The sequence below is a fragment of the Kitasatospora sp. NPDC087861 genome (assembly GCF_044742585.1).
Lineage (GTDB): Bacteria > Actinomycetota > Actinomycetes > Streptomycetales > Streptomycetaceae > Kitasatospora.
The window spans coordinates 56329-113414 of record NZ_JBIUUS010000022.1 but is presented as its reverse complement, the minus strand read 5'-3'; the positions used below and the strand labels follow the sequence as shown (position 1 = coordinate 113414).

General features: G+C 74.5%; 44 protein-coding genes (2 of these 44 only partly in view). 18 read left to right on the top strand and 26 right to left on the bottom strand.

The window, feature by feature from the left end:
* From ACIOJE_RS28435 to ACIOJE_RS28415, 5 genes are all read left to right on the top strand, one after another.
* Nucleotides 1-4531, top strand: the 3' portion of a protein-coding gene (locus tag ACIOJE_RS28435; RefSeq protein ID WP_400779892.1) for a hypothetical protein. It extends 731 nt beyond the left edge of the window; 4531 of the gene's 5262 nt are visible here — the last part of the coding sequence; the start codon falls outside the window, past its left edge; the stop codon is at nt 4529-4531.
* A complete protein-coding gene (locus ACIOJE_RS28430) occupies nt 4528-5691 on the top strand; it encodes an AAA family ATPase (protein ID WP_280680935.1) in 1164 nt (387 codons plus the stop codon). Before ACIOJE_RS28435 ends, ACIOJE_RS28430 begins: the two co-directional genes overlap by 4 nt.
* Before the next feature lie 4 nt (nt 5692-5695).
* The gene (locus tag ACIOJE_RS28425) at nt 5696-9499 is read left to right on the top strand and encodes a DUF5682 family protein (RefSeq protein ID WP_400779889.1); all 3804 of its coding nucleotides are present in this window, start codon (nt 5696-5698) and stop codon (nt 9497-9499) included.
* The gene (locus ACIOJE_RS28420) at nt 9496-11547 is read left to right on the top strand and encodes a hypothetical protein (protein ID WP_400779887.1); all 2052 of its coding nucleotides are present in this window, start codon (nt 9496-9498) and stop codon (nt 11545-11547) included. The genes ACIOJE_RS28425 and ACIOJE_RS28420 overlap by 4 nt, the downstream gene beginning before the upstream one ends.
* A gap of 224 nt (nt 11548-11771) precedes the next feature.
* Nucleotides 11772-12251 carry a MarR family winged helix-turn-helix transcriptional regulator gene (locus ACIOJE_RS28415; RefSeq protein ID WP_400779885.1) on the top strand — a complete coding sequence of 160 codons (480 nt, stop codon included), beginning with the start codon at nt 11772-11774 and terminating at the stop codon, nt 12249-12251.
* A 63-nt stretch (nt 12252-12314) separates the two neighbouring features.
* On the opposite strand, the gene ACIOJE_RS28410 is transcribed toward ACIOJE_RS28415, so the two are convergent.
* The 5 genes from ACIOJE_RS28410 to ACIOJE_RS28390 form a co-directional block, all read right to left on the bottom strand.
* Complete coding sequence (locus ACIOJE_RS28410) at nt 12315-12890, bottom strand: GTP-binding protein (RefSeq protein WP_400779883.1); 576 nt, start codon at nt 12888-12890, stop codon at nt 12315-12317.
* Nucleotides 12891-12946: 56 nt separating this feature from the next.
* Nucleotides 12947-13327: a DUF742 domain-containing protein gene (locus ACIOJE_RS28405; protein ID WP_280680941.1), complete on the bottom strand. Its 381-nt coding sequence runs from the start codon at nt 13325-13327 to the stop codon at nt 12947-12949.
* On the bottom strand, nt 13324-13755 hold the full coding sequence (locus tag ACIOJE_RS28400) for a roadblock/LC7 domain-containing protein (RefSeq protein WP_280680943.1): 432 nt from the start codon (nt 13753-13755) through the stop codon (nt 13324-13326). Before ACIOJE_RS28400 ends, ACIOJE_RS28405 begins: the two co-directional genes overlap by 4 nt.
* Complete coding sequence (locus tag ACIOJE_RS28395) at nt 13755-15857, bottom strand: ATP-binding protein (RefSeq protein WP_400779881.1); 2103 nt, start codon at nt 15855-15857, stop codon at nt 13755-13757. Before ACIOJE_RS28395 ends, ACIOJE_RS28400 begins: the two co-directional genes overlap by 1 nt.
* Before the next feature lie 472 nt (nt 15858-16329).
* The gene (locus ACIOJE_RS28390; protein WP_280681208.1) at nt 16330-17598 is read right to left on the bottom strand and encodes an acyl-CoA dehydrogenase family protein; all 1269 of its coding nucleotides are present in this window, start codon (nt 17596-17598) and stop codon (nt 16330-16332) included.
* Between the two features lie 424 nt (nt 17599-18022).
* Between ACIOJE_RS28390 and ACIOJE_RS28385 the strand changes: the two genes are divergently transcribed.
* From ACIOJE_RS28385 to ACIOJE_RS28375, 3 genes are all read left to right on the top strand, one after another.
* On the top strand, nt 18023-19096 hold the full coding sequence (locus tag ACIOJE_RS28385; protein WP_400779879.1) for a GAF domain-containing protein: 1074 nt from the start codon (nt 18023-18025) through the stop codon (nt 19094-19096).
* Between the two features lie 338 nt (nt 19097-19434).
* Nucleotides 19435-21024, top strand: coding sequence for a lipase maturation factor family protein (locus tag ACIOJE_RS28380; protein ID WP_400779877.1), 1590 nt, complete (start codon nt 19435-19437; stop codon nt 21022-21024).
* Nucleotides 21025-21228: 204 nt separating this feature from the next.
* Entirely contained in the window at nt 21229-23373 is a 2145-nt protein-coding gene (locus ACIOJE_RS28375) for a hypothetical protein (protein WP_400779876.1), read from the top strand.
* Between the two features lie 83 nt (nt 23374-23456).
* Here the strand turns inward: ACIOJE_RS28375 and ACIOJE_RS28370 are convergent, their stop codons facing one another.
* A complete protein-coding gene (locus tag ACIOJE_RS28370; protein ID WP_400779875.1) occupies nt 23457-23600 on the bottom strand; it encodes a hypothetical protein in 144 nt (47 codons plus the stop codon).
* A gap of 49 nt (nt 23601-23649) precedes the next feature.
* A complete protein-coding gene (locus ACIOJE_RS28365) occupies nt 23650-24474 on the bottom strand; it encodes a helical backbone metal receptor (protein WP_400779873.1) in 825 nt (274 codons plus the stop codon).
* A 142-nt stretch (nt 24475-24616) separates the two neighbouring features.
* Here ACIOJE_RS28365 and ACIOJE_RS28360 point away from each other — a divergent pair, with 142 nt between their 5' ends.
* The 3 genes from ACIOJE_RS28360 (at nt 24617) to ACIOJE_RS28350 (ending at nt 27942) form a co-directional block, all read left to right on the top strand.
* Nucleotides 24617-25705: an ABC transporter substrate-binding protein gene (locus tag ACIOJE_RS28360; RefSeq protein WP_400779871.1), complete on the top strand. Its 1089-nt coding sequence runs from the start codon at nt 24617-24619 to the stop codon at nt 25703-25705.
* Between the two features lie 306 nt (nt 25706-26011).
* Nucleotides 26012-27046 (top strand): FecCD family ABC transporter permease, encoded by a 1035-nt coding sequence (locus ACIOJE_RS28355; protein WP_400779963.1) that lies wholly within the window; start codon nt 26012-26014, stop codon nt 27044-27046.
* Nucleotides 27043-27942: an ABC transporter ATP-binding protein gene (locus ACIOJE_RS28350; protein ID WP_400779869.1), complete on the top strand. Its 900-nt coding sequence runs from the start codon at nt 27043-27045 to the stop codon at nt 27940-27942. Before ACIOJE_RS28355 ends, ACIOJE_RS28350 begins: the two co-directional genes overlap by 4 nt.
* Here ACIOJE_RS28350 and ACIOJE_RS28345 read toward each other — a convergent pair.
* From ACIOJE_RS28345 to ACIOJE_RS28330, 4 genes are all read right to left on the bottom strand, one after another.
* Complete coding sequence (locus tag ACIOJE_RS28345) at nt 27927-28937, bottom strand: L-tyrosine/L-tryptophan isonitrile synthase family protein (RefSeq protein WP_400779867.1); 1011 nt, start codon at nt 28935-28937, stop codon at nt 27927-27929. The two genes, ACIOJE_RS28350 and ACIOJE_RS28345, sit on opposite strands and share 16 nt — an antisense overlap.
* 57 nt (nt 28938-28994) lie before the next feature.
* Complete coding sequence (locus ACIOJE_RS28340) at nt 28995-30377, bottom strand: cytochrome P450 (RefSeq protein WP_400779865.1); 1383 nt, start codon at nt 30375-30377, stop codon at nt 28995-28997.
* Nucleotides 30378-30477: 100 nt separating this feature from the next.
* On the bottom strand, nt 30478-31773 hold the full coding sequence (locus ACIOJE_RS28335) for an MFS transporter (RefSeq protein WP_400779863.1): 1296 nt from the start codon (nt 31771-31773) through the stop codon (nt 30478-30480).
* A 329-nt stretch (nt 31774-32102) separates the two neighbouring features.
* A complete protein-coding gene (locus ACIOJE_RS28330; protein ID WP_280680968.1) occupies nt 32103-32666 on the bottom strand; it encodes a sigma-70 family RNA polymerase sigma factor in 564 nt (187 codons plus the stop codon).
* A 55-nt stretch (nt 32667-32721) separates the two neighbouring features.
* Between ACIOJE_RS28330 and ACIOJE_RS28325 the strand changes: the two genes are divergently transcribed.
* Nucleotides 32722-32991: a zf-HC2 domain-containing protein gene (locus ACIOJE_RS28325; protein ID WP_400779861.1), complete on the top strand. Its 270-nt coding sequence runs from the start codon at nt 32722-32724 to the stop codon at nt 32989-32991.
* 303 nt (nt 32992-33294) lie between these two features.
* Here ACIOJE_RS28325 and ACIOJE_RS28320 read toward each other — a convergent pair whose 3' ends face one another.
* A complete protein-coding gene (locus ACIOJE_RS28320) occupies nt 33295-34227 on the bottom strand; it encodes a hypothetical protein (RefSeq protein WP_400779859.1) in 933 nt (310 codons plus the stop codon).
* A gap of 287 nt (nt 34228-34514) precedes the next feature.
* Here ACIOJE_RS28320 and ACIOJE_RS28315 point away from each other — a divergent pair, with 287 nt between their 5' ends.
* Nucleotides 34515-35765: a cytochrome P450 gene (locus ACIOJE_RS28315; RefSeq protein WP_400779857.1), complete on the top strand. Its 1251-nt coding sequence runs from the start codon at nt 34515-34517 to the stop codon at nt 35763-35765.
* Nucleotides 35766-35840: 75 nt separating this feature from the next.
* Here the strand turns inward: ACIOJE_RS28315 and ACIOJE_RS28310 are convergent, their stop codons facing one another.
* Both ACIOJE_RS28310 and ACIOJE_RS28305 read right to left on the bottom strand, forming a co-directional pair.
* Nucleotides 35841-36539 carry an N-acyl homoserine lactonase family protein gene (locus ACIOJE_RS28310; protein WP_400779855.1) on the bottom strand — a complete coding sequence of 233 codons (699 nt, stop codon included), beginning with the start codon at nt 36537-36539 and terminating at the stop codon, nt 35841-35843.
* Between the two features lie 61 nt (nt 36540-36600).
* Nucleotides 36601-37059, bottom strand: coding sequence for an Lrp/AsnC family transcriptional regulator (locus tag ACIOJE_RS28305; RefSeq protein ID WP_280680983.1), 459 nt, complete (start codon nt 37057-37059; stop codon nt 36601-36603).
* 165 nt (nt 37060-37224) lie between these two features.
* Between ACIOJE_RS28305 and ACIOJE_RS28300 the strand changes: the two genes are divergently transcribed.
* The 3 genes from ACIOJE_RS28300 (at nt 37225) to ACIOJE_RS28290 (ending at nt 40130) form a co-directional block, all read left to right on the top strand.
* Entirely contained in the window at nt 37225-37854 is a 630-nt protein-coding gene (locus tag ACIOJE_RS28300) for a LysE family translocator (RefSeq protein WP_280680984.1), read from the top strand.
* A gap of 355 nt (nt 37855-38209) precedes the next feature.
* Nucleotides 38210-39442: a CoA transferase gene (locus tag ACIOJE_RS28295; RefSeq protein WP_400779961.1), complete on the top strand. Its 1233-nt coding sequence runs from the start codon at nt 38210-38212 to the stop codon at nt 39440-39442.
* Nucleotides 39443-39494: 52 nt separating this feature from the next.
* Nucleotides 39495-40130: a DUF6461 domain-containing protein gene (locus tag ACIOJE_RS28290; protein ID WP_280680985.1), complete on the top strand. Its 636-nt coding sequence runs from the start codon at nt 39495-39497 to the stop codon at nt 40128-40130.
* 120 nt (nt 40131-40250) lie between these two features.
* Here ACIOJE_RS28290 and ACIOJE_RS28285 read toward each other — a convergent pair whose 3' ends face one another.
* The gene (locus ACIOJE_RS28285; protein ID WP_280680986.1) at nt 40251-40850 is read right to left on the bottom strand and encodes an HdeD family acid-resistance protein; all 600 of its coding nucleotides are present in this window, start codon (nt 40848-40850) and stop codon (nt 40251-40253) included.
* 243 nt (nt 40851-41093) lie between these two features.
* On the opposite strand from ACIOJE_RS28285, the gene ACIOJE_RS28280 reads away from it, so the two are divergent.
* Nucleotides 41094-42914, top strand: coding sequence for an NAD-binding protein (locus ACIOJE_RS28280; RefSeq protein ID WP_280680989.1), 1821 nt, complete (start codon nt 41094-41096; stop codon nt 42912-42914).
* A 164-nt stretch (nt 42915-43078) separates the two neighbouring features.
* Here the strand turns inward: ACIOJE_RS28280 and ACIOJE_RS28275 are convergent, their stop codons facing one another.
* The 5 genes from ACIOJE_RS28275 to ACIOJE_RS28255 form a co-directional block, all read right to left on the bottom strand.
* A complete protein-coding gene (locus ACIOJE_RS28275) occupies nt 43079-43864 on the bottom strand; it encodes an enoyl-CoA hydratase (protein WP_280680991.1) in 786 nt (261 codons plus the stop codon).
* A gap of 141 nt (nt 43865-44005) precedes the next feature.
* Nucleotides 44006-46705, bottom strand: coding sequence for a pyruvate dehydrogenase (acetyl-transferring), homodimeric type (gene aceE, locus ACIOJE_RS28270; RefSeq protein WP_400779851.1), 2700 nt, complete (start codon nt 46703-46705; stop codon nt 44006-44008).
* A 196-nt stretch (nt 46706-46901) separates the two neighbouring features.
* Nucleotides 46902-47561, bottom strand: a complete 660-nt coding sequence (locus ACIOJE_RS28265) for a GntR family transcriptional regulator (RefSeq protein WP_400779849.1) — start codon at nt 47559-47561, stop codon at nt 46902-46904.
* A gap of 176 nt (nt 47562-47737) precedes the next feature.
* The gene (locus ACIOJE_RS28260; RefSeq protein WP_400779847.1) at nt 47738-48784 is read right to left on the bottom strand and encodes an enoyl-CoA hydratase/isomerase family protein; all 1047 of its coding nucleotides are present in this window, start codon (nt 48782-48784) and stop codon (nt 47738-47740) included.
* A gap of 169 nt (nt 48785-48953) precedes the next feature.
* A complete protein-coding gene (locus ACIOJE_RS28255) occupies nt 48954-49565 on the bottom strand; it encodes a TetR/AcrR family transcriptional regulator (RefSeq protein WP_400779845.1) in 612 nt (203 codons plus the stop codon).
* Between the two features lie 95 nt (nt 49566-49660).
* On the opposite strand from ACIOJE_RS28255, the gene ACIOJE_RS28250 reads away from it, so the two are divergent.
* The gene (locus ACIOJE_RS28250; RefSeq protein WP_400779843.1) at nt 49661-50434 is read left to right on the top strand and encodes an SDR family oxidoreductase; all 774 of its coding nucleotides are present in this window, start codon (nt 49661-49663) and stop codon (nt 50432-50434) included.
* A gap of 143 nt (nt 50435-50577) precedes the next feature.
* On the opposite strand, the gene fahA is transcribed toward ACIOJE_RS28250, so the two are convergent.
* The 6 genes from fahA to ACIOJE_RS28220 form a co-directional block, all read right to left on the bottom strand.
* Nucleotides 50578-51798 (bottom strand): fumarylacetoacetase, encoded by a 1221-nt coding sequence (fahA, locus tag ACIOJE_RS28245; RefSeq protein WP_280681005.1) that lies wholly within the window; start codon nt 51796-51798, stop codon nt 50578-50580.
* Nucleotides 51795-52700, bottom strand: a complete 906-nt coding sequence (locus ACIOJE_RS28240) for a hypothetical protein (protein ID WP_280681007.1) — start codon at nt 52698-52700, stop codon at nt 51795-51797. The genes fahA and ACIOJE_RS28240 overlap by 4 nt, the downstream gene beginning before the upstream one ends.
* A complete protein-coding gene (locus tag ACIOJE_RS28235) occupies nt 52697-53899 on the bottom strand; it encodes a homogentisate 1,2-dioxygenase (protein ID WP_400779840.1) in 1203 nt (400 codons plus the stop codon). Before ACIOJE_RS28235 ends, ACIOJE_RS28240 begins: the two co-directional genes overlap by 4 nt.
* A gap of 122 nt (nt 53900-54021) precedes the next feature.
* Nucleotides 54022-55236 (bottom strand): 4-hydroxyphenylpyruvate dioxygenase, encoded by a 1215-nt coding sequence (gene hppD, locus ACIOJE_RS28230; protein ID WP_400779838.1) that lies wholly within the window; start codon nt 55234-55236, stop codon nt 54022-54024.
* A 205-nt stretch (nt 55237-55441) separates the two neighbouring features.
* The gene (locus ACIOJE_RS28225) at nt 55442-56785 is read right to left on the bottom strand and encodes a phosphoribosyltransferase family protein (RefSeq protein WP_400779836.1); all 1344 of its coding nucleotides are present in this window, start codon (nt 56783-56785) and stop codon (nt 55442-55444) included.
* 224 nt (nt 56786-57009) lie between these two features.
* Nucleotides 57010-57086 carry the 3' end of an acyl-CoA dehydrogenase family protein gene (locus tag ACIOJE_RS28220; RefSeq protein WP_400779834.1) on the bottom strand. Its footprint extends 1624 nt past the window's final position, so 77 of the gene's 1701 nt are visible here — the last part of the coding sequence; the start codon falls outside the window, past its right edge — the gene reads right to left on this strand; the stop codon is at nt 57010-57012.

The window sequence follows — 57086 nt, the reverse complement described above, 5'->3', positions numbered from 1 at the left end:
GACCGCCTGGCAGCGCTTCCGCCAGCTCTGCACCGAGCGCTCCGCCGCCGGCATGGCCCCCTACGCCGGGGTCGCCGAGGACGCCCGCGCGCTGATCAAGGCCGCCGGGCTGGACCGCACCGAGCACGAGCAGGCGCTGCTCGCCGAACTGCTGGCCGCCCCGGGCGTCAACCGGGCGCCCGCCGCGTTCTGGAAGTCCTGGCACGGCCCGCTGACCGAGCTCGGCAAGCGCGACGCGTCGGTCCGGGCCCGCCTGCTGGAGCTCACGCCCGATCCGGCCGGCTCCGACGTCGCCCCGAACGACACCGCCTGGCTCGGCCTGCTCGCCGAGACCGGGGCCGAGCAGCTGCTCACCGGCCCGCGCGCCGAGGGCGCCGAGCCCGCCGCCGCGTGGCTCCAGCGGTGGTGCCACCACCTGGGGCGCGGCTGGCGCTCCCGGCCCAGCTGCGCCGCCACCGTCGCCCTGGCCGGCCGGATGGCCGAGCGGCTGCGGGCCGACGGCGTCCCGGTGGACCTGTACACCGGTGCCCGCCGCAGCCTGACCCAACTCGACCTGCTGGACCGACTGCTCGCCGACGGCGTGCCCGTCGCCGACCCGTCGGCCACCCACACGTTCGACCTCACCGGCTGGGTCGACCAGTGCGGCCCCGACGGCGCGGGCCTCGCCGCCGTCGCCGCCGACCCGCGCTTCCGGCCCGCCCTGCGTGCCGCGACCCCGCCCGCCTGGGACACCGCCGTCAAGCGGGGGGTGCCCGCCCTGCCGCTGCTGCGCCGGCTGTTCGAGGAGTGGGCCGAGCTGCGGGCCGAGGAGCTGACCGCCGCCCGTGGCCTGGCCGGCGCCGCCGACCTGGTGGGCGCGCTGACCCCGTACCGCGCCGCCATCCGGGCCGTCGCCCCGGCCGCCGCGGAGCGGATCGCCGGCCTCGACGTGGCCGCCCTGCTCGCCGGGGCGCTCGGCGCCGGCATCCTCGACGAACTCGGCTGGCCCGCCCTGGAGCAGGCCCTGGCCGAGCTCGCCGACCCGGCGGCCCCGCCGGACCCCGCCGCCGTGTCCGCCCTTCCCGCTGCCGCCCTTCCCGCTGCGCCCGCTGCCGCCGTCGATCCGGACGCCGACCCGGGCACCGATCCGGCCTCCGGGGCGAACGACGCACCCGGCCTCGGCGCCGCACGCCTCACCGGCCTGAGCGTCGAGGACGCCTGGCCGCACCTGATCCTCGCCCGCCACGACCGGGTCGTCGTCGTCGGCCCGCAGGGCGTCGTGCTGGAGCACACCCTGCGCCTGCCCGCGCTGGAGAGCTGGAACCGGCCCCGGCTGCGCTTCGTCGACGGCGAACTCCTCGTCGTCTGGTACCAGGACGGAAAGCAGCAGGCCTACTGGTCCAGCCGTCCCGACGAGGTCGTCGAACTCGGCGGCCAGCGCATCGCCGGCTACCACTACGGCGAACGGGACCCGGAGGTCCCCTCCCTCCCGCTGCCCGGCGGCGGCCGCACCACCGGCGAACGGCCGCTGCACCCCGGCGACACCCGGATGCCCGCCGAGCACCGCGTCCTCGGCGACGGCACCGGCTACTGGACGCTGCGCCACGGCCAGGGCGGCGCCGCCCTGCGCGAACTCGACCCGCACACCGGCACCCTCGGCCGCGCCGCCGAACCGCCGGTGATCGCCGCCACCGCGGCCGCCGGCCCGCTGGACCCGGGCCGCAGCAGGCTGCTGCCGCTGCAGCCCGGCCTGGAGCAGACGCCGCTCGGCACCGACGGCACCGTGCTCGGCAGCTGGGTCCGGGTCGACCCCGGACGCACCGTCACCACCGGCACCGCCGACGGGTCGACCATCGTCCTGCCGATCACCGGCCGCCACCCGGACAGCGTCCCGATCGGCCGACTCACCCTCCCCGGCCAGGCCCGTCCGGTCGTCACCGAGGCGCGCCGCGACGGCCTCGCCCTCACGCTGCCGGACCTGGCCGCCGACACCGACCGCACCACCGACCTGCGGCCCTGCCGCGCCGGAGACCTCTCCGCCGCCGGCACCGCGCTCGTCCCGCCGCTCGACCACTGGCACGCCCTGCGGCCCCGCGACGAGGCCGGCTCCCGCGTCCTGCGTACCGTCGGCACCGAGCAGGCCGCCCGCCTGATCGACGCCGCCTGGCCGGGCGACAGCCGGCCGGTGCCCGAGGAGGAGCAGCGCTGGATCACCGTCCAGGGCGTCCGGCGCCCGCTCGCCCGGCCAGGCGCCGCCCGTACCCTGCCGCTCCAGGCGGTCGGCGCTGTGCTGCCCGGCATCAGCCACCCGCTGCTGCTCGCCGGGGTCGCCGGGCTCGCCCGTGGCGCCGCCGACCTGCTGGCCCGGATCGCCCGGTTCCTCCCGCAGCCGGAGGCCGAGAAGCGCTCCGGGGCCGAGGCCGCCGAGCACCGGCCCGAGCACGGCCGCGACCACGAACTGCGCGACGCCGTCGACACCCTGCTGCCCGACGTCGACGGCTTCGGCCCCGGCTGGGGCACCGCCGACCGGTGGCGGGTGCTCAACAACCTGCGCACCGTCACCGCCGTCCTCGCCCAGCCGCCCGCCGGCACCGGCGACGGCTGGAGCAGCCCGGCCACTGCCACCCTGCAGGGCGAGGCCGGCCACCACGGCTGGCTCCACCTGCTCGGCCGCCTGGACACCCTCGCCTACGGCGTGGCCGCCCCGCTCACCGAACCGGCCCACCGCTCCAGCCTGGTCCTCCTCCTCGGCGAACTGACCAAGGGCGTCCTGGCCGACCGCGGCGCCACCCTGCGCGAGATCGTCCTCGCCGAACCCGCCGCCCGGGCCAACCACAACCAGCCCGCCGTCCAGCGTCAGGGCCAGGTGCTGCGCCACCGTGACCGCACCGTCGTCATCCTCGGCCACCGGAAGCACCGCGACGACACGGAGCAGTGGCTCGCCGTCGACCACGACCCGAGCGGTGAGTTCGGCCCCGTCGCCCAGTTCACCACCGTCGAGGAGCGCGGCACCGAGGAGCGGATCAGCGCCGCCTGGGTCGCCGAGTTCCGGCGGGTGGCCGCGTTGCGCGGCAGCGTCCACTGGGAGCCCGCCCGCGCCGCCGCCTTCGGCGAACTCACCGGGATCGGCGCCGCCCGCGCCGCCCTGCTGCTCAGCCCGCCGCCCACGCTCTTCGAGTGGTACGGCACCGTCCTGCCCGCCGACCGGCTCGCCGAGTACGGCCTCAAGTCCGCCGAGGCCAAGGCCGCCCGCGACTGGCTGCGCGGACACGACCGGGCTGCCCTCGCCGCCGTCTGGAGCGCCCTACTGCCCGCCGACCCGAAGGCCCTCTGGACCGAGGGCCCCGACCTCGACGCCGGGGCCGCCGCCTGGATCCGGCACTTCGGACGGCTCGTCACCCTCCCCGAGGCCGCCCAGGCCACCGTCAAGGGCGTGCGGATCGAGAACATCGAGGCGGTGCTCAACCCGGCACAGACCCCCTGGCTGACCGGCACCACCGCCTTCCGGCTCACCGACGACGGCCGGGCCACGGCCCAGCTGGTCGCCGAGGACCCGGCCGCGGCACCCGACTCCGGCGACCTCGGGCGCACCCTCGACGCCCTGCGCTGGCTCGCCTACCACCTGCCCGCCGACAGCCCGCTGCGCCCGTTGCTGCCCTCGGCCGCCGCCGCGCTGCGCGGCCGCCTCGCCGACCCCGGCCTGCTGCTCGACTTCCACCTCATCCACACCGCCAAGGGCACCTCGATGTCGGCCGTGCTGCGCGCCCACTTCGGCCTGCCGGCCGAGGGCGGAGCCGACCCGGACGGACTGGTCCGCTGCGGCCCGGCCCTCGTCCTGACGCCCTACCACGCCGAGTTCGAGCGGATCTGGCTGCGCCCGGCCGGGCTCACCGGCCCCGACGACCCGGTGCTCGACCTGCTCAGCGGGCTGGGCGAGAGCTACTGGCTGGCCTCCGAGCGGGCTGCCATCGAGGCCGTCCTGCGCGGCGAGGCGGAGCACCTGGCCGCCTCCGGCTCCATCCCTGCTTCCGCGGACGCCGACGCCGACGCGGACGCCGACGCCGCCGATGCCGCCACCGCGGCCACCGGCGAGCAGGCCTGGCTGCAGCATCCGCAGCACACCGTCCCCGACCTGGTGATCGAGGTGGCCCGGACGCACGGCCTCGGCGAGGACTCCGCCGTGCTCTACCTCCAGCTGCTCGCCCTGCCCGACCCCACCGACCGCAACATCGCCCGCTGGACGGGCTGGAAGCCCGCCCGGCTCAAGCGCGCCCGCGTCGAACTCGCCGCCACCGCCCTGGTGCTGGAGGCCAAACGCGCCCGGGCCGGCCGCAGCCTCTTCCTGCCCGGCGGCTGGCAGGAGGCCAAGTCACCCGCCCTGCCTGCCGAGACCTGGAAGGCCGGCCTGTACGACCTGCCCACCCACCAGGCCGCGCTGCCGCACCTGCCCGTCCCGGAGCTGTTCGCCCGGGCCTGGCAGCGGATCCTCGACGGCGACACCCCCGGATACGAAGAGCTCCAGACCAGCAAGCGCAGGAAGGCCCGCCGATGAGCACCGCCACCACCGCCCCCGACCGGGCCGACACCGCCACCGTGACCCGGCAGATCATCCCGCCCGAGGAGAAGTACGCCGCCGAGCTGGAGTTCCTGGCCGCGCACGACACCGGCCCGCGCCCGCCCGGCTGGCGGCTCACCCCGCGTGCCGTCGTCACCTTCGTCATGGGCAGCGACGGCGAGAAGCTCAAGGCCGGCCGCCGGAGCCTCGCCGTCGAGCAGAAGTTCGTCGGCGAGCGCGCCCTCGTCGAACGCTGCGTCGTCACCCTCGCCGGGGAGCGCGGCCTGCTGCTGGTCGGCGAGCCCGGCACCGCCAAGTCCATGCTCTCCGAGCTGCTCGCCGCCGCCGTCTGCGGCACCAGCGCGCTCACCGTCCAGGGCACCGCCGGCACCACCGAGGACCAGCTCAAGTACGGCTGGAACTACGCCCTCCTGCTCGCCAAGGGGCCCAGTCGGGAGGCCCTCGTGCCCTCCCCGGTGCTCACCGCGATGACCACCGGAGCGGTCGCCCGCGTCGAGGAGGTGACCCGCTGCCTGCCCGAGGTGCAGGACGCGCTGGTCTCCCTGCTCTCCGAACGGCGGGTCGCCGTACCCGAGTTGGCCGGCACCCCGGACGGGCAGCTGCACGCCGCCGCCGGCTTCACCCTGATCGCCACCGCCAACCTGCGGGACAAGGGCGTCAGCGAGATGTCCGCGGCGCTCAAGCGGCGGTTCAACTTCGAGACGGTCGGCCCGATCGCCAGCCTGGCCGCCGAGGTCGAACTGGTCCGCAGCCAGTCCACCGCCGCCGTGGCCCGCGCCGGAGCCCCCTACGCGGTGGACGACGCCGTCCTGGAGGCCCTGGTCACCGCCTTCCGCGACCTGCGCACCGGCCGCTCCACCGAGGGCTGGGACGTCGAGCGCCCGTCCACCGTGATGAGCACCGCCGAAGCCGTCTCGGTCGCCACCGCGCTCGGCGTCTCCGCCGCCTACCTGCCCGACGGAGGAGACCTGCTCGGCCGCCTCCCCGGCCAGCTCATCGGCGTCGTCCGCAAGGACGACCCGACCGACGCGGCCCGGCTGCTCGGCTACTGGGACGGCCCGGTCCGTCGCCGTGCCGAACAGGGCGCCGCCACCTGGCGCACCCTGTGGGACCTCCGCCCGGCACTGGAGGCGTGAGGCGATGAGCAGCGCGGTGACGCCCGCCCCGGCGGGCCCCTCCCACCCGGCCGACGGGCACCCGGCCGACGGGCACCTGGCCGACGGGCACCTGGACGACCCGCGCCGGGCCGTCCAGGCCGAGATCGACCGGCTGGCCGCCGCCGGCACCGACCGGCCCGGGCCCTACCTGATCGGCGTGCGGCACCACGCACCGTCGCTCAGCGCGGTCCTCCCCGCGCTGCTCGACGCCGCCAAGCCCGAGGTGGTGCTGGTCGAACTCCCCGCCGAGTTCCAGCCCTGGCTCGGCTGGCTGGCGGACGAGGTCACCGAGGCCCCGGTCGCCCTTGCGGCCGCCCCGGCCGCCCCGGCCGGTCCCGACGACGGCCCGGACGGCGGTCCCGGTCCCGGCCCCGGGCGGCTCGCCTTCTACCCGTTCGCCGACTTCTCCCCGGAACTGGTCGCCCTGCGCTGGGCGCGGCGCAACGGCGTCGAGGTGCTCGCCTGCGACCTCCCGCTCGCCCACCGCACCGCGCCCAGCGACGGAGACCGGCACACCCCCGACACCCCCGACACCCCCGACACCCCCGACACCCCCGGCGTCGCCGACGCGCTGCGCCGACGCCTCACCGGGCGCGACTCCGACGACGACCTGTGGGACCGCCTCGTCGAGACCGCCGCCCCCGGCTCCGCCCCCGACGCCGTCCGGCGCGCCGCCCTGCTGGTCGGCTGGGCGCTGCGCCGCGACGCCGAGACCGGCCCCGGCGTCGATCCGTACGACCTGCGGCGCGAAGCCTGGATGCGCGCCCGGATCCGGGCCGCGGCGGCCTGCGGACGCCGGGTCGCCGCCGTCGTCGGCGCCTTCCACGCGCCCGCCCTGCTCGACGGCCCCGCCGCCACCGACGAACCGCCGCACCCGGACCACCCCGGACACGTCCTCTCCCTGATCCCCTACACCTACCCGCTGCTCGACGCCCGCTCCGGCTACCCGGCGGGCATCCGCGACCCCGAATGGCAGCACACCGTCCTCGACGCGGGCGGTGACCCGGACCAGCTGACCCGGGCGCTCACCACCACCGCCGTCCGGATCTGCGAGGCTCTGCGCAGCCAGGACCACCCCTCCGGCCCGGCCGACGCCCGCGAGATCGTCCGCCTCGCCGGCGACCTCGCCCGCCTCCGCGGCCACGCCGCACCCGGCCGCGGCGAACTCGTCGAAGCCGTCCAGACCGTCCTCGCCCAAGGCGAACCCCTCGGCCGCGGCCGGGCCGTCGCCCGCGCCCTCGAACGCGTCCTGATCGGCACCCGCACCGGCCGCGCCACCCCCGCGGCCCCGCGCAGCGGGCTCGCCCCCGCCGCCGAAACCCTCCTCGCCGACCTCGGCCTGCCCGACCCCGCCGACCCCGGCCCCCGCGAACTCCGCCTCGACCCGCTGCGCACCCCCCTCGACCGCCACCGCGAGATCCTCCTCCAACGCCTCGCGGCCTGCGCCGTCCCCTACGCCGACCCCGTCACCACCACCGGCGCCGGCGGCACCGAAGCCCTCGGCACCCGCTGGCGCCTCCACTGGACCCCGGCCACCGCCGCCGTGCTCACCGTCGCCGGCACCCGCGGCGTCACCCCCGCCCAGGCCGCCGAAGGCGCCCTGCGTGAACGCCTCCGCCGCGAACAGCAGGTCGACGGCCCCACCGCCCGCGAGGTCCTCCAGGGCCTCGCCGACGCGGCCGCCTGCGGCCTCCCGGGCCTCGTCGACACCCGCCTCGCCCAACTCGCCACCGTCCTCCCGTCCTCCGGCACCCTCCCCGAACTCCTCGACGCCCTGGCCCTCCTCGACCGCCTCACCGCCGGCCACATCCCGGGCTACACCCCCATCCCTGGCGGCGCCCCGGGCGCGGCCCCCGGTGTGGCGGGCATTCCCGGCGAGCCGACGTCTCACCACCTCGCCGCGCCCGCTGCCGTCGACATCCCCGAACCATCGCCCCCCCGTAGTGGGCTCGCTGTCGGGCACGGTGCGGATCGGCTGGGGGCGGTGGGCGAGTTGCTGACCGTGGCGGCTGTGCGGCAGCTGGAGGGGCTGGGCGGGTCGGACGATCCGGCGGATGCGCGGGCGCTGGTGGAGTTGGCGCGGCGGGCGGATCTGGACGGTGGACTGCGGTTGGGGCACGCCCTGGCCGAACTCGCTGACCGGGGAAGTCCGTTGGTGCGCGGCGCGGCCGGGGCGGTGCGGGTGCTGCTGGGCCGGGAGCGGGCGGAGGTGCTGGGCGGGCGGACGGCCTCGTGGGTGGACGGCGCGACCGGCCCGGAGGCGCGGCATGCGCTCGGGCGCGGGCTGGTCGGTCTGCTGACGGCGGCGGAGGGGCTGTTCGCCACCGCGCCGGAGGCGCTGGACCCGCTGCTGGAGCGGGTCACGTCGCTGCCGGACTCCGCCTTTCTGGACCGGCTGCCGGCACTGCGCGGGGGCTTCGACTCGCTCAGCCCGGCGGCCCGGGACCGGTTGCTGGTCCTGGTCGAGGAACGCCTGGGCACCCGGCTCTCCGGCCTGCCCGAGGAGGTTCCGCCCGCCGTGCTGGCCGGCTGGGTCCGCGCCGATCTGGCCGCCCGCGCGGCGCTGGCCCGTCGCGGTCTGCTGCCGCCGGTGGCCGGGGTCCCGGAGCCGGCCACCGGCGCGCCCGAACCACCGCACCGCGGCGGGTCCCTCCCGGCCTCGTCCGGCGCCCCGCAGGCCCTGGCCCCGGCCGAGCGCTGGCGGTTGCTCCTCGGCCGCCCCGGCAGCGGGGGCCTGAGCGGTCGCAGCGCCCGACTCGCCACCGCCCTCGACGAGTTGTACGGCAGCGGGCGCGGCGAGGGCTCCGGCCCGGGCCTGGACGGGCGGACCGGACGGGGCGGACGCGAGGCGCCCTATCCGGGGGTGCGCGAGTGGGCCGAGGAGTTGTCGGCGCTGTTCGGGCCGGGCGTTCGGGAGGAGGTGCTGGCGGCCGCCGTGGCGCGGGGCCGGACGGACGTCCTGGAGGCGATCGAGCCGGGCGCCGTCCGCCCGTCGGTCGATCTGCTGCGCACGGTGCTTGAGCATGCGGGCGGCCTGCCCGAGGCGCGGGTGGCCCGGCTGCGTCCGCTGGTGCGGCGGCTGGTGGACGAGCTGACGCGCGAGTTGGCGACCAGGCTGCGCCCGGCGCTGACCGGGATCAGCGTGCCGCGCCCGACGCGTCGACCGGGTGGCGGGCTGGACCTGGACCGGACGATCCGGGCCAACCTCGCCACCGCCCGCCCGTCGGGGGACGGCGGCACGATCATCGTGCCGGAGCGTCCGGTGTTCCGGACCAGGGCCCGGCAGGCGGCCGACTGGCGGCTGATCCTGGTCGTGGACGTCTCCGGGTCGATGGAGGCGTCCACGGTCTGGGCGGCGCTGACGGCGTCGATCCTCGCCGGGGTGCCCTCGCTCAGCACCCACTTCGTGGCGTTCTCCACCGAGATCGTCGATCTGACCGAGCGGGTGGAGGATCCGCTGAGCCTGCTGTTGGAGGTGCGGATCGGCGGCGGCACCAGCATCGCGAGCGGGCTGCGGTACGCGCGGAAGCTGGTGACGGTGCCGTCCCGGACGCTGGTCGCGGTGATCAGCGACTTCGAGGAGGGCGGACCGGTGGGCGGGCTGCTGGCCCAGACCCGGGCGCTGGTGGACTCCGGCGTGCACCTGCTCGGCTGTGCGGCGCTGGACGACACGGGGACGGCCCGTTACTCGAAGGCGGTCGCGGGCCAACTGGTCGCGGCCGGCATGCCCGTGGCGGCGTTGAGTCCGCTGGAACTGGCCCGCTGGGTGGGGGAGAAGGTGCGATGAGCGTGGCGGAGCGGACGAGTGGCTGGCCGACGGTTCGGCCGGAGGTGGTCGCCGAGGTGGTGGCCGGGCTGAGCGCCCGGTTGCAGAAGCGGCTGGACGGCGCGGCGGCGAAGCTGGCGGAGCGGCCGGTGACCTGCAGCGGTGACGAGTGGCGGGTGGAGGTGGACGAGGAGATGGTGCTCGTGCTGCACGCCCCGGGCGGGGTGGTCGCGGAGGCATCCGACGTGCGCTGCGGCTGCCTGCTCGCCCCGGCCTGCGTGCACCGGGCCGCCGCGGTCACGCTCTGCCCGCTGGCCGACCCGGCCGAGGAGACCGCTACGGCCGAGCCACCCGAGCGAGCCGAGCCGATCGGCCCGGCCAAGACGGCCAAGACGGCCAAGCCGACCGAGCAGCCGAACCAGCCCGACCAGCTAGACCAGGCAGACCAGCCCGAGCCCGCGCTCACCGCGCTCGAACTGGCGGCGGCCCGCCACCTCCACCGGGCCGGGTGCGCGATCCTGGCAGCCGGGGTGAGCGGGGCGGGGGCCGTCGCGCAGGCCGAGCTGCTGCGGGCGGCCCACCGGGCGCGGCTGGCGGGGCTGTACCGCCCGGCCGCGGCGGCGGTCGCCGTGGTGACGCGGGTGCGCGCGGCCCGTTCAGGGGCGCCGGACCACCGACTGGCGGACCTGGTGGCCGGTCTGCGCGACCTGCTGGACCTCACCACCGCCCTGACCTCCGCCCTGACCACCGGCTTCGGCCCCGTCGCCGGACTGCGCGGCACCGCCCGCCAGGTGTACGGCGAGGAGGGCGGGCTGCGGCTGTACGGGCTGTTCGCGGAACCGGTGCTGACGGCCACCCACGCCGGGGTGGTGAGCTGGGCGGTGGACGCGGACGGCCGGCTCAGCACGGTGGCCGAGGTGATGCCGCACGGGGACGCGGCGGCCGCCGCCCCGCAGGCGGTCGGGGCGGGCAACCGGACGGTCCGGCTGGGCGAGGCCCCGCTCAGTCACCGGGAGTTCAGTCGCGCCGGGCTGGCCGTGCAGGGCGCCACCCGATCCGCCGCCGGGCGGCTGGGCGCCGGCGCCTCCGTCCGGGCGGTCCGGGCGGCGGGCGCGGCGTGGACGGCGGGGGCGCCGGCCGCGCTCTGGGCCGAACCGGCGGGCGCCCAGGTGGCGCGGGCGCTCGCGGCGGAGTCGCTGCCGTACGAGAGCCGACCGGCCGGGAGCGATCTGCTGTTCCTGGACGTCACCCTGCTGGGCCCGGCCCCGGCCCCGGCCGGCCAGGGCGGGGCGCCGCAGCTGCTGGCGCGCTGCGCGGGCGGCGTCGGTACCGGCGCCGGTAGCGGCGACGGCGCTCTGGTGGTGGCCCTGCGGGCGGGGCACGAGCACCCGGGGCTGGCCTTCCGGGCGAACCTCGCGCTGCTCGCCACCGCGCCCGGCCTGCGGCTACGGGTGATCGGCCGCCTGGAGCGCTCGGACCGTCCCGAGCTTCGCCTGCTCGCGATCGGCACACCCCCGGAGCCCCTGGCGGACCCCGGGACCGCCGGCCCCGGAGCCCCCGGTCCCGCCGGACTCCCCGCGCTCGTCGTCCCCGCCGACCGGGCCGGCCGGATCAACCTCGGCCTCGAACGCCTCCAGACCGCCGACCTCCAGACCACCAATCCGGCCGCCGGCCCTGCCGCCACCGGCCCCGGGACCGCCGCGCCCGTCGGTGTGCCACCCACCGACGCCGCACCCGGCCTCCCGGCCCCGGTGCCGTATGGCCCCCCGGCCCACGTGCTCGGCCGCCGGGTCGAGCAGACGGTCACCACCGGGCGCCACGCCCTGGCCCCGGGCGCGGTCACGGCGGCCGCCGACCGGAGCCTGCTGCGCGTCGCAGGGCTGGCGACGGCGGCCGAGCTGCTCGACACCCTGCGGGCCGCCGCGGTCGACCAGCGCCGCGACGTGTTCGGCCGGGTCGTCCCGGACGACCACGAGGCCTTCGCCGGGGCCTGGCTGGCGGCCGCCAGCTACACCGAGGAGCTGGCCACCGCGCTCTGTTCCGCCGCCTGGGCCGGGGAGGAGGGATAGCCGGGGAGGCCGATTCGGCCGCCAACCTGGCACAGCACGGCCGCCGCCACCTCCCAACGGATACGAACGACCCGGCGGACGGGCCGATCCGGCGGGGAGGTATAAGGAAAATTAGTTGCACAGACAGGTAATCCGCGCCGACTGGCATACTTGTCTGACGAGGGACATTGCGGGACGCGCAGGGGAAGGCGGAACGCGCAGGGAAACGGAAGGGAAGGCGAGCGATGGGGATCCGCGACGACGCGGCCGAGATCCGGGCCCGTGGCTGGCGAACTCTGGCCGCGCTGCACGGGCTGATCGACACGGCGCTGGAGAAGGCGCTGCAGGCGGAGCACCGGCTCTCGGTGGTCGAGTACACGGTGCTGGACGCGCTGTCACGGCAGGACGGGTGGCACATGCGGATGCAGCAGTTGGCCCGCGCCGCGGCGCTGAGCAGCAGCGCGACGACCCGCCTGGTGACCCGCCTGGAGGATCGCGGGCTGCTCAGCCGCTACCTCTGCGCCGACGACCGGCGCGGGATCTACACCGAGCTGACGCCGGAGGGCCGCACCCTGCTGGCAGCCGCCCGCCCGGTGCACGACGCCACCCTGGAGGCGACCCTGGCGCAGGCCGCGGAGGTCCCGGAGCTGGCGCCGCTGGTGCACGCCCTCGCCGGACTCGACGACCCGGCCGACCGCGCCGACCGCACCCCGGTCACCGCCTGACCGTCCGCGCCGGCCCGACCGTCCGCGCCTGCCAGACCGTCGGGGAAGCCGAACCCCGCGCCCTCACCGCCGCCCGGCGGACAGGGCGTTGCGGTGCACCTGGTCGAGCAGGGCGAGCAGCAGTTCCTTGCTGGACGCCCGCTCCCGCACGTCGCAGAGCACGACCGGGACGTCCGGCCCGAGGTCGAGAGCGCGCCGGACGGCCTCGGGGCTGGCGTCGCGGCGGCCGTGGAAGCAGTTGACGCCGATCGCGAACGGGATGCGGCGCTGCTCGAAGAAGTCCACGGCGGCGAAGCTGGATTCGAGCCGCCGGGTGTCGGCGAGGACGATCGCGCCGAGGGCGCCGAGGGCGAGGTCGTCCCACATGAACCAGAACCGGAACTGCCCGGGCGTGCCGAACAGGTAGAGCACCAGGTCCTCGCGGACGGTGATTCGCCCGAAGTCCATCGCCACGGTGGTGGTGGACTTGCCCTGGACGCCGTCGAGGTTGTCGACCCCGATGCTGGCGCGGGTCATCCGCTCCTCGGTCTGCAGCGGTTCGATCTCGCTGACCGAGCCGACCATGGTGGTCTTCCCGACGCCGAAGCCGCCGGCGACGAGGATTTTGACCGCGCCCGGCACCAGGCTCTGGGTCGTCAATTCGGGTCTCCTGGAGTGGGACTGAGAGATGCGGGGCGGGTGGGGGCCCCGCCGGGTCAGAGCCGGCGGACGCCCTCGATCACGGCCTGGATCAGCGAGATGTCCGGCGCCTCGGCGAGTTGGACCGGGGCGCGGGTGAGGATCAGCCGGGCCTCGGCCAGGTCGTCGAGCAGCACCTTGACGACGCTGACCGGCAGGTCGAGGGTGGCCGCGATCTCGGCGACGGCCAGCGGGCGCTCGCGGCACAGGTCGATGATCGCGGCCGGTTCGGGCGTGAGCCGGCTGGTGTCGGTGCGCGGGTCGGCGGTGACCACGAGGGTGATCAGTGCGAAGCCGTCACGGACCGGGCCGGTGCGCCCGTTGGTGATCGCGTAAGGGCGGACCAGATGGCCTGCGTCCTTGTCGTAGAACCAGGCCTCGTCGGCGTCGGCGGTCACGCACCGCCACCCGCGCCGACCTGGCCGGCGTCGCTGCGTGGCGCCGCGGTGAGGTACTGGCCGACCTGCTTGACCAGCACGTTGATCTCGTACGCCATCAGACCGGCGTCCACCTGCTCGCTGGTGAGGACGGCGAGCCGGGCGCCCTGCCCGGCGGTGGTGACGAACAGGAACAGCTGGTCCATCTCGACCACGGTCTGCCGGACCCGCCCGCCGTTGAACCGGTGTCCGGCGCCGCGGGCGAGGCTCTGCAGTCCGGAGGCGACGGCGGAGAGGTGCTCGGCGTCGGCGCGGTCCAGGCCCCGGGACATGCCGACCAGCAGACCGTCCTCGGAGAGGACGATGGCGTGCCGGGTCTCGGGTACCCGGGCCACCAGCTGGTCCAGCAGCCAGTTGAGGTCGCGCTGGGTGTCGGTGTGCTGCGTCATCACTGCTGTTCCTTGGCTTCCTGAACGGCGGAGGCATCCCGGACGGCGGAAGGCGCGGTCGGGGTGTGGGGCGCGGCGGGCGCCTGGGGGGCGGTGGGCGTGATCGGCGTGTAGGGGTCGGGGTCGGCCGCGCGGGCGGTCCGGGTGCCGCGCTGGATGGCGGCCATGGTGGCGCGGGAGCGCTGCGGTGACGGGTCGTCGGCCTCGGGGGCGCCGTGCCGGGGGCCGGACTGGGGCCCGGTCCGGGCGGGGTGGCCGACCACGGGGGGCAGCATGACGCCGGGGGCGTTGGCCTCGCGGAGCTGCTCGGCGAGGCTGGCGTTGCGGACCCGCTGCGGCAGGACCCGCGGAGTGCGCAGTTCGCCGTCCTGGCCGTGCTCCAAGCGCTTCTCCTGGGCGCGGTCGGCGCAGGCGCCGTCGAGGGGCACGGCCGCAGGCTCGACCACCGAGTCCGCCGTGCGCCCGTCCCCAGCGCGCCCGTCCCCAGCGCGTCCGTCCCCAGCGCGTCCGTCCACGGTGCGCCCGTCCGCCGACGGCTCGCCGACCGGGAGGTCGTACGGCTGCGGAAGGACGGGCCGGGGGACGACCACGGCACCGGGCAGGCCGGGGATCTCGGCGCCGACCGGCAGACCGCCGTTGGTCGGAGCTGGGGCGGCGCCCAGGGAGTACTGGGCGAGCAGCTCACCGGTGATCACACCGCCGTCACCCGCACCGTCACCCACGCGGGGCCCCGCAGGAACCCCAGGCACCCCGGGCACCGAAGACGCACCCGCCCCATCGGCCGCACCAGGCGCGGCCCCGGGCACCGGAGCCCCCGGCCCCCCGCCCAGCAGCCCGCCGAGTACCCCGGCCAGCGCGCCCGACAGCTCCCCGTCCGCACCGCCGAGGTCGCCGCCCGCCGTCGGCAGCGGCTCGGGGACCGGTGTCCGGGTGACCCGCGCGCCGGACGGCAGCCCGGCGACTGCGGCCGGCTGCTCGGCCTGCTCCAGCAGCACGGACGGCACCAGCACCACGGCCCGGGTGCCGCCGTACGGCGAGGGCCGCAGGGTGACCTGGATGGCGTGCCGGGCGGCCAGCCGCGCGACGACGAACAGGCCCAGCCGCAGGTCGTCGCCGAGGGCGGAGACGTCCAGCTCGGGCGGGTTGGCCAGGTAGTCGTTGAGCCGCTCGTACTCCTCCTCGGTCATGCCGAGGCCGCGGTCCTCGACCTCGACCGCCAGGCCCTTGGGGACCTCCTGCGCGGAGACCTGCACCTGGGTGTACGGCGGGGAGAAGGTGGTGCCGTTCTCGATGAGTTCGGCGATCAGGTGGATGACGTCGGCGACGGCCTGTCCGCTGAGCGAGGCGCGCGGCACGCCCTGGACGACGACCCGGGCGTAGTTCTCGGTCTCGGAGACGGCGCTGCGCAGCACGTTGACCATGGGCACGGCGTTACGCCAGCGCCGGGCGGGCAGGGCGCCGCCGAGGATGACGAGGTTCTCGGCGTTGCGCCGCATCCGGGTGGCGAGGTGGTCGACCGCGAACAGCTCGCGCAGCAGCTCGGGTTCCTCGTGCTCGCGCTCCAGGGCGTCGAGCATGCTGATCTGCCGGTGGATCAGGATCTGGGTGCGGCGGGCGATGTTGAGGAAGACCTTCTTCGTCCCCTCGCGGCCCTGGGCCTGGTGGACGATGGCGGCGACGGCGGCCTGACGGACGGCGGCGAGGCCGTCGGCGGTCTGCTGGACCTCGTCGCCGGCCCGCCGGGACGGCGACCAGGCGGGCGGTGTGGGCACCGGCTCCCCGGCGCGCAGCCGTCCGACGACCTCGGGGATCTCGTCCTGGGCGAGCGCGAGGGTGTCGGTGCGCAGCACGGAGAGGCGGGCGGACAGGGCCCGGGCGGCCCGGATGCCGCGGACCAGGCTGACCAGCAGGACCAGGGCCACGACGGCGCTGCCGGCGATCAGGGCGGTGCGGTGTCCGGCGTCGCGCAGCAGGTAGGCGGCGTAGCCCCAGGCGGCGGCGAGGCCCAGGCTGGGAACCAGCACGAGGGCGAGGAGCGAGCTGCGGAGCGAGCCGGACCGGCCGGCGCGGTGGCCCGTGCGGTGGGCCGATATGCCTGGCATCTGATTCCTCGTTGCAGGGCCGAGTCGCTGGGCCGAACGGCGGTTGGGCCTGTCCGCGGTCCGGCCGGGGCTTCAGGGCGCCACGGCCGGGGTGGCCGGACGGGGTGACGCGGTGTCATCGTCCGGACGGAGGTGCAGCACGGCCGCCGACGGCAGGAACGCTATCAGCCCCATGCGCCCTCGTCGCAACATCAACTGACGATGCGTGAGGGGTCGATGGCGGTGGTGGAGATGCGCGGACGGAGCGTCCGCCGTCGGATCGTCGCAGCTCAGGTCGGCCGGGGGGAGCGCCCCAGGCGGCTCTCCGGGGGCCAGGGGGTCTCCCGGAGAGCCGTCAGGAACAGGTCAAACCGCTTATGCTGGAGGCTTCGACGCCGTCCGGCCGGTCGGGGCCGTCGGTTCGCCAGGCCGGTTTGCCGATGCGCCGGTTCGCGCCGACGTGCCGCGGGTCCAGCCCGTTGGCCACGTCGGTTCAACCCGCCAGCGGTATCGGCACCACCTGCCCGCCCCCCACCACCTGCAACTCCACCGCGGCCTCCCGCTGGGCCAGTTCGGTCCAGGCCCAGCTCGCCAGGTCGGACAGCTCCGCCGACCACTGCTTGCCGTAGGTGCCGCAGGCGACCTGGCCGAGCCGCAGCCGCTGGACGTCCGAGGTCCCGGCCGGCGGGTAGACATGGGTGGCGTCGCGCAGGTAGCGCTCGATGCTGAACTCGGCCTGCAGGCCCCGGGCGGCGTGGATCTCCATGGCGTTGCGCGCCGAGTCCAGCGCGTACTCGGTGTTGATGAGCTTGGCGTTCATCAGCTCGGCGTCGCAGGCCCTGCCGTGGTCGAGCAGGTACGAGGCGTGGTAGGCGGCCAGCTTCGCCGTCATCAGCCGCGACTGCATCTCGCCCAGTTTCAGGGCGATGTTGGGCAGTTGGTTGAGCGGCTTGCCGTAGAGCACCCGCTCCTCCGCGAAGCGCGCGGTGTCCGCGACGATCGCGGTGTGGATGCCGAGCGCGACGGCGGCGAGGTTGAGCCGGCCGTACAGGGTGGAGGAGGAGTAGGCGACGTCCAGGCCCTGGCCCTCCAGGCCCAGCCGGTTGGCGACCGGGATGCGGCAGTCCTCGAAGACGATCTCGCCGAAGCTGAAGCCGTGCAGGCCGCTCTGCGAACCGAGTTCCCCGGCGCGAAAGCCGGGGCGGTCGCTCTCGACCAGGAACGCGGACAGGCCCCGGCTGCCCTCGCCGGTGCGGAGGATCACCCCGTGCACGTCGCCGATGTGGGAGTTGCCGACGAACCACTTGCGGCCGTCGAGCACGTACTCGCCGCCCTCGCGACGGGCGGTGCCGGACATCCCGAGCACGTGGCCGCCCGACTCCGGCTCGGTGACGGCGATGGTCGGCAGCGCCGCACCGGAGGCGAACTTCGGCAGCCAGTACCGCCGTTGGGCGTTCGAGCCGAAGTGGATGACCTTGGCGACACCGAGCTGCGAGGCCTGCGCCACCGCGCCCATGGCACCGCTGACCCGGGCGAGCTCCTCCACGATGACGGTCTTGGCGAGGTGCCCCAGTCCCATTCCGCCGAATTCGCGCGGAATGGTCACGCCGATCCATCCCCGTCGGGCGATCTCCCTCGACAGTTCGACCTCGACGTTCCGTTCGGCCTCCATCCTGGCCACGTGCGGACGTACCTCCTTCTCCGCGAACTCACGGACCTCCGCTCGGAGACTCTCGTGGCGCTCGTCGGTGAAGTAGTCCATCGCCATGCTGGGGTCCTCTCGTGTCAGGGGTGTGCCGTGCCTCCGTCCGCGCCGTCGAAGCCGCTTCGGCCGCCCCCGAGGGTGAGTGGGGTGTGGAGGTGGTGGTGGCCGACTGCCCCTTTGCAATCGGTGCAAGCGGAACTCGGGGCGGCTTTCCCGGGGTTGGGAATACCGTCCGTGTCTTCGGCAGGGCTCATTGTCATATGGGTCTCCTGTGCTGACCCAGAGTCGATCTTCGATTGGCGGAAATCGGCCCGTCCTGACGTTGAGGTGTTTGGTCGTGACGCCGAGTGGGGAGTGATCCTTCCCCGTCGCGACAACCTGCTGAGCGGCCGCTCACATGCGGCTTTGACTGTTCATCAGCAAAGGTGACGAACCGGACCGAGCGAGCCGAAGCGCCCTGATGTCTGATTACATGTGCGCCATGACTGATGTGATGAGCACTCAAGGCCAGTTCCCGGGTGCCCCCGGGGAGTCCGAGCGGACCCGCAGGCTGCGCAGCCTCGGTCTCAACGAACCGTCCGCGGACGAGGCCTTCGACCGCTTCGCCCACCTGGCCGCCAGCATCACCCGCGCTCCCATCGCGATGGTCAACTTCATCAACGACGAGCGCCAGATGTTCCGGGGGCTCTACATTCCGCCAAACTCGAGCGACGTCGCGTCCGAAGAAGGTGCTTCCTGGGCCGATCGGGGCATCGCCTTCGATCTTCCGACCCGTCAGATGCCGCTGAGTCACGGCTTCTGTCCGCACGTCGTCGCCCAGCGCTCCCCCCTCGCGCTCGACGACATCCTCGCCTACCCCCGGTTCTCCGGAAACCCGGTCGTCGACGAACTGGGCGTGCGGGCCTACCTCGGCGCCCCGCTCGTCGACGACACCAAAACCGTCATCGGTACCGTCTGCGTCCTGGACCGGGAACCCCGGCAGTGGGGACGCGAGCGGCTGCGCGACATCCAGCACCTCGCCGAGGCGCTGCTCTCCGAGATCCGGCTGCGCGACAACCTGCTCGCCCAGCAGCAGGAGATGTTCGCCGCCTTCGACGGCTCCCCGTTCCCCATCATGCTCACCGACGGCCCCGGCCAGGAGATCCGCTACGCGAACGCCCAGCACGCCGACACCTTCGGAGCCCCGGCGGCGTACGGGGCGATCGGCGCGGCCTACCCGCAGCTCGGCGCGGCAGGACTCCAGCAGGCCGTCGTGGAGGCCTACCACACCGGGCGCAGCACGGTCCTGAACGACGTCCGGATCCAGTCAGGCCGCCCGGACGCCCAGCGCATCCAGCAGATCTTCAGCTTCACCTGCACCCCGCTGCGGACCGCGCGCACCGGCCAGGTCAACGGCGTCCTCACCGTCGGCATGGACGTCACCGCGCAGTCCCGCACCGAGGAGGAGCTCGGCACGCTGGCCGCGCTGCTGGTCGACCGGCTCCAGCAGAACGGCGCCACCCCGGTCGGACGCCCGGGCCTCGCCGGGGAGTCCGGACTCATCCTGCCGAGCTGAGCCGCCGACCTGCCGTCCGCGTGCGGCGCCGCAGTCCCCCTCCGTACCACCGCCCACCGGTCCGCACCACCGCACCACCCGTGACCGCACCACCCGTGACCGCACCTCTCGCAATCGCAGCACTGATCACCGCACCACCCGCGACCCGCACCACCGCGACATCCGCCACCGTGGCGGGGCGCCTCTCACCCCCGAGGAGAGGCTCCCCGCCACGGTGCCGTCCGGGGGCACCGGGCCGCCCGGAGTACCCCGGCGTCCGAGCCCGAGCGGGTGAACCGGCCCCGCCCGCGCCCCGGCCACGGCCCGCCCGAAGGGCGCCGATGGTAGGCATGGGCCGCATGGACTGGTTCGCGGCCCCCGACTACTGGCTGAGCCGGCTGCTCGTCCAACGCCTGCTCGCCGGCCTCTACCTGGTCGGGTTCCTCGCCGCCGTCGCGCAGTTCCGCGCCCTGATCGGCACCGACGGCATGCTGCCGGTGCCCCGCTTCACCGCCCGGGTCCCCTTCCGCCACGCGCCCGGGCTGTTCCACCTCCACTACAGCGACCGCTTCTTCGCCACCGTCGCCTGGAGCGGCGCCGCGCTCGCCGCCGCCGTGACCGCCGGACTCGGCGACCTCGTCCCGCTCTGGGCGTCGGTCCTGCTGTGGGCGGTGCTCTGGGGGCTCTACCTCTCGATCGTCAACGTCGGGCAGACCTGGTACTCCTTCGGCTGGGAGTCACTGCTGCTCGAAGCCGGCTTCCTCGCCGCCTTCCTCGGCAACGCCGACACCGCCCCGCCGACCCTGGTGCTCTGGCTGATGCGCTGGCTGGTCTTCCGGGTCGAGTTCGGCGCCGGACTGATCAAACTGCGCGGTGACCGCTGCTGGCGCGACCTCACCTGCCTGCGCTACCACCACGAGACCCAGCCCATGCCCGGACCGCTCAGCTGGTTCTTCCACCACCTGCCCGACCCGCTGCACCGCGTCGAGGTGGCCGCCAACCACTTCGTCCAACTCGTCGTCCCGGTCTGCCTCTTCCTCCCGCAGCCGGTCGCGAGCTACGCCGCCTGCATCGTCGTCGCCACCCAGCTGTGGCTGATCGCCTCCGGCAACTTCGCCTGGCTCAACTGGCTGACCGTCACACTCGCCCTCGCCGCCGTCGACCCGGCCCGCCTCGGCCTGCCCGTTCACGCCCACACGCGCCCCGGCGCCCCCGTCTGGTTCGAGGTGCTGGTGATCGCGCTCACCGCCGCCGTCGCCGTCCTCAGCTACTGGCCGGTCCGCAACCTCGTCTCCCGCCGCCAGGCCATGAACCGCTCCTTCAACCGGCTGCACCTCGTCAACACCTACGGCGCCTTCGGCAGCATCAACCGCATCCGCCAGGAGATCGTCGTCGAAGGCACCGACGAACCGACCCTCACCCCGCACACGGTCTGGCACGAGTACGGCTTCAAGGGCAAACCCGGAGACGTGCGCCGGCTCCCACGCCAGTACGCCCCCTACCACCTGCGGCTCGACTGGCTGATGTGGTTCGCCGGCATCTCGCCCGCCTACGCCCGCCCCTGGTTCCTGCCCTTCGTCGCCCGCCTGCTCGCCGGCGACCGCGCCACCCTCCGGCTGCTGCGCCACAACCCCTTCCCCGGCACCCCGCCGACCCACGTCCGGGCGACCCTCTACCTCTACCGGTTCACCGATTGGCGCGAACTGCGGGAAACCGGTGCGTGGTGGCACCGCACCGCGCTCTACGAGTACCTCGCGCCGGTCGACCTCGCCTCCCTCGCCCGCGCCGGGTACCGCGCACCCCTCGGCCGACGGCTCCGCACCGTGCCGCTGGACCGGCCACGGCGGCCCGGGGCCCGGTCGGGAAGACCGTCCGGCCGAGCCGGGGACCGAAGCCCCGAGCACCCGTCCGGCTCAACGCCCCACCACCCAGGTGGCCCTCCCGAGTAGCGGCCAGGTGGGCGGTATGGCACACGACACCGGCCCGTCGGGCGGTGGGTGCGTGCAAGGCTCGAACGGGCACCCGTATTCTGGGCGTCCACAACCGGCGGCCCTACCGCGCGCCCCCCAGCCCCGTTCCGGGGCGCTCCGCGCAACCGGTCCGCCGCCCCCTCGCCGCCAGCCCCGCCGTCGTCGCCCAGAACCGGACCTCACATGACAGTGCTTCACTCGCGCAACGCCGACGCAGCCGACCCGGCGGACGTCGCCGACGCCGCAGACGTCAAGGACCCCCAGGACGCCAAGGCCGTCACGGCGGAGAGCGACCTCCGCGAGGACCTCGGCCGCTACGCCGAACTCGGGGCCTTCACCCTCACCGCCGACACCCACGCCTGGTACGCGGCCGTCGACACCGTCGCCACCCCCGAGGACGCCCGCGCCGCCTCCACCGCGCTGGCCGAACTGCGCGGCCGCGACCTCCGCCAGACCTGGGACGCCGTCACCGCCCTCGCCGCCGAGGTCAAGCTCGACGAACCCGACACCGTCGCCAAGACCGCCCTGCTCGTCGAGCTGCTCCAGCGCGTCCAGCGCACCTCCGCCACCCTCACCGCCGCCGCCTACGACGCCGACCTCGACGCCCTCACCGCCGCCACCGCGGACAGCACCTGGCGCCGCGAGCACGGCGTCAAGCTCTCCTGGCTGCGCGCCCGCTCCCTGCGCAAGCAGGCCACAGCCCTCGCCACCGACCGCCGCGTCCGCCGCGAGGACCTGCACGAGGCACTCGCCTCCGCCGAGATCGAGCGCCGTGCCTGGGTCGCCATCGCCCCCGCGGGCACCCTCCCGGTCGTGCCCACCGACGGCGCGCTGGTCGAGCGGACCGCCCAGGCCTTCGAGGCGATCAACACCGGCCTGCGCGGCCTCGCCCGGATGCTCCCCGACCACGACCTCGACGGGCTGGCCTTCGCCGACCTCGTCGACCTGGTCGAACGGCTCGCCGCCGACGAGGGCACGCTCTACCGCCTGCCCACCATCCGCGGCCTGCGCGCCACCCTGGAGGAGGCCGGCCTCGGCGACCTGCTCGCCGAACTCACCGCCGCCCAGGCCGACCGCAGCGCCGCCGAAGCCGCCTACGGCGCCCGCCAGGCCCTGGCCGGCGGCCAGCGTGACGGGCTCGCGGGGGCGGGGAGCGCCGTCGAGGCTGCGGTTCCTGCTCCGGCTTCGGCTCCTGCCTCGGCGGAGGAGCCGGTGGAGGAGCCGGCGAGCGGCGTGGTGACCGAGGCGGAGCTGGAGTCGGAGCTGGACTCGGGGTCGGCTTCGGACTCGGACTCGGTCGAGGCTGGGTCTGCGGTCGAGGCCGCCGTCGAGGTGATTGAGGAGAAGGTGGCGGAGGTGGCGCAGGAAGCCCCCGTCACCGTGGTCTCCCTCCCGGCGCCGTCCCCGGCCGCCGACGATCTGGTGGCCGCCGCGACCGCCGCGCTGGCGGAGGCCGCGGAGCCGGCCGAGGCCGTGGCCGAGCCGACGGCGGCCGTTGAGGCGCCGGAGGACACGGAGACCGAGGCCGTCGTCGAGACCCCCGCCGCCGAAGCCGAAGCCAAGGCTGAGGTCGAGGTCGAGGTCGAAGCCGAGTCGGCGGAGGAGACGCCCGCCCTGGAGGACGCGCCGGTCGTCGAGCCGGAGGCGGTCGAGGAGGCCGTCGAGACGGCTGCCGAGCCCGAGCTGGTGGCCCAGGTGGAGGCGGCCGAGGCTCCCGCTGTTGAGGCCGCGGAGCCGGTGGCCGAGGTCGTGGTCGAGGTTGTCGAGGAGGCGTCTGCGGTCGTCGTGGAGCCGGTTGTCGAGGTGGAGGCGGTTGTTGAGCCTGCTGCTGCCGAGGAGCCGGTCGTGGCGGTGGAGGCCATCGAGGCCGCGGAGCCGGTGGCCGAGGTCGAGGCGCCGGTTGTACCGGTCGAGGTAGAGGTTGTCGAGGAGGCGTCTGCGGTCGTCGTGGAGCCGGTTGTCGAGGTGGAGGCGGTTGCTGAGCCTGCTGCTGCCGAGGAGCCGGTCGTAGCGGTGGAGGCCATCGAGGCCGAGGAACCGGTGGCCGAGGTCGAGGCCGAGGCCGTCGAGGAGGCGCCCGCCGCCGAGCCGGTGGCCGAGCCCGCCGCCACTGACCGGCCCGAGAAGCCGGACTTCACGCCCGGTCGGCCCGTGACCGCCTACTCCGCCGACGAACTGCTCGCCGTCGTCCGGTGGGTGGACGGTGACGGTGTCGAGCGCACGGACGAGGAGCTGCTGCGGGCGGCGATGAAGGAGCTGGGCTTCGCCCGTCTCGGGCCGCGGATCAAGGAGGCGCTGGGCGCCGCCGTCACCGCCGCGCGGGGCTGACCTCCGGGGAACAGTGGCGAAGGGCCCGGGACACGCGATCGCGCGTCCCGGGCCCTTCGCCGTACCGCGTGTGCCCGAGAACGTCAGCCCGCCTTGCTCCATGGTCGGTTGGAGATCAGCGCCTTGACGTTGGCCACGTACCCCGGGCTGGGGATGGCCAGGACGACCGTCGAGACCGCCACGGCCGACACCAGGACCAGGGGCTCTCCGGACGTGCCCACTGCCATCGGTGGTTCCCCCGCTTGTCACCGGCGGTTCCGGCGAGTGGCGGTCATCCTACGATGTGCTCTTTTCCCCTGGTCCGGACGGGTGCCCTGGCATGAACGGGTGCTCCAATGCCTGCGCGAGGACGGTCGGAGCCGTCGCCAGGGAGGGCCCGTACCAGGCCAGGTGGCGTCCGCTGACCAGCGCCGCCGGGACACCCGGGAACGCCTCCGGGCCGTCCTCCGCCGTGAAGCGGTACGGCTCGTCCGGCAGCACCACCAATTCCGGTCGGCAGGCGAGCAGTTCGGGCAGCGGGACGGCCGGGTAGCGCTCGGCGTGCCCGGCGTGGACGAGCCGGACGCCGAACCGGCGCAGCAGGTCCCCGGCGAAGGTGTCGCGGCCGAGGACCATCCACGGGCGGCGCCAGATCGGCACGATCGCCCGCGGGCCGTCCGAGGGGCGCGGGACGGCGGCCCACGCCGCCTCGGCCTCGTCCAGCCAACCCGGGCGCGGCAGCGCGCAGGCGGTGGTGAGCATCCGGTCGAGCGAGCGGAACGCGCCGTCCAGGGTGCGGACGTCGGTGACCCAGACCGGCAGGCCGGCCGCCCTCAGCGCGTCCAGGTCGGGGCGCCGGTTCTCCTCGTCGTTGGCCAGGACGAGATCCGGGGCGAGAGCGAGGATGCCCGGCACGTCCGGGTTCTTGGTGCCGCCGATCCTGGTGACGGCCAGGTCGGCCGGGTGGCTGCACCAGTCGGTGGCGCCGACCAGCAGCCCGGGCGCGGTGACGGCGACGGCCTCGGTCAGCGACGGCACCAGCGACACCACCCGGCGCGGCGGGCGCGGGCCGAGCCGTACGGGCAGGTCGAGATCGTCCCGCAGGACGGTGGGATCGGCCATCCGGCCACCCTACGCCGGGGGTTCGAGGACGGCCGCCGGACGGAGCGGAAATCCCCGGGAACCCGCCGAACGATCCGGCCGACTACCTGGACCGGGTTCGCAGGACGGGCCCCCAGCACGATCACCGACCAGGAGAGTTGTCATGCGCCCTCGCGTTGTCTGCGGAATCGCGGCCGCCGTCGCCCTGTTCGCCACGGCCTGCGGAAGCGGCGGCGGGGGAGGCGGAGAGCGGGGCGCCACCGGCACCGCCCAGGCCGCCCCGGCCGGCGGCTACCCCGTCAAGGTCGCCGACTGCACGGACCGGGAGACCACCATCGCCAAGGCCCCCGCCAAGATCGTCACCAGCAACGCCGCCGCCCTGGAGCTGCTGCTCCAACTGGGCGCGGGCGACCGGGTGATCGGCACCGGCTTCCCGCCCGGCCACGGCACCCTCCCGCCGGCCCTGGCCGAACAGGGCGCCAAGGTGCCCGTGCTCGGCGACAAGACCATCCCCAAGGAGAAGCTGCTCGGCTCCGGCGCCGACCTCTACATCGACACCTTCGGCGCGATGCCGATGATGGGCGGCGGCGCCACCGGGCCCAGCGAGGAGGAGTTCGCGGCGGCCGGCATCCAGCACGTCTACCTCCTGTCCACCGCCTGCGCCGGCACCCCGAAGGCGGCCAAGGCGCCGCGCACCGACCTCTCCGGGATCGAGAACGACATCCGCCGCCTCGGCGCCGTCACCGGCACCGCCGCCCGCGCGGAGGAGCTCGTCGCAGGCATGGAGAAGCAGGTCGGCGAGGTCCGCACCGCGCTCGCCGGCGTCCCGGAGGCGCAGCGTCCCGGCTACTTCGTCTTCGACTTCGACGCCGGCACCAAGCAGCCGGTCGCGGTCTGCGGCCGCCAGGTCGCCAACGCGGTGATCACCCAGGCCGGGGCCCGCAACGTGTTCGCCGACTGCGACGCCGACTTCAAGCCCGGCTCCTGGGAGGACGTCGTCGCCAAGAACCCGGACTGGATCCAGCTCGCCGTCCGCAACCGGGGCAGCGAGGAGGCCACCCGCAAGGCCTTCGACGACGCCGAGGCGTTCCTGCGCGGCTTCCCCGCGACCCAGGGCCTGAAGGCCGTCCAGGAGGGCCATTTCGTGCGGCTCGGCTCCGAGGTCACCACCATCGCGGGCGTGCGCAACGCCGACGCCGTCCGGCAGATCGCCGCGACCATCCACCCGACTTTCGTCAAGAACGGGCAGTAGGCGGTGACCTCGGCCGTCCCCGGTGCTCCCGGCGTCCCCGATGCTCCCGGCGTCCCCGATGCTCCCGGCGTCCCCGATGCCTCCGGCGCTCCCGGTGCTCCCGGCGTCCCCGATGCTCCCGGCGTCCCCGATACCTCCGGCGCTCCCGGTGCTCCCGGCGTCCCCGATGCTCCCGGCGTCCCCGATGCCTCCGGCGCTCCCGGTGCTCCCGGCGCCCCCGATGCCCCCGGCGCCCCCGATGCCTCCGGCGCGCCCGGCACGACCGCTCGCACGCGCGAGGGGAGGGATGCCCGCCCGGCCCGCACCCTGCGGGCCGGGCCGCTGGCCGTCGCGCTGACCACCGCCCTGGTGCTGGCCCTGACCGCCGCGGTGTCGTTCGGCTCACTGGACATCCCGCCCGGCGAGGTGTGGTCGGTCGTCGCCCACCACCTCACCGGGCGGGCCCCCGAGCCCGGCACCCGCGACCTCATCGTCTGGCAGCTGCGCGTCCCGCGCGCCCTGCTGGCGGCGACGGTCGGGGCCGGGCTCGGCCTGGTCGGCACCGCCGTGCAGGCCCTGGTCCGCAACCCGCTCGCCGACCCCTACCTGCTCGGCATCTCCTCCGGCGCCTCGCTCGGGGCGGTCGCCACGATCGTCCTCGGCACCTCGCTCGGCCTCGACCTCGCCTTCGGCAGCGCGCTCGGCCTCACCGTCTCCCTGGCGGCCTTCGTCGGCGCCCTCGGCGCGTTCTCCCTGGTCTGGTTGACGGCCCGGCGCGGCGGCGGCTTCTCCCCGCTGCGCCTGGTCCTCGCGGGCATCGCCATCGCCCAGTTCCTCGGCGGCATCACCAGCTACCTCGTCCTGCAGACCCGCGACGAACAGCAGACCCGCGGTGTGCTGTTCTGGCTCATGGGCAGCCTCGGCGGCGCCGTCTGGGCCCAACTCGCCGTCCCCGCCGTCGCGGTGGCGCTCGGACTGGCCCTGCTGCAGGCCCGCGCCCGCGGGCTCAACGCGATGCTCATGGGCGACGAGACGGCCGCCGGGCTCGGCGTGGACGTCACCCGGCTGCGCCGCGAGGTCTTCGTGGTCACCAGCGTGCTCACCGGCGTGCTGGTCGCGGTCTCCGGCGCGATCGGCTTCGTCGGGCTCATGGTGCCGCACGTCTGCCGGCTGCTCGTCGGCGGCGACCACCGGCGCCTGTTGCCGCTGTCCGCGCTCACGGGTGCGCTGCTGCTGGTCGTGGTCGACACCGTGGCCCGCACCGCGCTGGACGGCCAGGAACTGCCGATCGGCGTCGTCACCGCCGTCCTCGGCGCCCCCACCCTGCTCTACCTGCTGGACCGACGACTGGAGCGTACGTGAGGATCGCCGTCGAGGAACTGAGCGTCACCCTGGCCGGGCGGACGGTGGTGGCCGGGGTCCACCTGGTCGCCGAGGAAGGGGAGATCGCCGGACTGGTCGGGCCCAACGGCAGCGGCAAGTCCAGCCTGCTGCGCACCGTCTACCGGCACCTGCGGCCGAGCGCCGGGAGGGTGCTGCTGGCCGGGCGCGACCTGGCCGGGCTGCGGCCCGCGCAGTCCGCCCGGCACATCGCCGCGCTGCCGCAGGAGCGCGGCGGGGACTTCGAGTTGAGCGTCCGCGAGGTGGTCGCGATGGGCCGCACCCCCTACAAGCGGGCGTTCGCCGCCGACGACGCCGAGGACCACCGGATCGCCGCCGACGCGCTGGCGCGGGTCGGCATGGCGGACGCCGCCGGCCGCCGGTTCGCCCAACTGTCCGGGGGCGAACGGCAGCGGGTGCTGCTGGCCCGGGCGCTCGCCCAGCAGCCGGACGTCCTGGTGCTGGACGAGCCGACCAACCACCTGGACGTCCGGCACCAGGTCGAACTCCTCGCCCTGCTCCGGGAACAGCGCCGCACCACCCTGGTCGCCCTGCACGACCTCAACGCCGCCGCCTCCGTCTGCGACCGGCTGCACGTCCTGCACCGCGGCGCCCTGGTGGCCTCCGGGGCGCCGCGCGAGGTGCTGACCCCGGACCTGCTGGCCGAGGTGTTCGGCGTCCGGGCGGCGGTGGTCGAACACCCGCTCACCGGCGACCCGTTGATCGCCTTCGACCACCGCACCCCGGCCTCCGCTCCGTTGCGGGTGGGAGTGGGGCCGGGAGTGGGAGCGGGTGCCGGGGCCGGGGCGGAGGGAGGGGGCGGGGGAGCGCTGGGGGCCGGAGCCGGGGCGGGGCCCGCCCGTCAGAACGCCTCGTAGTGGCTCGGCCGGCCGTCGCGCTCGACGAGCCGGCCGAGCTGCGCGGCGTCCTCGCTGCGCAGCAACTCCCATTCACCGTCCGGTCGGTGGAGCACCGAGGAGTGCCAGGGCGTCATCCAGGCATCGGCCGCCTCCAGGAGCCGGATGCCGAACTTCGGTGCGCCCGCCGGCTGCGGGTGGATGGAGAGCCGGACCGACCGGGGGTGCTGCGCGGCGATCAACTCGCCCCAGGCGCGGCTGCGCTGGATCACCCCGTACGCGCGGCGGCGGCAGTCGCGCTGCAGGGCGGAGCGGGTGCCGGTGAAGCCCGTGGTGTCCTCGGTCAGAAAGCGGGTGATGCCGCGGTAGAGCCGCAGGGTCTCCTCGTCCGTCAGCACCAGCTCGCGCAACTCCTCGACGCTCGGCGCGTACTGGGCGTGCACCCGGGCGCGTTTGTCGTCGAACGGCAGGTCGCCGAGGACGGCGCGCAGGTCGAAGGTGGCGAGGTGGCTGAGGCCCTCGCGCTCGATCATCGCCGTCAACGCGTCGGAGTACTCGTCGATGTGGTCGTCGGGGACGTGGACGAGGTCGCCGAATATGTGTCCGTCCGAGCAGATCAGGATGTGTGCGCCGGGCTCGTAGCGGCGGCCGATCTCCGCGCAGAGCCCGTCGAGGAAGGTGAGCGACAGGCGCTCGCCCTCGTCGGGCAGGTGGCTGAGCACCTTCGCGGGGTTCGGCGACTTGCAGGGGAAGCCGGGCAGGGTGAACAGGATCGGGTCGCCGGCGGCGACGAAGTCCGCCAACTGCGCCAGCTGGTGCGGGAAGTGCTCCGGCCTGGTGTCCAGCCCGGGGTCGGAGGCGCGGCGGTGCGGCAGCAGCAGGCCGAGGATCTGGGCGGCGAGCCGTTCGGTGCTCGTGTCCGTGGGCGTACCTGTGGTTGTGCCCGCGTTCGTGGGCGGCGGTGTGGATGCGGTGGGGTGACGGTGGCGGGTGGAAACGGTGCCGGCGGGCGGCATGGTGGTCCTCCGGGAAAGGTCGTACGGGCGTCGGGCGGGCGCGGCCGCGCGCCGGTCTCAGAAACGTCGGTCGTAGGCGACGGGCAGCCGGTTGACCCCGCGCGCCAGCACGGCGGGGATCCAGGCGAGGGAGTCCAGACCCTCACCGGCCGCCTCGGCCGGACGCAGCCCGGGCAGCCGGGCGAGCAAGGTGGCGATGGCGACCTGGAGTTCGGCCCGGGCCAGGGCAGCGCCGGGGCAGTAGTGGATGCCGTGGCCGAAGGCGAGGTGGGCGTTCGGCGTTCGGTCGAGGTCGAGGCGGTCCGCGTCCGGGAACCGCACGTCGTCTCGGTTGGCGGCGCACAGCGAGACGATCACCGAGTCGCCGGCCGGGACGGTGGTCCCGAACAGGTCGCTGTCCTCGGCGAAGAACCGCCAGGTGGTGAGCTCGAACGCGGCGTCGTGGCGCAGCAGTTCCTCCACCGCGCGGGCGAGCGGACCGGGGTCGTGGGCGGGCCCTTCGGCCAGGGCGTCGCGCAGTCGGGCGAGTTGGTCGGGGTGGCGCAGCAGGGTGATCAGCATGGTGGTGATCTGGTTGGTGACCGGCTCCTGGCCCGCGACCAGCAGCTGGAACACCATCGAGTCGAGCTCCTCGCGGCTCAACTCGCCCGCGTCATGGGCGGCGACGAGCCGGCCCAGCAGGTCGTCGCCCGCCGTGACCGGGTCGTGGTGGGTGGGATGTTCGGCGCGGTTCACGGTGTGCCGGCCGGCGCGCTTGTGGGCGACCACGTCGGCGATGTACGTCTGCAGGCCGCGCAGCCGCGCCTCGTACGCCGGGCGGCCCGGGTCGTGCGGGCCGACGGGCTGGACGACCTTGCCCCAGTCGCGGTCGAAGCGCACCGCCAACTCGGCGGGCAGGCCGATGACTTCGGCGAGGACCCGGAACGGGAAGTGGGCCGCGAAGCCGGCCACCAGATCGGCACCACCGGTCTCGGGCAGCTCGTCGACCAGGGCGTCGGCGAGTTCCTGGAGGCGCGGGCGCAACGACTCCACCCGGCGCGGGGCGAAGGCGTCCAGGACGAGGCGGCGCATCGCGGTGTGCTTGGGCGGATCCTGGTGCAGCAGGTGGACCTGCAGCCGGGAGTGCTGCGGCTCGGGCATGATCGACGCCAGCCTGTGCCAGTTCTCGTTGCCCAGCGCGTGGTTCTTGCCGAGGCGGGGGTCGTTGAGGGTCTCGTGGGCGGCCTGGTAGCCGGTGACCAGCCAGGCGTGGATGCCGCTCGGGAACTCCACCCGGTGCACCGGCCCGGCCTCGCGCATCCGCCGGTAGAGGGGATAGGGGTCGCTCTTGTACGCGGGCCCGTACAGCGGGACGGGGTCGGGGAGTTGGTCGTACCCGTACGGGCAGCGCGGTTCGCCCGCCGGGCTGGCCGGTGCCGGATCGCGGACGGTGTCGGTCATCTGTGGTGCTCCTCCGGTGGTGCGGGCATGGCGGTGGTGCGGGGTATCGGTGGTGCAGGCAGGCGGTGGCCGGGTGGGCCGGCGCCCGGTGGGCCGGTGGTCAGGACCGTGGGCGGCGGTGCAGGGCGAGCAGGAGCACGGCCGTCGCCGCGACCACGGAGGCCAGGGCGATGCCCGCCCGGGTGCCGGTGGTGGCCCGGTCGCCGGCCAGTGCGGCGGCACCGGCCAGGGCGGGGCCGAGGGCGAAGCCCAGGCTGCGGGCGAGCTGGACGGCGGAGCCCGCGGTGGCGAGCTTGCCGGGCGGCGAGGCGGTCATCACCAGGGCTTGGGTGGGGCCGCCGTTGAGGCCCATCCCGATACCGGCCAGGGCGAGCCGCCAGGCGATGTCCGAGGCGGACCAGTCGGCGTTGAGTGGGACGAGCAGCGCCAGGCCGAGGGTGGTGACGGCGGCGCCGGCGAGCGCGGTCGGGCGGGCGCCCCAGCGGTCGGCCAGCCGCCCGCCGACCCGGCCGGCCAGCACCATGCCGAGCGGGAAGGCCAGCATGGTGAGTGCGGTGGCGGTGGCGCTCTCGCCGCCCGGACCGCGCAGGTGCTGGGCGAGCAGATAGTGGCAGGCCGCGAAGCCGGCGGCGAGTGCCAGCACCGAGGCGTTGACCCCGACGGTTCCGGCGGCCCGCAGCACCTCGGCGACCGGCCTGCCGCCGGGGCGGCGCAGCCAGAACAGGACCAGCGGGGCGGCGGGCAGCGCCAGCAGCAGCCACAGCGGCGCCTCCGGGGTCAGGGTCAGCGCGAGCAGCACGGCGGCGACGGCCGTGCCTATCAGGGCGGCGTCGCCGAGTGAACTCCGGTCGGGCGGGCGCAGCCTGCCGCGCCGCGGGGCGTGCCGGTGCACGATCAGCACGGCGGCCAGACAGACCGGCAGCTTGACCAGGAAGACGGCCCGCCAGCCGAAGTGGTCCAGCAGCAGGCCGCCGATGACCGGCCCGGTGACGGCGCCGAGCGGGCCGAGCGTCGCCGGGACGCTCATCGCCCGCCCGCGCGACTCGGGGCGCACGGAGGTGGCGGCGAGCACCGGCATCAGGACGAACAGCACCGCGCCGAACGTGCCCTGCAACAGCCGGGCGGCGATCAGCCAACCCGCCGAGGGGGCGAGGGAGGCCAGCACGCTGCACGCGGCGAAGCAGCTGACCGCGAGCAGCAGCGCCGCGCGGGTGCCCACCTGGTCCAGCCATCGCCCGGCGGGCAACAGCAGGGCGACCAGGGGAAGTTGGTAACCGAGGGCGGCCCACTGCGCGACCCCGGGGGACACGTGCAGGCCGGTCGAGATGTCGGTGAGCGCCAGGTTGACCACGTTCATGTCGAGCATCGCGACGAACGAGAGCAGTCCGGCGGCCACGACCAGGCTCCACCGGTCCGTCGCTTCGACCTGATGTACTGTCAGAGTTTTTGCGGTCGGGGGTGGTTGCGCTGCCATGAAGTCCCTCCGTTGCCCGACTGCTGTACCGGACGCCGCCTCGGCGGCGGGGTCCGGTACAGCAGTCGGAGGCGCGGCGGCTCCAGTTCCGAACAGGTGAAGGAATTTTCGAACGGGTGGGTGGTGGGCGGCCGGCGCCTGGTGGCTGACAGCTGACGGGTAACAGATAACAGATTTCAAAATCTGTTATCTGTCAGTTGTCATCTGTTACCCGCCACCCGTCGCCCGCCCGCCGCCCACTCCGCTCCCGCTCAGCAGGCTGCAGCCAGCTCCCCGCTCTCGGCCGCGCGCAGTCGGGCTATCAGCTCCTCGCGGGCCCGGGCGACCCGGGAGCGGACGGTACCGACCGGGCAGCCGGCGACCTCCGCCGCCTCGGCGTAGCTCAGACCGACCACCTGGGTCAGCACGAAGGCCTCCCGCCGTTGGGCGGGCACCCGGTCGAGCAGGTCCCCGAGCGCGATGCCCTCCTCGAACCCGGCCGCCGGTTCGGACCCCTGCCGCTCCGCCACCTCCTGCCAGTCCGGCAGCGGCGCGCAGCGCGGTCGGGCGGCAGCCGTCCGGTACCGGTCGATCACCGTGCGCCGGGCGATCGACAGCAGCCAGGTGCGGGCCGAGGAACGCCCGGCGAAGGCCGGAAGGCCGCGCAGCGCGCGCAGGAAGGTCTCCTGGGCGAGGTCGTCGGCGGACTGGACGTCGGTGAGGTGGGCGACGAAGCGCCAGACGTCCCGCTGGGTGGCCCGGACGAAGGCCTCGACGTCCGGGGCCCGGCCCGCGCGGGCGGTCAGGGCGAGTGCGGTGAGCTGCTCGTCATCCACGGCGGCCTCCCACCCGGCCGGTCCCGCTGCGATGGCAGTGCGGGACGATGGTCCTATGAGATGTGCGCAGTTCCGTACTGCCCTGTCGGCCCGGCTCGACGGCGAACCGACCGGCCTGCCGGGCGCCCGCCTGGACCGGCACGTCGCGCGCTGCGCCGGCTGCCGCGGGTGGCTGGAGCGGGCCGAGCAGCTGCGCGGCCGAGTACGGGCGAGCGCCGCCGAGGGGCCATCGGAGCAGTGGTCGGCCCGGTTGCTGCGTGGACTCGGGGCGCGGGGGGCCGGGGGCGGTCAGGCTCCGGACGGGCCGGAGGCCGAGGAGCGGTAGGACGGTGGCGCCGGCCGGAACCGGTGCGCCGTCGTAGTCAGGCATGCGAAGGTCCTGAGGGGAAGGCTGGGAGCGGCGCCACCCGAGGCGGCGCCGCCAACGTCCGTGGACTTCCGCGCGCCGCGCGGCGCCTCCTGGAGGAGACGGCGGGCGGGCGCGGGCCCGGGCCCTGACGGCGTGGCGGCGAAGGCACGGCCGGGCGACAGGGCGACCTGCCCGTGGCGCGAAACCCCTGGGCCCCGCCGTCCCGGGCGGCCGTGAGCGGCCAGGGGCGGTGTCGGGTGGGGGAAGGCGGCGGGCGCGTCAGCAGGCGAGGGCGAACGCCGGCGGGCCGCGCCGCACCACGGCATGGGTGAGCAGCACCGGCCGGGGCGGCCGGGCCTGGCGGCCGGTGGGCCGGGGCGGAGCCGGCGGACGGTAGCCGAAAGGGCGCGCCAACAGTGCCAGCAGCGGGAGCGGCAGCACCCCCGCGACCACGGTGCCGAGCGCACCGAGCAGGTCGAAGAGCCGGACCAGCGCGGCGTCACCGCGCCACAGCAGCAGCGCGCAGGCCAGCGCGGCGAGCGTGTGGGCGGCGATCATCCCGAGGGACATCCCGTGCGCCATGCCGTGCGCCATGCCATGGGTCATCCCCGGGGACATGCCGTGTGTGGTGGGCACCCCGGACGCGCCCGGGATGCCCGACACGGCCGAGCCGCCGGGCATTCCCGCCATCCCGGCCATGTCCAACGCCATCCCGTCGGCCGAGGCCGAGGTCAATCCCGAGGCCGAGGCTGTTCCCGGGGCCGCACCGTGGTGCATGCCCGCCATGGTGTGCAGGCCACCGGTGGCGGGCGGGACGTCCGGGTCGAGGCCCGCCATCCGGGCCAGCTCGACGGGGGAGAGCCCGCCGGGGATCCGCTCCGGGTTGCAGAGCAGCAGGGCGGCCCAGTCCGTGGCGGCGAGCCTGCCGAGGCCGCCACCTCCGCGGCCGAGCGCCCCGGCCTGCTCGAACAGCAGGTGCAGCGCGCTCTGCGCCGCGACCATCCAGACGCTGATCGGGCCGAGCCCGCGCCGCTTGCCGGCGAGCAGCCAGGTCAGGCCGAGGACGGCTCCGAACGAGCAGGCCAGTACCGGCGGCGAGACCCCGGCCCCGGCCATGGCGACGTGCGCCGAGGCGGCCAGCGCCACGCACAGCGCGGCGAAGACCACGGCACGCAGCAGGCGGATCCGGTCGGTCATCACGATGGCACTCATCGTCGCACCCGCCCTGCCCGGCCCGTACCGCACCCTGCGGTATTGGCCGGTTCCGTCCCGTGAGAACATGCCCGGCCCCGCGCCGAGACGTCGGGCGCGGCCGCCGGGCGCCGGGTCCGGACACCCGGTCCGGATGCCTGACCCGGCCGGCACGCCACCCCGGCAGCCCGTTCGTACGACCATCAGTGCGGTTTGACATCTCCCACCGCTTGCTCACTAGATGTGCACGCCCCGGCACCGACGGTGGGTGCCCGGTGGGCGTCGTACGCGAACAGGAGGCCCCGGCCATGGAAACCTCGACCGACTCGGCGGCCCCCGCCGCCGACCTCGCCGACCCCCGCTTCTGGCAGCTGCCGGCCCCCGCCCGCGCCGCCGCCTTCGCCGAACTGCGCCGACGCCCCGCTCCGGTGTTCTTCGGCGACCCCGCCACCGGCCGGGGCTTCCGCGCCCTGGTCCGCCACGCCGACGTGGTCGAGGCCAGCCGCACCCCCGCCGTCTTCCTCAGCGGCCCCGGCGTCACCGTCCCCGAACCGGCCCGCTGGGTCCGGCTGGTGTTCGGCGACTCGATGGTGAACCTCGACGACCCCCGGCACGCCCAGCTGCGCCGGATCGTCTCGCAGGCCTTCACGCCCCGGCTGCTCGGCCGGGTCGAGGAGGACATCCGCCGCGTCGCCACCCGACTGGTCGACGACGTCGAGCGCCGGCGGCCGGAGGACTTCGTCACCGCCGTCGCCGCCGAACTCCCCTTCCAGGTGATCTGCACGATGATGGGCATCCCGGAGCGTCCGCGCCGGGCGATCCTGGACCAGGTCAACCACGCCTCCGAACACACCGGCGTGGCCCGCCCGCTGCGCCGCCGGATCCGGATGCCCGGGCGGGGGCTGATGGCACTGGCCCGCATGCAGGGCATGGTCGCCGCGGTCGGCCGTGAGCGCCGGCGCAGGCCTGCGGAGGACCTGATCTCCGCCCTGGTCACCGCCGACGTGGACGGCCGCCGGCTCACCGGACGCGAACTCGGCGCCTTCTTCTCCCTGCTGCTGGTCGCCGGAGTGGAGACCACCCGCAACGCGCTCGCCCACGGCCTGCACCTGCTGACCGTCCACCCCGAGCAGCGCGCCCTGCTGCTCGCGGACCTCGACGGGAGGCTCGGCGGCGCGGTCGACGAGATCATCCGCCACGCCACGCCGATCATCCACTTCCGCCGGACCCTCGCCGCCGACCACGAGCTCGGCGGCCCCGGCGGCCCGCTGCTGCGAGCGGGGGAGAAGGTCGCGCTGTTCTTCGGCTCGGCCAACCGGGACGAGACGGTCTTCCCCGACCCGGACGCCTTCGACATCACCCGCACGCCCAACCCCCACCTCGGCTTCGGCGGCGGTGGGCCGCACTACTGCATCGGCGCGCACCTGGCCCGGCAGGAGATGAAGGTGCTGTTCCGCGAGCTGTACTCCCGGCTGCCCGAGGTGCGGTCGACGGGCGAGCCGGACCTCGTCCCGTCCAACTTCGACCACCGCGTACGGTCGCTGCGCTTCACCTTCTGAACCTTCTGCACCTTCTGTACCTTCTGCACCTCCCGAGCCGCCGGAAGGACACCGGCTGAACCGCCGGAAGGCCTGCTATCCGACGACCGGCTCCCAGACCGCGTGGTCGTGCGCGAACAGGACCCGGCGCGGCCCGTACTCCGCCAGTCGGTCCAGCCAGGCCCGGTAGCCGGGCAGCGGCGCCGCCACGCCCTCGCGTGCCGCCCGCCGGGCGAGCACCGCCTGGCCGTACTCGGACGCGAAGTCGTACGCCTGCCCGGCCAGCACCACCGCGCCGCCGCCCGGGCGTTCGACCACCAGCGACTGGTGGCCGTCGGTGTGCCCGGGAGTCGGCAGGATCCGCACGCCCGGCCAGACCTCCGTCTCGCCGTCCAGCTCGCGGTAGTCGGCGCCCGGGAAGTCGACCAGGGCGTCGATGGTGTACCCGCCGCGCCGGGCGGCGGCCAGCTCGGCCGCCTGCACCAGGACCGGCGTCCCGGCCAGCAGCGGATTGCCGCCGCAGTGGTCGAAGTGCAGGTGGCAGTTGACCACCAGGTCGATGTCGGCGCCGCCGACGCCGGCCGCCGCGAGCGCCTCCGGCAGCGGGCGGCGGACCGGGCGGTAGTGCGCCTCGGTCTCCGGATCGCCCGCGCCGATCCCGGTGTCGAACAGCAGCAGCCCCTCCGGCCGGTGCACCAGGTACGCCAGCACCGGCTCCACCCGGGGCTCCGGGCCGCCCACCTCGGACGCGGGCCGGACGAAGTACCCCAGATCGAGGCGGCGGATCGCGTGCATAGAGGGCCCCCTTGTCGCGCTGTCCCCGTGCGGGCGGCCGTGGCGGCGCCCCGTTCGCACCCTACCCGCCGATCGGCAGCCCCCGGTCGGTCTTCACCTGCTTCATCGTCAGGTGCGAGTTGACCTGCGCGATCCCCGGCAGCCCGGAGAGCACGCCGGTGATGAAGCGCTCGTACGCGGCGATGTCGGCGACCGCGATGCGCAGCAGGTAGTCCGGCTCCCCGAACAGCCGGTGCGCCTCCACCACCTCCGGGAGTTCCGCCACCCGGCGCTCGAACTCGGCGACCGTCACCTGGTCCTCGTGACGCATGGTGATCGTGACGAACGGCTGGAAGCCGCGCCCGACCGCCGCGCCGTCCACCACCGCCCGGTAGCCGCGGATCACGCCGTCCTGCTCCAGTTGCCGGACCCGGCGCAGGCAGGGGGAGGGGGTCAGGTCCACCCGGGCGGCCAGGTCGGCGTTGGTCAGGCGGCCGTCCTGCTGGAGCTCGCGGAGGATTCTGCGGTCGATTCGGTCCATGGCGCAATATTCTGCCAAAACGTGGGCCCGGCGAGCATGAAGTGGCCATCGCATGCCAGGGCTGTCCGGCTACCTTCAGTGACCGCACGCACCGGACAGGTGCCGCGGTCACCGGACCAGCTGCCGGGAAGCCGCCCGAACGAGCACGACAGGTCACCGCCACCCATGGACACCCACGCCCTCCTCCTCTTCCTCGGAGTCGACCTGTTGCTGGTCTGCACGCCGGGCCCCGACTGGCTCTACATCGCCGCCCGCGGCCTCGGCCAGGGCCGGCGCGCCGCCTTCACCGCGGTCGGCGGCGTCTGCGCCGGCTATGCCGTCCACACCCTGCTCTCCAGCGCCGGCCTGGCCGCCGCGCTGCGCGCCGTCCCGGCCGCCCTGCCCGTCCTGCGCCTCACCGGCGCCGCGTACCTGCTGGTGCTGTCCGTCACCATGCTGCTCGCGCTGCGCAAGGGCGGGGGCGCCGCGGCCCTCGCCGCGCCCAAGCCGCAGCCCACCGCGACCGTGCTGCGCCAGAGCATGCTGACCGCCCTGCTCAACCCCAAGGGGCTGCTGCTCTACCTCTCCCTGGTGCCGCAGTTCGTCGACCCGGGCGCCGCGCTGCCGGTCGGCGGGCAGGTGCTCGCGCTCGGCTCGCTCAACGTGCTGGCCTGCGCCGTCGTGTACGGGCTGGTCGCGCACGCCAGCGGACGCCTGGGCGGCCGGCTCGGCGGCACCCCGCGCGCGGCGCGCCGGATGACCCTGGTGTCGGCGGTGCTGCTGATGCTGGTGGCGGGCGTCACGGCGAGCGCCTGAGAAACCGCGCACAATACCGGGCATGACAGAGCGTTCGATCTCCCACGGCAACCGGCCCACCGAGCAGCCCGCGAAGGGTGGCGAGCCGGGGGACGGCGGTGAAGCCGTGAACGGCGGCGGACCTGTGAACGGTGCTGAAGCCGTGAACGGTGCCTCCGGTGCGAACCGTGCCGCCAGTACGGACGGGGCTGACGGCGTTGCCGGTGCGAACCGGGGCGAACCCGCGGACCGGCCCACCGCCCACGCCTGGGCCGCCCTCGGCGGGCCGGCCGACCTGCTGGAGCGGGTCTCCTTCCACGGCCCCGGCGGCGTCCTGTCCTCCGGCCTGCCGGTGCGCCGGCTCGCCCGGGCCACCGTGGCCGCCTGCTCGCTGGCCGCCGCCGAACTCGCCGCCCACCGCACCGGCGGCGTCGTCCCCGAAGTCCGGGTGGACCAGGGCGCCGTCGCCACCGCCTTCGTCAGCGAGCGCCACCTGGCCGTCGACGGCCGTACGCCCGTCAGCTTCGCCCCGCACTCCGGCTTCTGGCGCGCCGCCGACGGCTGGGTCCGCACCCACGCCAACTACCCGCACCACCGCACCCGGCTGCTCACCGCCCTCGGCCTGCCCGCCGACGCCGGGCCCGAGCAACTCGCCGAGGTGCTGGGCGAACTGCCGGCCGAGCAGATCCAGGAACGGGCGTACACAGCAGGGGCGCTCGCCGTGGCCGTCGCGCCGGTCAGCGCCACCGTGCACCCCCTGGTGGAGAGCCGGGTGACCGGCTCCGCGCCCGTGCGCCCGCTCGGCGAGGCCGACGAGGGCCGACCCGCCGCCGGGATCCGCGTCCTCGACCTCACCCGGGTCATCGCCGGACCGGTCGCCACCCGCACCCTCGCCCTGCTGGGCGCCGACGTCCTGCGCGTCGACCCGCCCCACCTCCCCGAGGCCGACGACGCCCACGCCGACACCGGCTTCGGCAAGCGCTCCACCCGCCTCGACCTCGCCGACCCCGCCGACCGGGCCGTCTTCGAGGGCCTGCTCGCCACCGCCGACGTCCTCGTCACCGGCTACCGCCCCGGCGCCCTCGACGCCCACGGCCTCGCCCCCGACGCGCTGTCGGCGCGCCACCCCGGCCTGGTCCTCGCGCAGATCTGCGCCTGGGGCTGGACCGGCCCCTGGGCCGGCCGCCGCGGCTTCGACAGCCTCGTCCAGGCCGGCGTCGGCATCGCCGCCCACGAGGCCGGCCCCGACGGACGCCCCGGCGTGCTGCCCGCCCAGGCCCTCGACCACGGCACCGGCTACCTCGTCGCCGCCGCCGTCCTGCGCGCCCTCACCGAACAGCGCGCCGGCCGGCCCGGCGGCCGCCACCTGCGGTTCTCCCTCGCCGGTACGGCCTCCTGGCTGCTGCACGGCATCGCACCCGAGGCGCCCGCGCCCGCGCCCGCCGGGCCGGACGCCCGGCCGTACGACCCGGCGCGGTGGCTCGCCGAGACCGACTCCGCCTACGGACGGCTGCGCCACGCCCTGCCGCCCATCGCCTACACCGGGGCGCCCACCGACTGGTCCCGCCCGCCGGGGCGCTGGGGGACGGACGCGCCGGTCTGGCTCTGAGGGCGCCTCACCCGGCGCCGACGGTGTCACAGGCGCCTGGCAGCATCGGCGCATGACCGCACACGCCACTGACTACACCTGGTTCGAGCAGCGCTACCCCATCCCCGGTGAGGCCTATTGCCTGGCCCTGGTCGAGGGGATCACCGCCGACGAACTGCTGCGCCGCTTCGGGGCCCTGCCCGGCCGGGAGGTCACCGGCCTGGACGCGGTGGTGGCCGCCTGGGAGACCTTCGACGACGGGGAGGACGAGGAGGCCGAGGCCCGGTTCGAGCCGGAGGAGGACCGGCTGCTCGTCGCCGTCACCGAACTCGACGGCTGGGCCCTCGCCGTCGAGGTCTTCGGCTACCTCGGTAGCCTGCCCGACGTCATCCGCCGTCTCGCCGACGGCACCCGGCTGGTCTCGCACTTCCGGAACGCCAGCGCGGTGGACCACTTCAACTGGTGGGAGCAGGGCGGCTGCCGGCTCCAGTTCGAGCCGCTGTTCCCCGCCCAGCGGGACGGTTCGGACGCCGACGCCCCCGGTGTCCCCGAGCTGCTGACGGCCTGCGGTTTCCAGCTCGACGGGGAGGGCCACGACCTGCACACCGAGGCCGCGTTCGCGCTGGCCGAGCGGCTGACCGACGTCCGGCTCACGCCGGAACGGCTGGAGACCGCCACCTTCCGGATCTGCTACGCACCGGCGCGGTAGCGCTGGGCCGGGGCGTGGCGGCCTCCTGGCCTTCCGTCGGGCCCTCAACCTCGGACTCCCGACGTCGGATCCTCAACGCCGGACTCCCGACGTCGGACCCTTGACGTCAGAGCCACGGCGTCAGACCCCTGACGGGATCTGCTTGGCCCGGCCGCGCATCTGGACGGCCGTCACGATCTCGATCAGCCCGAGGATCAGCAGCCAACAGCCGGCGAGGACGGTCAGCGCGGCGATCGAACCGACCGGCCAGACCAGCAGCAGCACGCCGGCCACGGTGTTGGCCACGCCCGCGAAGGCCTGCCAGCCGCGGGCCGGCATCAGGGGGTCGGAGACCGCGGCGGCGAGCTGGGTGATGCCCCGGAAGAGCCAGCCGATGCCGATCCAGATCGCGAGCAGGAGCAGCGACTGGACCGCGCTGCGGAAGCAGAGCAGCCCCAGCAGGACGCAGATCGCCCCGCTGATGAAGGCCAGCACCCGTAGCGCGGTGGTCGCGTGGGTGCCGAACGCGGCGACCAACTGCACGATGCCGATGACCAGCAGGTAGAGGCCGAACAGCACGCCCACCACCAGCAGGGTCTGCTTCGGCCAGGCGAAGACGACGATCCCGAGGGCGAGCGAGACGACTCCGGCGGCCAGCACGACCTGCCAGGCGGCCTTGGCGAGCATGCCGAGCGGACCCTGGACCGGGGAACCGTCGGGGGTGATGATCGGGGTGACCACGGTGGTGAACTCCTCAGGCCGGGGACGGGCAGGGGACGAAGCCCAGCCTGGCCGGGCCGCGGTAGCCCGGCGCGTCGGGTACGGCCGTTCGGGGGACGGACCGCATCGCGGACCTCACGGCGCGGGCGAGTCCGACCGTTTGTACGATGAATGGACGCGACTGTTCGGAGAAGCGGAATCGGTGTTCTGCCGGTCGCCGGAACGACACCGTCCGGTCACTTGCCGTCGATATCATCCGGCGGTATGACTTCTGAAGGGTGGGGGACCCGACCGGTCGAGCCGATCAGCCAGCACTACATCGTCTGCGGGGGCAACGCGCTGGCGCACCGACTGGTCCTGGAACTCGTCGAGCACTACGAGGTCCCGGTCGTCGTCCTGGTCGCCGACCGCACCCGCGACCACGCGCCGCAGATCGAGCAACTGCCCGGCGTCGCCGCCGTCGTCGAGTACGCCAGCATCACCGACGAGGCGCTGCGCGCGGTGTCGATAGAGACCGCCCGCGGCCTCGCCCTCGTCGAGGGCAGCGACCAGGACAACATCCACGCCGCACTCAGCGCACAGGGCCACAACCAGGACCTCCGGATCGTGCTCCGGATGTTCAACCAGCGCCTCGGCGAGAACATCGAACGACTGCTCAGGAACGGTGCCGCGCTCTCCGGTTCCGCCACCGCCGCGCCCGCCTTCGCCGCGGCGGCGCTCGGACGGCCCAACTCGGTCGAGATCGGCGGACGCTTCCTGCACATCGCCTTCGACGACGCCATCACCTCCGACCGGATCTGCGTGGTCGCCGACCACATCGACCGCCAGGACCTCAGCAAGATCCGCCTGCTGCCCGAACAGCGCGGGGACTCCGCCGACTTCGTCCGGCTCGCCAGCGAGTTCGGCGACGACGGGCCGGTCCGCCCCGGCGGCGTCCGCCGTGAACCGGAACCGGCGCCCGAGCCCGAGGAGGAACCGGGTGGCGTCGCAGCCCTCCAGGCGCTGCGCATCGAACCCAGGGAACCGATCAGCTGGGTGCGGCGGGTGCGCTGGCGGCTGCTCGACATGATGCGCTTCTTCACCAGTGCCCGGATGCGGCTGGTGCTGCTCATCGCCCTCGCCGCGGTCCTGATGGCCTTCGGCGTGCTCTGGTACCTCAACCGGAACTTCGGCTGGACCGTCTACATCTCGCTGCTCGACCTCGCGGGCGCCGCCCAGCCCGACCAGCTCTCCGACATCGCCGCCGGGAACGGGGCCGGGACGGGCGGGCCGTGGCAGCGGGTGGCGCAGGTGGTGATCACCATCTGCGGGATCACCTTCGCTCCGGTCGCCACCGCCATCGCGGTCGAGGTGCTCGGCTCCGGGCGGCGCGGTCAGCCCCGCAACCCCGGGGCCGGCACCCGCGACCACGTGATCGTGGTCGGCCTCGGCAATGTCGGCACCCGGGTCGCGGCCCAACTGCACGAGCTGGGCGTACCGGTGGTCTGCATGGAGCGCGACCCGCAGGCCCGGGGCATCGCCACCGCCCGGGCGCTCGGCATCCCGGTGGTCCTGGGCGACGGCCCGTTCGAGGAGCAGTTGCGCCGGGCCCGGCTGAAGCACAGCCGGGCGCTGGTCGCGGTCAGCGGTGACGACGCCACCAACCTGGAGGCGGCTCTGGAGGCTCGCCACGGGAATCCCGAAGTCCGGGTGGTGGTGCGGCTGTTCGACGACAACTTCGCCGGCCACTTCTACGCCACGCTGGACAACGCGGCCTCGCGCTCGGTCTCGTACCTGGCGGCGCCCGCCTTCGCCGCCGCCCTGATGGGGCGTGAGGTGCGCGGGATGCTCTCGGTGTTCCGGCACGTGCTGCTGATCGCCGAGCTGACGGTGGAGGACGGCAGCGGGCTGATCGGCATGAACCGGCACGACCTGGAGGACCCGGGCGGCGTCCGGGTGATCGCCGTCCGGTTCGCCCGCAGCGCGCAGCTCCAGTGGAACTTCCCCGACCGCACCCGGCGCCTCACTCCGGGCGACCAGATCGTGGTCGCCGCCACCCGCAGCGGGCTCGCCCGGATCAACACGGTGTTGGTCGAGGAGGGGTGACGGGGGCGGAGGGATGACGGCTGACAGATAACAGCTGACAGATTTCGTCATCTGAAATCTGTCAGCTGTTATCTGTTACCTGTCGGCCGTCAGCTCTCGCCAGCCAGCCAGCCAGCCGGTCGCCAGCCGTCAGCAGCAGCCCTCCGCCGCCGGTCGGCCGCCCGTCACCGGTTGGTGAAGGACGGCGGGCGCTTCTCCGCGAACGCCGCCATGCCCTCCTTCTGGTCCGCCGTGGCGAACGCCGCGTGGAACATCCGGCGCTCGAACCGGACGCCCTCGGCGAGGGTGGTCTCGAAGGCCCGGTTGACGCTCTCCTTCAGCATGATCGCCGCCGGGGTGGACATCGCCGCGACGGTCTCGGCGGTGGCCAGCGCCTCGGCCAGCAGCTGGTCCGCCGGGACGATCCGGGAGACCAGGCCGGCCCGTTCGGCCTCCTCGGCGCCCATCATTCGGCCGGTCAGGCACAGCTCCATCGCCTTCGCCTTGCCGACCGCCCGGGTGAGCCGCTGCGAGCCGCCGATGCCCGGGATGACGCCGAGCTTGATCTCCGGCTGCCCGAACTTCGCGGTGTCCGCCGCCAGCAGGATGTCGCACAGCATCGCCAGCTCGCAGCCGCCGCCCAGCGCGAACCCGGCCACCGCCGCCACGACCGGCTTGCGCAGCGCGCCGAGCCGGTCCCACGGACCCAGCCAGTCGTCCAGGTAGACGTCCGGGAACCGGTTGCCCTGCATCTCCTTGATGTCGGCGCCGGCCGCGAACGCCTTCTCCGAGCCGGTGATCACCAGACAGCCGATCTCCGGGTCCCGGTCGAAGGCGGTGGCGGCCGCGACCACCTCGTTCATCAGCTGGGTGTTCAGCGCGTTGAGCGCCTTCGGCCGGTTGAGCGTGATCAGCCCGACCCGGCCCTTGCGCTCGACCAGGATCGTCTCGTAGGTCTCGGTCTCGGTCATCGCCGTTGACTCCCATTCCGCTGCTCGGCGCCGCACGGGCGCGCCCTGACCACCCAACGATCTACGACGCGCCCCGCCTCGCGCCAGTCTTGGTATGCGAGACAGTCGTCACGAGTCCGGGGCGGAGGCGCAGCCCAGGGGTCAGAACCGGACGCCATAGCGCTCGGCCGCCTGCCGGACGGTCTCGGCCTTGACCTCGCCCCGGCGGGCCAGCGCGGCCAGCGCCGCCACCGCCACGGACTGGGCGTCCACGCCGAAGTGCCGCCGCGCCGCCCCCCGGCTGTCGGAGAGGCCGAAGCCGTCCGTGCCCAGCGAGGTCCAGTCCTGTTCCACCCAGGGGCGGATCTGGTCCGGCACCGCGCGCATCCAGTCGCTGACCGCCAGCACCGGTCCGGGTGCCCCCGCCAGCGCCCGCGTCACGTAGGGGACGCGCGCCGCCGCGCCCGTCCCGGTCGCCGACTCCGCCAGGTTGGCCGTGTCGCAGTCCAGGGCCTCCCGGCGCAGCTCCGTCCAGGAGGGCGCCGACCAGACGTCCGCCGCCACGCCCCAGTCCTCGCGCAGCAGTTGCTGTGCGGCGAGTGCCCAGCGCACGGCGGTGCCCGAGGCGAGCAGTTGGATCCGCGGCGCGTCGCCGTCCGCTGCCGGGTCCGCCGGGCGGTAGCGGTACAGTCCGCGCAGGACGCCGTCGGCGACGTCCTCGCCGGCCGGCAGCGGGGGCTGCGGCAGCGGCTCGTTGTAGACGGTCAGGTAGTAGAACACGTCCTCGCCGTGCGGGTGCTGGGCGCTGGTGCCGTACATCCGGCGCAGGCCTTCGCGGACGATCACCGCCACCTCGTACCCGAACGCCGGGTCGTAGGACAGTGCCGCCGGGTTGGTGGAGGCGATCAACTGGGAGTGTCCGTCGGCGTGTTGCAGGCCCTCTCCGGTCATCGTGGTGCGTCCGGCGGTGGCGCCGATCAGGAAGCCGCGACCCAACTGGTCGGCCAGGGCCCACATCTGGTCGGCGGTGCGCTGCCAGCCGAACATCGAGTAGAAGATGTAGAACGGGATCACCGGCTCGCCGTGGGTGGCGTACGCGGTCGCGGCGGCGGTCAGCGAGGCCATCGAACCGGCCTCGGTGATGCCCTCGTTGAGGATCTGGCCGGTCGCCGACTCCTTGTAGTGGAGCAGCTGGTCGCGGTCGACCGGGTCGTACGTCTGCCCCAGCGGCGAGTAGATGCCCGCGCTGGGGAAGAGCGACTCCATGCCGAAGGTGCGCGCCTCGTCCGGGACGATCGGGACCCAGCGGTGACCGGTGGCCTTGTCCCGCATCAGGTCCTTGACGAGTCGGACGAACGCCATGGTGGTGGCGATCTCCTGGGTGCCGGAGCCTTTGAACAGCGTCTCGAAGGGCTTCGCGGGCAGCTCGGGCAGCGGAGTGAAGCGGACCCGGCGGGCGGGCGCCGGACCGCCCAGCGCGGCGCGCCGATCCCGCAGGTAGCGGGCCTCCGGAGAGTCCGGTCCGGGGTGCGCGTACGGGACCAGATCGCCGGTCAACGCGGCGTCGGGGATGGGAAGTTCGAGGAGGTCGCGCATCGCCCGGAACTCCGCGCCGGAGAGCTTCTTCATCTGGTGGTTGGCGTTGCGGGCCTCGAAGCCGGGGCCGAGCGTCCAGCCCTTGACCGTCTGCACCAGTATCACGGTGGGCGCGCCCCGGTGCTCCAGTGCCGCCCGGTACGCCGCGTGGACCTTGCGCGGCTCGTGCCCGGCGCGCGAGGTCGCGACGATCTCCAACAGCCTTCTGTCGTCCACGGTTTCGGCGATCGCCCGGAGTTCGGGCGCGGTCCGGAACAGGTGCCCGCGGACATAGGTCGCGTCCGAGGCGGCGTAGGTCTGGAACTGCCCGTCCGGCACCTCGCCGAGTCGGCGTACCAGCGCGCCCGTGGTGTCGCGCGCCAGGAGTTCGTCCCAGGCCTCGCCCCACAGCGACTTGACGACGTTCCAGCCGGCCGCGCGGAACTGCCGCTCCAGCTCCTGCACGATCTTGCCGTTGCCGCGCACCGGCCCGTCCAGGCGCTGCAGGTTGCAGTTGACGACGAAGGTGAGGTTGTCCAGTCCCTCGCGGGCGGCCAGCGCGAGTGCGGCGGTCGACTCCGGCTCGTCCATCTCGCCGTCCCCGAGGAACGCCCACACGTGCGAGCTGGAGGTGTCCTTGATGCCGCGCGCGGTCAAGTACCGGTTGAACCGGGCCTGGTGGATGGCCGACAGCGGCCCGAGGCCCATGGACACGGTCGGGAACTCCCAGAACCAGGGCAGCCGGCGCGGGTGCGGGTACGAGGGCAGACCGTCACCGCCGGCCTCCTGCCGGAAGCGGTCCAACTGGGCCTCGTCGATGCGTCCTTCGAGGAAGGCGCGGGCGTAGACGCCGGGCGCGGCGTGGCCCTGGACGTACAGCTGGTCGCCGGAGCCGTCGGCCTCCTTGCCGCGGAAGAAGTGCTGGAAGCCGACCTCGTACAGCCAGGCGGCGGAGGCGTACGTGGCCATGTGCCCGCCGAGGCCGCCGCGGTGGTTGCCCCTCGTCACCATGGCAGCGGCGTTCCAGCGGTTCCAGGCGGTGATCCGCCGCTCCATCGCCTCGTCACCGGGGAAGTCCGGCTCGGCGTCGGTCGGGATGGTGTTGACGTACGGGGTGTCCAGCAGCGGCGGGACGTCGAGCCGGCGCAGTTCGGCGTGCTCGACGAGGCGGCGCAGCAGGTGGGCGGCGCGGTGCGCTCCGCCGAAGTCGCGGGCGGCGTCGAGGGAGGCGAGCCACTCCGCGACCTCCTCGGGGTCGTGGTCGGGAAGCTGGTCGAGCTGGGACACGGATGGTTCCCCTTTACCGGTGCTTCGGGGGCGTCGATTCCGGGATGCGGAATGGTGTTTCTCTCTATGGAAGGCTCCTATGGACGGTAGGGAGTGATCCGGCCACTCGTCAACCGTTACTGGGGGGTAATGTGAGCGATGATCGATCATCGTCATACGAACGAAAATGCCGAGTGCGAGCACGGCCCGGATCCGCTCAGACGGAGCGGTCGGCGTACTCCAGGACGTGCTCCGCCAGCAGTCGCCCGACCTCGGGATCCCGCCGCCGGAAGGCCTCGATCAGCGGCTGGTGGTCGGCCGCGTTCTCGTGCAGCTCCGGGCGGACCCGGTGCAGCGACAGCACCGTCCACACCTCCACGCCCAGGCCCTCCCAGGTCCGCAGCAGTGCGCCGTTGCCGGAGGCGGCCACGATCTCGCGGTGGAAGGCCACGCCGTGCCGGGCCTGGCCGAGCGCGTCACCCGTCCCGGCCGCCGCCGCCATCCGCTCCGCGTGCCGCTCCAGCGCGGCGGTGTCCCCGGCGAGCCGGACGACCGCCGACTCGGCGGCCAGCCGCTCCAGCGCGGCCCGCACCTGGTAGACCTCGCGTAGCTCGGCCGGGCTGATCTCGCGCACCCGCACACCCCGGTTGGGCTCGGCGTCGAGCAGCCCGAGGCTCTGGAGCGAGCGCAGCGCCTCGCGCACCGGCGCCTGGCTGACGGTCAACTCGGCCGCCAGGCGCCGCTCCACGATCCGGTCCCCGGGCCGCCAGCGCCCGTTCAGCAGGCCCTCCAGCAGCAGTCCGCGCACCTGCTCGCCGAGCGGCACCCGGGACAGCGGGTCGGCGTCCCCGGAGGGCGGCGGGGTCGGGCGGGTCATGCAGGCTCCTGGCTCGCGGTTCACGGTTCACGGTTCATGGCGGTGCAGGTGGGGCGGGGGCGGTCGAGTGGTGTCGGTCGATCGGCGCCGGCCGGGTGGGTGGCGGTTCGGCCTATCCGGGCTTGACGGGCTCGACGGGGGAGCGCGGGGCGGACGGCGCCGCCGCCGGGCAGGCCCTAGGCGAGGCCCAACTCGTCGTCCCCGCGCGGGGCGAGGAAGCGTGCGACGTCGGCCTCCCCGACCTCGCCGAGCGTGGCCGGGGACCAGCGCGGCTCGCGGTCCTTGTCGATCACCTGGGCGCGGATGCCCTCCACCAGGTCGTGCGCGGCCAGCGCGGCGCAGGAGACGCGGTACTCCTGGTCGAGCACGGCTTCCAGGGAGGGGAGCGTGCGGGCCCGGCGCAGCGCGGCGAGCGTCACCTTCACGGCCGTGGGGGAGTTGTCGAGGACCGCCTCACCGGCCTCCTTCGCCTCCGCCACACCGGAGTTCAGCAGTCGCTCGACGATCTCCTCGACGGTGTCGGCCGCGTAGCAGGCGTCGATCCACCCCCGCTGCTCCGCGAGCGCGGCCGACGGCGCGGGCTCGGCGTGCCCGGCGACGGCGGCGGCCGGGTCGCTGCCCCCGGCCAGGGCGTCGAGCAGCGCCGGGATCCGCGCCGAGGGGACGAAGTGGTCCGCGAACCCGCACAGCAACGCGTCGCCGGGGCCCATCGAGGCCGAGGTGAGTCCGAGGTGGGTGCCCAACTCGCCCGGGGCGAGGGCGAGCAGGCGGCTGCCGCCGACGTCCGGGACCAGTCCGATCCGGGTCTCGGGCATCGCGACGGTGGAACGCTCAGTGACGATCCGGACCGCGCCGTGGGCGGACAGGCCGACGCCGCCGCCCATGGTGATCCCGTCCATCACCGCGACGTACGGCTTCGGGTAGCGGGCGATCAGCGCGTTCAGCCGGTACTCGTCGCGGAAGAAGGCCCGGGCACCGGCCCCGCCCGCCTTGGCGTCGTCGTGCAACGCGCGGATGTCCGCCCCCGCGCAGAGGCCGCGCTCGCCGGCGCCGGTCAGGACGACGGTGCGTACCCCGTCGTCCGTGGCCCAGTCGGTCAGCGTCGCGTGGAGGGCGGTGATCATGCCGTGGGTCAGCGAGTTGAGCGCCCGCGGCCGGTTCAGCACGATGCGTCCGACCCCGCCGTCCAGGGAGACCTGGACCTCCGCCACCTCTGCGCTCATCGGGCCCGCTCCCGTCCCTCGGTCGTCGTTGATCGTCGTTGGTCGTCCCTCCGTGGTTCCCCGGTGGTCCCTGGACGGTTCCCTGGGCGGCCCCTCGGTGGTGACGACTCCTGCCGTCCACCGTACCGGGGGCGGAGTGGAGTGGTGATCACCAGGCCGGGCGGCGCTGTTACGGCCAGGCGCGCAGGGCGAGTTCGGCGGTCCGGGCCAGGTCGGCGGCGGTGGCGCCGTCCCGGGCCTGCTGCGACATGCCCTGGACGACCGTGGCGAAGTAGCCGGCCAGTGCGTGCGGGTCGGCGTCGGGCGGGAGTTCGCCGTCCTGTCGGGCCGTGCGCAGCCGGGCCTCGAAGAGCCGGAGGTTGCTGTTGCGCAGGTCGCGCAGGTGGGCCTGGACCTCGATGTCCTGCGGGGAGACGTTGGTGGCGGCGCTGATCACCAGGCAGCCGGCCGGATGGGACGGGTCGGGGTAGATCGCCGCGGCCTCCCGCAGGATGCGGGCGAAGGCCGCGTACGCGCTGGCCTCCTCCCGCAGGGCGGCCCCGGCGAACGCGCCGACGGGGGTGCGCCCGTAATGGCGGACGACCTCTTCGAAGAGCGACTTCTTGTCGCCGAACGCGGCGTAGAGGCTGCCGGGCCGGATGCCCATCGCGGCCGTCAGGTCGGCGACGGAGGTGGCCTCGTAGCCGCGCTCCCAGAACAGCCTGGTCGCCGCCGTCAGGGCCTCGTCCCGGTCGAAGGCCGGCGGTCGTCCGCGCCTGGGCGGTGTCGGGTTCTCGGTCATGCCCGGAATTTTAGAACACTCACTCAACAAGTGTGTTAGCTTCTTTCTTGAGTGACTACTCAAGAAATGACAACGAAGCAGGAGGGGGCTCAGTCGTGGGCACGCACGTACTCCGGGGCAAGACCGCGCTGGTGACCGGGGGTGGCAGGGGGATCGGCCGGGCGATCGCTCGCAGGCTCGGCGGCGACGGCGCCACCGTCGCCGTCGGCTACGCCCGCGACAAGGATGCGGCGGAGGAGGTCGTCGCGGGCATCCGTGCCGACGGCGGACAGGCCTTCGCGCTGCACGCCGAACTCGGTCGGCATGGCGACGCGGCCGCGTTGTGGGAGGTGTTCGATGCCGAGATCGGCGCGCACGCGCCCGGCGGCGGCGTCGACATCATCGTGAACAACGCCGGGATCGGGCGCAGCGCCGACCTCGTCACGCTCACCGAGGATGACTTCGACGAGGTCTTCGCCGTCAACGTCCGTGCACCGTTCTTCGTCGTCCAGCACGGCCTGCGCCGACTGCGCGACGGCGGCCGGATCATCAACATCTCCAGCGGTGCGGCCCGCCTCGCCATGCCGGAGATCATCGCCTACGGCGCGACCAAGGGCGCGCTCGACACCTTCACCCTCAACCTCGCCAAGCAGCTGGGCCCGCGCGGCATCACCGCCAACTCGGTCGCGCCGGGCGTCGTCGACACCGACGTCAACGCCGGCTGGCTGCGCGGCAACGCGGAGGCGGAGGCCCATGCGGCCTCGCTCGCAGCCCTCGGCCGGGTCGGGCAGCCGGAGGACATCGCGGACATCGTCGGGTTCCTCGCCTCCGACGACGCGCGCTGGATCACCGGCCGGGTCATCGACGCCACGGGAGGGGCGGGCCTGTAGGCCGGGCGGGGAAGTGCGGGTAACAGATAACAGCTGACAGATGATGAAATCTGTCAGCTGTTATCTGTCATCTGTTATCTGTTCGCCGTCAGCCGTCAGCCGTCAGCCGTCAGCCGCCGTTCGTCGGCCGACCCACCACCCCGCTACGGCTGGACCCGCCCTGTCACCTCGCCGAACCCGATGACGGTGCCGTCCGGCCCCGGTGCGGTGGCGGTGATGGTGACCTCGTCGCCATCCTCCAGGAAGGTCCGGGTGGTGCCGGACGGGAGCTTCAGCGGCTCCTCGCCGTTCCAGGTCAGCTCGATCAGCGCACCGCGGGTGTCCGGCTCCGGCCCGCTGACGGTGCCCGAGGCGAACAGGTCGCCGGTGCGCAGCGAGGCGCCGTTGACCGTCATGTGGGTGAGCTGCTGCTGCGCCGTCCAGTACATCGAGGCGAACGGCGGCCGGGACACCAGGTGCCCGTTCAGTCGGACCTCCAGCGCCAGGTCCAGGCCCCACGGCTCGCCGCCGCGGTCGTCCAGGTACGCCAGCGGCTCGACGTCGCGCTCGGGCGGCGCGACCCGGGCGTGCTGCAGGGCGTCCAGCGGCACGATCCACGGCGAGACCGACGTGGTGAAGGACTTGCCGAGGAACGGGCCGAGCGGCACGTACTCCCAGGCCTGGATGTCGCGCGCCGACCAGTCGTTGACCAGGCAGACGCCGAAGACGTGCTCGCGGAAGTCGTCCAGCACGACCGGCCGGCCCAGCCTGGACGGGGTGCCGACGACGAAGCCGACCTCGGCCTCGATGTCCAGCCGACGGGTCGGCCCGAACGACGGCGCCGGGTCGGTGGGCGCCTTGCGCTGCCCGTGCGGGCGCACCACCGGGGTGCCGGAGACGACCACCGTGCCGGCCCGCCCGTGGTAACCGATCGGCAGGTGCTTCCAGTTGGGGGTGAGCGGCTCCGATCCCGGGCGGAAGATCCGGCCCAGGTTGGTGGCGTGGTGCTCGGAGGCGTAGAAGTCGACGTAGTCGGCGACCTCGAACGGCAGGTGCAGTTCGACGTCGTCCACCGGCAGCAGCGCCGGCGACAGCGCCTCGCGGTAGGACTCGTCCGTCAACCACCGCGTGAGGTCGGCCCGGACCTGCGTCCAGGTCGAACGCCCGGCCGCCATCAGCGGGTTGAGCGAGTCCGCGGTCAGCAGCACGGACGGTGCCCCGGCCGCGCGGGCGGCCGCCCCGGCGTCCAGCACGAAGTCCCCGATCCGCACGCCGATCCGGCGTTGCCCGGGCTGGTCGGCGGCGGTGAAGACGCCGTACGGCAGGTTGTGCACGCCGAACGGCGAGTCCTGGGCGCTGGCGAGCCAGCTGCGGGGGGTGCTCAACGGTCCTCCTGGGGCTGTGGACTGGGCGACAGCAGGCCGAGCGCGGCCAGGTCGTCCAGGGGTTCGGTGATGCTGCAGGTGCCGAACGCGGTGAACGAGTTGCGGATCACCGTGACCTGACGGTCCGCCAGTGCGTGTGCGGCCTTGGCCAGCACCGCGCCGTCGCGTTCCGCCAGCACCGCCGCGGCGGTGGCCCGGTCGGTCTCCTGCGCGGCGAGCAGCACGTTCAGGAAGCCGTGGTGCTCGAAGCCGGTGACCGGATCGGTGTGCCGGACGGCGTTGTGCAGCCCGGCGGTGCACTTGTACGGCAGTCCGCGCAAGGCGCAGCCGGTGAGGAAGGCGGCCAGCTCCTCCTCGTCCGGGAACGCCTCCGCCGCCACTCCGCCGGTGCGGAACTTCGCCCGGTAGGGGCTGTCGACCAGGACGTCCAGTACCTCGTCCAGGCCGTCGCCGCGCAGGAGTTCGCGCGGCAGCTCGACGGCGGCCGGGACGTCCGGCGGCAGCAGCCGGTCCAGGGCAGCGACCGCCTCGGCGGCGTCCCGGGTGGCCAGCTCGACGCCCGCCACCTCGAAGGGCGCGGCGGCGGCGAGCGCCGGGCCGAGCTCCGCACTGCCCCCCGGCAGTACGAGCCCGACCCTGAGTGGCACATCGCCCGCCACCGCTACGCCGCCCCCGGCCACCGCGCCGCCCGCGACCGCCGCGGCCAACTCGCCCAGCCGGCCCGCCCCGCAGAGCAAGGGTCCGACCGCCTCGGCGTACCAGGCCGCCCGGTGGGCACGGTGCGCGGGCACCGCCTCGGCGACCGGCAGGTTCCCCGGCGGGAACACCGCCGCGTCGTCGAAGAGCCCGCGGAACAGCTCGGGGATCACGCCCCCGCCGACCACGGCGGACGAGGCGCTCATCGCCCGGGCCCCCGCCCGGCCCAGGTCCAGGCGTAGTTGCCGTCCTCGCTCGCCCGGCCGCCCTCGCCGAGCTCCAGCGGGCGGAACGTGTCCACCATGACGGCGAGTTCGTCGAAGAAGTCGACGCCGATGCTGCGCTCGTACGCGCCCGGCTGCGGCCCGTGGGTGTGCCCACCGGGGTGCAGCGAGATCGAGCCCTGGCCGATGCCCGAACCCTTGCGGGCCGCGTAGTCGCCGCCGCAGTAGAACATGACCTCGTCGCTGTCCACGTTGGCGTGGTAGTAGGGCACCGGGATCGACAGCGGGTGGTAGTCCACCTTGCGGGGCACGAAGTTGCAGATCACGAAGCCGTTGGCCTCGAACACCTGGTGCGCCGGCGGCGGCTGGTGGACCCGGCCGGTGATCGGTTCGAAGTCCCGGATGTTGAAGGCGTACGGGTAGAGGCAGCCGTCCCAGCCGACCACGTCGAACGGGTGGTGCGGCACGGTGTAGCGGGTGCCCGCGACCCCGTTCGGGCCCCGGTGCTTGACCAGCACGTCGACGTCCCCGGCCTCCTCGACCACGAGCGGGCCGACCGGGCCGCGGAAGTCCCGCTCGCAGTACGGTGCGTGCTCCAGCAGCTGCCCGTACTTGGAGAGGTAGCGCTTGACCGGGCTGATGTGGCTGTTCGCCTCGATGCAGTACGCGCGCAGCGGCTCGTCCCCGGCCGGCACCCAGCGGTGGGTGGTGGCGCGCGGGATGATCACGTAGTCGCCCTGGCCGACCTCGATCGAGCCGAAGACCGTCTCGACCGTGCCGGAGCCGGACTCCACGTACACGCACTCGTCGCCGAGCCCGTTGCGGTACAGCTCGCTCGGGGCTCCGGCGGCGACGTACGAGATCCGCACGTCGCCGTTGCCGAGGACCAGCCGGCGGCTGCCGACCACGTCCGCGGACTTCCACTCCTGGTCCGCGAACAGCTCGTGCAGCTTGAGGTGGCGGGGGAGCAGGGGATGGTTGGGCACCGTGGACTGGTCCGGCAGCTCCCACGGCACCGCGTTCACCACCGCCGACGGGATGCCCCAGTGGTAGAGCAGGGAGGAGTCCGAGGAGAACCCCTCCTCGCCCATCAACTCCTCGTAGTACAGCCCGCCTTCGGGTGTGCGGTGCTGGGTGTGCCGCTTGGGCGGGATGCTGCCCAGCTGCCGGTAGTACGCCATCTCCCTGCTCCTCCTCGACTCCTCGACCGTGCTCGGCCGATGGGTGCTCGGTCGACCGTGCTCAGAGCTTCCCAGAGCTCCCCGGTGCTCACGGGCCGCCGGCGCTCACCGGCCGCCGGTGCTCACAGGTTGCCGCGGGCGTCCTGCTCGCGCTCGATCGCCTCGAACAGCGCCTTGAAGTTGCCCTTGCCGAAGCCCAGCGAACCATGCCGCTCGATGAACTCGTAGAAGACGGTGGGGCGGTCGCCGATCGGCTTGGTGAAGATCTGCAGCAGGTAGCCGTCCTCGTCGCGGTCGACCAGGATGCCGCGCTTCTTCAGCTCGTCGATGTCCACCCGCACCTTGCCGATCCGGGCGCGCAGCTCCGGGTCCTCGTAGTACGAGGCCGGGGTGTTGAGGAACTCCACGCCGCGCGCACGCAGCACGTCCACGGTGGTGAGGATGTCGTTGGTGGCGAGCGCCATGTGCTGGCAGCCGGGGCCGGTGTAGAACTCCAGGTACTCGTCGATCTGCGAGCGCTTCTTGGCGATGGCCGGCTCGTTGAGCGGGAACTTCACCCGGTGGTTGCCGCTGGCGACGACCTTGGACATCAGGGCGGAGTACTCGGTGGCGATGTCGTCCCCGACGAACTCGGCCATGTTCACGAAGCCCATGACCCGGTTGTAGAACGAGACCCACTCGTCCATCCGGCCCAGCTCCACGTTGCCGACGGCGTGGTCCAGGGCCTGGAACAGGCGCTTGGGCGAGCCCTCCGGGTGCTTGACCGTGCTCTCGGCGGTGATGTAGCCCGGCAGGTAGGGGCCGTGGTAGCGGGAGCGGTCGATCAGGGTGTGGCGGGTCTCGCCGTAGGTGGCGATGGCCGCGCGGCGCACGGTGCCGTTCTCGTCCGAGACGTCGTTCGGCTCCTCCAGGACGGTGGCGCCGCTCGCGCGGGCGTGCGCGATGCACTTGTCGACGTCCGGGACCTCCAGGGCCAGGTCGACGACGCCGTCGCCGTGGCGGCGGTGGTGGTCCAGCAGCGGGCTGTCCGGCAGCACGCCGCCCTTGATCACGAAGCGGCAGGAGCCGGAGCGGAGCACGAAGGCCTTGCGGTCACGACGCCCGGTCTCCGGGCCGGAGTAGGCGACCAGCTCCATGCCGAACACGGCCTGGTAGAACTGGGCCGTCTGGGTGGCGTTGCCGACCACGAAGACGACCGCGTCCTGCGCGGTGACGGGGAACGGGTCGGTGGCCGGGTCGTGTTCGACGAGGCCGACGAGGCGGCGCAGCTGCTCGGCGTCGAGGCCGGCCTCGCGCTCCTCGGGGGTCAGCTCAAGGGCGTGGGACTGCGGGGTCATCGGTCGTTCCTCCACTTTGGGCCTCGACTCCGAGGCATCCGCTTGAGGCGGCCGCGCCGCGGATGGGTGGGCGGTGCGGTTGGCGGAGAGCTTGCTCCTGTCCGGTGGGCTGGGCAACAGGTCGGGATTTCACTGTTCAATGTGTACAAGCTGATCAGGAAATGCCCCGTTCGGCTGCGCAAAATGTGCTGCCGATCGAGGTGATTCATGAGGTCGGCGGCGCCGGGTCCGCGCCGGCCCCGGGCGGGGCGAGATGGCGCCGGAACCAGTCTCCGGCGAGCTCGGCCACCTGGTCCAACGTGCCCGGCTCCTCGAACAGATGGCCCGCGTGCGGCACCACCACCAGCTCGCTCTCGCAGTGCAGCCGGGCCAGGGCCCGCCGGTTGAGGTCGATCACGGTGCCGTCGAGGGCGCCGACCACGAGCAGCGTCGGGGCCAGCACCCGGCCCAGGACGTCCGGCCCGGCGAGGTCGGGGCGCCCGCCGCGCGAGACCACCGCGCCGACGGCGGGCCCGAGCGCTGCGGCGGTGTGCAGCGCGGCGGCGGCGCCGGTGCTGGCGCCGAACAGGCCGAGCGGCAGGCCCCGGGTCTCGTCCAGCGCGCTCAGCCGCTCGGCGACGGCGGTCAGCCGGTCGCCGAGCAGGCCCACGTCGAACACCTTGCGGCGGTCCGGCTCCTCGGCCTCGGTGAGCAGGTCGAACAGCAGCGTGGCCAGCCCGGAGTGGTTCAGGTGCCGGGCGACGTGGCGGTTGCGCGGGCTGCGCCGGCCGCTGCCGCTGCCGTGCGCGAAGACGACGATGCCGCGCGCGGCGGCCGGGACGGTCAGCCGGCCGGCCAGGCGCACGCCGACGGCGGGCAGGACCAGCTCGCGGTCCACGCCGACGGGCCCGGGCGCCCGCCCGTCCAGGGCCTCGGCGAGCAGCCGCAGGACCTCCTCGTCGCCGGTCTGCGCGAAGTCGCCGTAGAACTCGCCGATCGCGAAGAACGGGGACGGCGTGCCGACGCAGACGAACTCGTCGGCGACCCCGGCCAGGCGGTCCGTCCAGTCCCCGGGGGCCACCGGGACGGCGAGCACCACCCGGGCCGCGCCCCGGGCCCGGACGATCCGGCAGGCGGCGTGGGCGGTGGAGCCGGTCGCGACGCCGTCGTCCACCACGATCACCGTGCGGCCGCGAAGGTCGGTGGGCGGGCGGCCGCCCCGGTAGCGGCGGGCCCGGCGCTCCAACTCGGCGCGCTCGCGCCGCTCGACCTCGGCCAGCTGGTCGTCGCCGATCCCGGCGAGCCGGATGACCTGCTCGTTCAGCACCCGGACGCCGTCCTCGCCGATCGCCCCCATGCCCAGCTCGGGCTGGAAGGGCACGCCGAGCTTGCGGATCACGCAGATGTCCAGCGGTGCGCCGAGCGCCGTCGCGACCTCGGCGGCCACCGGCACCCCGCCCCTGGGCAGGGCCACCACCACGGTGTCGGGGCCGCCCAGGTGGGCCAGGCGGGCGGCCAGCCGCCGGCCCGCGTCGGTGCGGTCGGTGAAGTGGGTCCCGGTGACGTGCATGACGCGGCCTCCGTGTTCCACCGTACGTCGGGGCGGCGCCGGGCGCGGGCACCGGCGGGCGCGGGCCCGGCCCGGTGCGGCCCGGTGCGGCCCGGTGCGAGACGGGGCAGGCACGCGGGAACGGCCGAGCACGCACCGGGCACAGCCGGCCCCGGCCGGACACAGACCGGGGGTGCCGGTCCGCCGACCGGCACCCCCGGGGTCCTTCCGCGGCCGACGGGCCGCTACGGCTGCATCTCGTACGCGCCCGACAGCTCCTCGACCCGGGCCCACACCGCGGCCGCCCGCTCGGCGTTCGCGA

What these genes read in the sequence shown, in the direction of transcription:
- ACIOJE_RS28430 (WP_280680935.1), top strand. Translation starts at nt 4,528, where the DNA reads ATGAGCACCGCCACCACCGCCCCCGACCGGGCCGACACCGCCACCGTG.
- ACIOJE_RS28425 (WP_400779889.1), top strand. Translation starts at nt 5,696, where the DNA reads ATGAGCAGCGCGGTGACGCCCGCCCCGGCGGGCCCCTCCCACCCGGCC.
- ACIOJE_RS28420 (WP_400779887.1), top strand. Translation starts at nt 9,496, where the DNA reads ATGAGCGTGGCGGAGCGGACGAGTGGCTGGCCGACGGTTCGGCCGGAG.
- ACIOJE_RS28415 (WP_400779885.1), top strand. Translation starts at nt 11,772, where the DNA reads ATGGGGATCCGCGACGACGCGGCCGAGATCCGGGCCCGTGGCTGGCGA.
- ACIOJE_RS28400 (WP_280680943.1), bottom strand. Translation starts at nt 13,755, where the DNA reads ATGACGCAGCACACCGACACCCAGCGCGACCTCAACTGGCTGCTGGAC.
- ACIOJE_RS28395 (WP_400779881.1), bottom strand. Translation starts at nt 15,857, where the DNA reads ATGCCAGGCATATCGGCCCACCGCACGGGCCACCGCGCCGGCCGGTCC.
- ACIOJE_RS28390 (WP_280681208.1), bottom strand. Translation starts at nt 17,598, where the DNA reads ATGGACTACTTCACCGACGAGCGCCACGAGAGTCTCCGAGCGGAGGTC.
- ACIOJE_RS28385 (WP_400779879.1), top strand. Translation starts at nt 18,023, where the DNA reads ATGACTGATGTGATGAGCACTCAAGGCCAGTTCCCGGGTGCCCCCGGG.
- ACIOJE_RS28380 (WP_400779877.1), top strand. Translation starts at nt 19,435, where the DNA reads ATGGACTGGTTCGCGGCCCCCGACTACTGGCTGAGCCGGCTGCTCGTC.
- ACIOJE_RS28375 (WP_400779876.1), top strand. Translation starts at nt 21,229, where the DNA reads ATGACAGTGCTTCACTCGCGCAACGCCGACGCAGCCGACCCGGCGGAC.
- ACIOJE_RS28370 (WP_400779875.1), bottom strand. Translation starts at nt 23,600, where the DNA reads ATGGCAGTGGGCACGTCCGGAGAGCCCCTGGTCCTGGTGTCGGCCGTG.
- ACIOJE_RS28365 (WP_400779873.1), bottom strand. Translation starts at nt 24,474, where the DNA reads ATGGCCGATCCCACCGTCCTGCGGGACGATCTCGACCTGCCCGTACGG.
- ACIOJE_RS28360 (WP_400779871.1), top strand. Translation starts at nt 24,617, where the DNA reads ATGCGCCCTCGCGTTGTCTGCGGAATCGCGGCCGCCGTCGCCCTGTTC.
- ACIOJE_RS28345 (WP_400779867.1), bottom strand. Translation starts at nt 28,937, where the DNA reads ATGCCGCCCGCCGGCACCGTTTCCACCCGCCACCGTCACCCCACCGCA.
- ACIOJE_RS28340 (WP_400779865.1), bottom strand. Translation starts at nt 30,377, where the DNA reads ATGACCGACACCGTCCGCGATCCGGCACCGGCCAGCCCGGCGGGCGAA.
- ACIOJE_RS28325 (WP_400779861.1), top strand. Translation starts at nt 32,722, where the DNA reads ATGAGATGTGCGCAGTTCCGTACTGCCCTGTCGGCCCGGCTCGACGGC.
- ACIOJE_RS28320 (WP_400779859.1), bottom strand. Translation starts at nt 34,227, where the DNA reads ATGAGTGCCATCGTGATGACCGACCGGATCCGCCTGCTGCGTGCCGTG.
- ACIOJE_RS28315 (WP_400779857.1), top strand. Translation starts at nt 34,515, where the DNA reads ATGGAAACCTCGACCGACTCGGCGGCCCCCGCCGCCGACCTCGCCGAC.
- ACIOJE_RS28310 (WP_400779855.1), bottom strand. Translation starts at nt 36,539, where the DNA reads ATGCACGCGATCCGCCGCCTCGATCTGGGGTACTTCGTCCGGCCCGCG.
- ACIOJE_RS28305 (WP_280680983.1), bottom strand. Translation starts at nt 37,059, where the DNA reads ATGGACCGAATCGACCGCAGAATCCTCCGCGAGCTCCAGCAGGACGGC.
- ACIOJE_RS28300 (WP_280680984.1), top strand. Translation starts at nt 37,225, where the DNA reads ATGGACACCCACGCCCTCCTCCTCTTCCTCGGAGTCGACCTGTTGCTG.
- ACIOJE_RS28290 (WP_280680985.1), top strand. Translation starts at nt 39,495, where the DNA reads ATGACCGCACACGCCACTGACTACACCTGGTTCGAGCAGCGCTACCCC.
- ACIOJE_RS28280 (WP_280680989.1), top strand. Translation starts at nt 41,094, where the DNA reads ATGACTTCTGAAGGGTGGGGGACCCGACCGGTCGAGCCGATCAGCCAG.
- ACIOJE_RS28275 (WP_280680991.1), bottom strand. Translation starts at nt 43,864, where the DNA reads ATGACCGAGACCGAGACCTACGAGACGATCCTGGTCGAGCGCAAGGGC.
- ACIOJE_RS28265 (WP_400779849.1), bottom strand. Translation starts at nt 47,561, where the DNA reads ATGACCCGCCCGACCCCGCCGCCCTCCGGGGACGCCGACCCGCTGTCC.
- ACIOJE_RS28260 (WP_400779847.1), bottom strand. Translation starts at nt 48,784, where the DNA reads ATGAGCGCAGAGGTGGCGGAGGTCCAGGTCTCCCTGGACGGCGGGGTC.
- ACIOJE_RS28255 (WP_400779845.1), bottom strand. Translation starts at nt 49,565, where the DNA reads ATGACCGAGAACCCGACACCGCCCAGGCGCGGACGACCGCCGGCCTTC.
- ACIOJE_RS28240 (WP_280681007.1), bottom strand. Translation starts at nt 52,700, where the DNA reads ATGAGCGCCTCGTCCGCCGTGGTCGGCGGGGGCGTGATCCCCGAGCTG.
- ACIOJE_RS28235 (WP_400779840.1), bottom strand. Translation starts at nt 53,899, where the DNA reads ATGGCGTACTACCGGCAGCTGGGCAGCATCCCGCCCAAGCGGCACACC.
- hppD (WP_400779838.1), bottom strand. Translation starts at nt 55,236, where the DNA reads ATGACCCCGCAGTCCCACGCCCTTGAGCTGACCCCCGAGGAGCGCGAG.
- ACIOJE_RS28225 (WP_400779836.1), bottom strand. Translation starts at nt 56,785, where the DNA reads ATGCACGTCACCGGGACCCACTTCACCGACCGCACCGACGCGGGCCGG.